This is a genomic window from Paractinoplanes polyasparticus, from assembly GCF_019710575.1.
GTDB lineage: Bacteria > Actinomycetota > Actinomycetes > Mycobacteriales > Micromonosporaceae > Actinoplanes > Actinoplanes polyasparticus.
In genome coordinates this window covers 114,342-171,807 of sequence record NZ_JAHWFK010000013.1, presented here as the reverse complement: position 1 = coordinate 171,807, position 57,466 = coordinate 114,342, and the positions used below count along the sequence as shown (strand labels likewise).

The following is a 57,466-nucleotide window of genomic DNA, read 5'->3' as shown; positions in this document are numbered from 1 at the left end:
CGGCCGACGCCGCTGCAGACGCCAGCGGCGAGACGGTCGTCCAGAGGCCGGCGGAGCTGCTTGTACGGCGCCTCGGAGCTGCCGTGGGGGAGCTGTGTCATGCCTCCATGGTGTCTGCGCAAGGGCCTCGGCAACCTCGGTGAGCACCCGGAGACCGACCCTGATTTAGCCATTACTCAGTGTGGTGGATCACGAGCGCTTTGTGCAGGGAAACGCTCTGATCAGCAATTACGCAGCGCTAACCACCTGTCAGGAATCCGACAGACGTTTTCTGGAGTTCACATATTCCGGGCAGAATGCCGCCCTGTGACCCCCGCACTCGAACCGCTCCGCCGGATCGCCGCCTACGCCGTTGCCACCGACGACGACGGCCGCGTGCTGCTCGTCCGCGCCTCCAGCAGTTCCGGCACGCCGGGCGTCTGGTCGTTGCCGGGCGGCGCCGTCGACCATGGCGAAGACCCCAACCACACCGTCGTGCGCGAGACGGCCGCCGAGACCGGCCTCTCTGTCGCAGTCACCGGGCTCCACGATGTGCTGGCCGACATGCGCGCCCTGCCGCACCGTGGTGTCACCATCCACACCGACCGCCTCATCTACTCGGTCTCGATCCGGGGCGGCACGCTGATCGACCGGGTCGGGCACCCCACCGACCTGGCCCGCTGGTACACGCTCGAAGAGGCCGGGCGCCTCCGGCTCCGGCAGTTCACGGCCACCGCGCTCGGGCTGGGCAGCGCATCAGCCGACCTGCGGCCCGAGCCGGCGCCGACCTTCCCGTCCTTCTACGCCTACCCGGGGCCGGACGGGCTGCACCGGGCTCAGCGCTTCGCGGCCTACGCGATCGCCACCGACCCGCACGACTCCACCCTGCTGCTCACCCGCATCGCTCCGGGCTACCCGGGCGAGGGACGCTGGCACCTGCCCGGCGGCGGCACCGACTACGGCGAGCAGCCCGGCACCGCGCTGATCCGCGAGCTGGTCGAGGAGACGGGCCAGGAGGGCCGGCTGGTCGAGCTGCTCGGTGTGGCGAGCCACCGCGACGCGGCGTCGCTCGGGCCGGAGGGCTATCCGATCGACTGGCACGGCGTACGCGCCTTCTACCGGGTGATCGTGGACGACCCCACCGAGGTCGCCGTCCGGGACGTGGGCGGCTCCACCTCCGAGGCCCGCTGGGTGCCCGTCAAGCAGGTCGCCGACCTGCCCGAGGACGAGCTGACCGAGGTCACGGCCGAGGCTCTGCGCAAGGCGGGACTAATCTAGGCCGGGTGAAGATCAGAAGGGTCGGGGCGTACGGGGTCTGTCGCGACGAGGCCGGGCGGGTGCTGCTCGCCCGGAATTCACCGCTGAGCTCGTTCCCCGGTCTGTGGACCCTGCCCGGCGGCGGTGTCGAGCAGGGCGAGCACCCGGACGACGCGGTGGTGCGCGAATTCGCTGAGGAGACCGGTCTGTCTGTACGGGTCGACGCGCTGCGCACGGTCACCGCTGACGTCTTCCGGCTGCCGACCGGCGAGCTCGAACACACCGATCGGGTCATCTACGACGTCTGTTCGCGGGGCGGAACGCTGGCCCCCGAGGTGTCCGGCACGACCGAAACCGTCGAGTGGCTCACGGCCGAAGACATCGGCCGGCTGCCGCTCATGCCGTTCACGGCGGTCGCGCTCGGCGTCGGGGGCGCGGCCGAGTCGGACACGCCGGACGGCGATGAGGAGCTGGCCCGGCCGCAGCGGGTGCAGCGCTTCGGGGCGTACGCGGCTGCGACCGACCCCGACGGGCGGATCCTGCTCACCCGCATCGCCGCCGGCTACCCCGGCGCCGGCCGGTGGCACCTGCCCGGCGGCGGCACCGACCACGGCGAAACGCCCGAGGCCGCGCTGGCCCGGGAGCTGATCGAGGAAACCTCGCAGCACGGCCGGGTGACCGGCCTGCTGGGCATGTCGCACCGCTACGATCCGTCGGCGCTCGGGCCGGAAGGGGTACCGATCGACTGGCACGTCATCCGCGTCCTGTTCAGGGTTTCGATCGATGTGCCGACAGAACCTTCGGTGACCGAGGAAGCGGGCGGATCCACCGCCGAGGCGGGCTGGTTCACCCTCGCCGAGGCCAAGGCTCTGAACCTCACCGAACTGGCTGCCACGGCGGTAGACCGGGTCGGAGCGGAACAGGCGAGGTAAAATCGCCTCAGGGAGAGGTGAGGCAAGTGACCTGTCCCCTCCGTTGTCCGGTCGAACGTCGTCTGGTCGAACGCAGCGGAGCGAACGGGCCAACGACCGACGATTCGGCTTCTCGCCAAGGTCGACTCGCTGTGCGATGGTGTTACCCGCACATTTCCCGGGCCCCATGTGCGAGGGGCAACCGGGCCGCTGCTCACCGCAATCACGGTGGGCCACCTGATCCCATGGAGGAAACACGTGCCGAGAACCCCTTGGCGCCGGCGTCGCTCGACGGATAGTCCCCGTCCCGCCGGTCGTCGTTGGGCAGGCCGGTTGCGCCGCAGCGGAACGCTCGCGCGGCAGGCCCTGATGGTGCGCGTGGGGCGCCGGGCCGAATCCGGCCGGGCCGCCACCGCCACCCGGGCCGAAGTCATCTACACCGGTGCCGAGCACGGCCGGACGCTCGGTCCGGTCGCCCCGCACCTGGCGGCTCCCGCCACCGTCGAGGAGGCCACCGAGGTCTCGCTCCTCCCCGGTGAGCACACCACGGCCCGCAAGGTCCGCTTCGCTGTCGTGCAGGGCTGCACGCTGGCCAGTCTCGCTCTGGGCCTGACCGCGATCCTGCTCGCGATGCAGGGCGAGGTTCAGCTCGCGGCCGCGTTCCTGGTCGCCTGCGTGGCCTTCGACGGTCTCGACGGCGCGCTGGCCCGCAAGCTGGGCGTCTCCAGCCCGTTCGGCGCCCAGATGGACTCGCTGGCCGACATGTGCTCGTTCGGCCTGGCCGCGCCCGTGGTGGTCTACGCGTCGTTGGCCCACACGGTGCCCACGCCCGCCGCCGCGGTAGCCTGCATGCTGGTCGCCGCCTGCGCCGCGATCCGGCTGGCCCGCTTCAACGTCTCGCCCAAGGACGGCAAGTTCTTCTGCGGCGTCCCGACGACCTTGGTCGCGGCCGTGCTCGCGCTCGCGGTGCTCATCGGCCTGCCGCTGCCCGGCCCGGTGCTTCTCGCCGGGGTGGCGCTGCTCGCCTTCGCCATGGTCTCGAGCTTCCCGTACGCGAAACTCGCTCGCCTGGTCCGGCTGCCCGCCTGGCTCTGGCTGGTCCCGGCGGTCGGCGCCCTGGTCGACGCCCGCCTGACCTTCGTCCTGGTCGTCACGGCCTACCTGCTCAGCGGCCCGGTCATGTGGGTCCGGGCCCGCCGGGTCGTCTAACGCTCTTCAACGAAAGAAGGCCGTCCCTTCGGGGGCGGCCTTCTCTCGTTGAGCTCCGTCAGCTTGTCGGACTCGGACTCGGGCCGGTCGCGCTCGCTCCGACCCGGTTACGGCTTTCCGGCCGGCGCCCGGCCCGTCTGAGGCGTGGCGCCGACCGGAGCAGTGGGTCAGTCGGTCCAGCGGGCGATGATCGACGAGCCGCCGATGACCTTGTCGTTGACGCTGACCAGGGCCTCGGCCTTGTCGGCGGACAGATAGACGTCGGTGCGGGAGCCGAAGCGGATCAGCCCCATGCGTTCGCCGCGGGCGACCAGCGTGCCGACCGGGACGCGCTGCACGATGCGGCGGGCGATCAGGCCCGTCCGCTGGGCCACCACCACCGTGCCGCGGTCGGTGTCGAGCACCGTGTACGCCGCCACGTTGTGCTCCGCCGCGGCGGTCATCGCGTTGGCGTAGCCGCCGGCCTCGACGAAGTAGTCGGCCACTCGCCCGGCCACCGGCACCCGGTTGACGTGCACGTCGAGCACCGACAGGAACACCGCGATCCGCAGGAACTCGCCCGGCCCGAAGCGCTCGTCGCTCATCCGCTCGACGGAGAGCACGCGCCCGTCGGAGGCCGCGACGACCGCGGCCGGGTCGTCCGGCAGCTCACGTTCGGGGTCGCGGAAGAACGCCGCCACCGGCCCCGCAGCCAGCGCCGGCAGCAGCCAGAGCTTCGACTTGGGCCGGGCGACGCGGGCCACGGCGGCCAGGCCGAGCGTGATGCCCGCGGCCACGACGCCGTTGGAGTCGATGTGCATGCCCCGGGTGACCGGGACACTGGAGGGCCGGTAGGCCGGGGCGAGCGTGGCCGCGACCTTCGGGTCGGCCGGAGTGAAGCGCAGCTTGTGCACCCGCAGCGGCGGCTGGTTGCGCACCACGAGGTCGGAACCGATCCCGAACAGCGCGCCCTGCCGGAACAGCTCGGCCGCGGCCCCGCCCGTACGGCCCGGGGTGGCCGGGACGGCCACCGTCACCACGCCGCCGTCGGTGAGGTGCTTGGCGAGGCGGTCGAGCAGGTCGCGCACCTCGCCGGCGGTGCCGCTCAGCGGCTCGCCGACGATCACCACGTCGGCCGGCTGGGCCTCGTCGAGCGACTCGACGACCTGCACCCGGTCGGCGATCCAGCCGCCGAGCCCGTCGATGTGGTCACGGAGCAGGTCGGCCGTGCTGCGCTCGCCGGCGACCAGCGTGAGCCGGTCGCCGGGCAGCAGGGCCTCGACCGCGGCGGCCACCACCGGCGAGGAGTGATCGGCCCCGACCACGATCGCGGACGTGGCCGCGTTGTGTCGGGCGAACTCGGCGGTCAGGGCTCGGGCGGCCGTGACGCCGACTCCGACGATCGGCGCACGGGACACAACGGGGAACGCAGTCATGCTGACGAGCATATTGCGCGGCCCGCCCTACTCCTTGCGCGGCTGGTCGGTCGTCAGGCCCGGGTGTTCCTGCGAGAAGCGGTCGGCGGGGTCGTCCAGCAGTTCCCGGACGATCGACGCGTGCACCTCGGCGGTGAGGTCGCCGGGCAGTTCGGGCTCGGCCGGCTGTTCGGGGGCGGGCGCCGGGCCGGGTGCCGAGCGGGCCGACCGCAGCGCGCCCAGCAGGCCGATCACGCCGAAGACGATCAGGCCGCCGGCCACCAGCCAGCCCACCGCGGGCAGGTGCAGGGTCATCACCCGTGACACCGCCCACCACGCCACGACCAGCAGAAACAGGATGCCGAAGCTGAGCGAGACGCCATCCGTACGATGCGGCCTCATCGGAGCACCTCCACGTTTCCCGTGTCCATCTGAAGGTCGAGCTGGAGCGTGCCCCCGCCGGCGCCGTCGGCTCCGAGGTCGGTCACAGTCTGTCCGTCGGCATCGCGGTCGGTGTACTCCTTGTCGAAGATCACGGCTCGCCCGTTCTCGAGCTGGAGCGTGGTGGTCGTGTCGACCGTCCCCGGCAGCAGCACCCGCAGCTGGCCGACCTTCATGGTGACCGTGACCGCCTGCGTCTGACCGGCGAAGGCGACCTGGCGCAGGTCGAGCGTCGCGTTGCCGGCTGTGAAGTCGTACCGGTCGGCGACCGCGGCCAGCGTGGCGGGCCGGTAGACGCTGTTGCCCACCTCGCTGCCCCACCGCTCGGCGCCGGTCGAGATCAGCAGGCCGATCGAGGCCAGCAGGCCCAGCGCGATCAGCCCACGGGCCCGGCCGAGCCAGGCGCCGACCAGCAGGCCGACCGCGATCGTGGCGACCGCGGCGGCGAAGTAGGCCGACACCGCGACGCTCGCGCCCGCCGTGTCGATCGCGGCGATCACGCCGAGCACCACGATCAGACCCGAGAAGGTCAGGCGGCCCAGCTTGGAACGCTCACGCGGCGGCTTGGGCGGCTTGGCGCGCACCATCGGCGCCGGCGGCGCGGGCGGGTAGGTGACCGGGGTGGGCCGGGCGTAGGGGCCGTGCGGCGCGAACGGCGGCCGGTAGCCGCCCGCCGGCGGCGCGTAGGCCGGCGCGTAGGGCGGCGGCGGAGGCGGCGAGTAGCCGTCGGCCGGCGGTGTGTAGGGCGGCGGCGGTGCTGTCCCCAGGGGCTGGGTCACCGGCTCGGCGGGCGCTGCGGTGGCGGCCGCCGGCGACGCGGTGGGCGGGACGGCGCCGAACTCGGCCGTCTTCTCGAAGGGGCCCGGCTCGAACGGGTTCGGCTCGAACGGCCGGGGCGGCGGAGCGGCCGTGGGAAAGGCCGAAGGCTGGTGTTGCTGGCTGCTGCCGCTGCGCTTGATGAGCAGGATCGCGCCCACGATGACCGCGCAGGCCAGCAGGCTGGCCCGCATGCCGTCCTGCACGATGAAGGCGAACGACAGCACGGCCGCGCCGCCGAGCAGCACCACCGAGACCGGCGCCATGCCGGAGCGGCCCTTGCCCAGCAGCGACTCGATCGGCGAGGCGGCGTCGCCCTCGGCCGGGGTGGCCAGCCAGCCGATCAGATAGAGCAGCACGCCGACACCGCTGATCACGCCGAGCACGGCGAACAACACCCGCCACAGCACCGGGTCGGTGTTCGTGGCGCGGGCCAGGGCGCCGCACACGCCGGCCACATAGCGGCCCTGGCGGGGACGCACCAGCTTGTCGCGCGAGAACGTCGGACCGGTGCCCGTGCCGAACCACGGCGGGGGCTCGGTGGCCGGGCCGTGCTCGGTGGCCGGGCCGGGCTCGGTGGCCGGGCCGGGCTCGGTGGCCGGGCCGGGCTCGGTGGCCGGGCCGGGCTCAGTGGCCAGGCCAGGCTCGGTGGCCGGGCCGGGCTCAGTGGCCAGGCCAGGCTCGGTAGCCGGGCCAGGCTCGGTAGCCGGGCCGCGCTCGGTGGCCGGCGCCGAAGTCGCCGACGGGGTGGTGGGCTCGGCGGCGGACGCCGGCACGTCCTGCGACGGACCGGAGGGACCCCGCGCGGCGGCAGCTTCGTCGTTCATGACATCGATCCTCGCCCCGCGGGCACCCGAATCGCTTCCGGCTCCGACCCTGAGGCCACCCTGAGATCCCGGGGCCGGATACCTGGGGGAGTTCCCCGTGGCCCAGGCCGCCCGAACGTGTGACGATCGGAGGGACACAAGCCGAGGAGGAGTCATCACCGCCGCCGTCACCCCGCCCCCGCGCCGCCTTTACCGGCCGCGCGACCACCGCGTCATCGCCGGTGTCGCGTCCGGGCTGGCGCAGCACCTGGGCGTTCCCGTGCTGGTCGTGCGCATCGCGCTGGTGGTGCTGCTCGGGTTCAACGGCCTCGGCCTGCTCCTCTACGCGGCGTTCTGGGCCGTGCTGCCGCAGCAGGCCGTCACGGCCGACCCGCCCCAGCGCCGCGACAAGGCCATGCTGCTCCCGTTCGCCGCCATCGGCCTCGGCGTGGTGCTGCTGCAGGCCCTCGTCTTCAAAGACAGTGTCGCCGGCACGGTCGGCTGGCTCATCGCCGTCGTCGCGGTCGGCGCGGGCATCATCTGGCACCAGTCCGACCCGAGCCGCCGCACCCTCGGTGGCGCGATGCCGCAGCAGCCGTGGCTGGCCGCGGTGGTGGCCGAGAGCGACCGCCGGTTCTTCCTGTTCCGCTTCATCGGCGGCGGGGTGCTGGTCGCCACCGGCATCATCGGTGTCGTCGCCGTCTACGCCCCGGCCGGCAGCCTCTCGGCCGTCGTCAACGGCGTCATCTTCGCCCTGGTCGGGCTGCTCGGCGTCGGCGTGGTGGCCGCGCCGCTGCTGTGGCGCATGTTCAACCAGCTCCGCACCGAGCGCGAGGGCCGCATCCGCGAGCAGGAACGCGCCGAGCTGGCCGCCATGATCCACGACCAGGTGCTGCACACGCTGGCCCTGATCCAGCGCAACTCGGCCGACATCAAAGAGGTGCAGCGGCTGGCCCGCGGCCAGGAACGCAGCCTGCGCAACTGGCTCTACAAGCCCACCGCCTCGCCCACCGAGCGCTTCGCGGCCGCCCTCGAGCAGGCCGCGGCCGAGGTGGAGGACACATACGCGATCACCGTCGAGACCGTCGTGGTCGGCGACACCGAGTGCGACGACCGGGTCGCGGCCCTGGTCGCGGCGGCCCGCGAGGCGCTGGTCAACGCGGCCCGCCACGCCGGGGTGCAGACCGTGTCGCTCTACGCTGAGGTCGAGGCGGAGGAGCTGAGCGTTTTCGTGCGCGACCGCGGCGCCGGGTTCGACCTGTCCGGCGTGCAAGAGTCGCGGCACGGCGTGCGAGGCTCGATCATCGGGCGCATGCAGCGTCACGGTGGCAAGGCGGAGATCCGCAGCGCCCCCGGCGACGGGACAGAGGTCCGGCTGAGCATGTCCGTGTCGCGCGAGAGCGTGGCAGCGGGGAAGGAGACTGCACGATGACCGAGCCTCAGGAGCCCACGACCGAACGACGGCTGACCGTCTTCCTGGTCGACGACCACGCGATGTTCCGGGCCGGCGTGCGGGCCGAGCTCGGCGCCCACGTCGAGGTGGTGGGCGAGGCCAGTTCGGTCGCCGAGGCGGTCACCCGGATCGCCGCCATCGAGCCCGACGTGGTGCTGCTCGACGTGCACATGCCCGACGGCGGCGGGCGGGCGGTGCTCGACGCGATGCGGCGCACCCATCCCCACGTACGCTTCCTGGCTCTTTCCGTCTCGGACGCCGCCGAGGACGTGATCGGCCTGATCCGGGCCGGCGCCCGCGGCTACGTCACCAAGACGATCTCGCCCGACGAGTTGGCCGCGGCGATCCGGCGGGTGGCCGACGGCGACGCCGTGTTCAGCCCGCGCCTGGCCGGCTTCGTGCTCGACGCGTTCGCCTCCCGGCCCGACGTGCCGGTTGCCGACCCCGAGCTCGACCAGCTCACCAACCGTGAGCGTGAGGTCCTGCGGCTGCTCGCGCGGGGTTATGCGTACAAAGAGATCGCCAAGGAGCTGTTCATCTCCATCAAGACCGTCGAGACGCATGTCTCGAACGTCCTGAGGAAGCTCCAAATGAGCAACCGTTACGAATTGTCACGATGGGCGGCTGATCGTCGCCTCGTCTGACGGTCGGTCGCGGAACGCGCACCGACCGGTATAGTCCCAGTTCAGGGGCCTGCTTCACAGGGTGATCGAAGGGTCTGACTAGTATCGGCTTGATAACGGGGCCTTGGCAGTCGTTGGCTCTGTGTCACAGTTGCTGCGTCTCACACGACCCCCGTGAGCGCCCCTGAAGGAGGCACCCCCCACATGCCTGGGAAAAGCCCGTGGAAGGTGGCGGCCTCTCTGGCCACCATCGCCTTAGTGGCGGCCGGCTGCAGCGGTAGCACCTCGGAAGACACCGAAGTCCTGCCCAACAGCATCAGCATCGGCATCGGCGAGCCCTCGAGTCTGGTCCCGTCGAACGCGGTGGAATCGAACGCCTCACAGGTGCTGGCGTCACTGTTCTACCCGCTCGTGCGGTTCGACCCGCAGAACAAGCCGTACCCGGTCGCCGCGCAGTCGATCACCCACGACAAGGCCAACCGGGTCTGGACCGTCAAGCTCAAGCCGGGCTTCACCTTCAGCAACGGCGAACCGGTCACCGCCGACAACTACATCGAGGCCTGGAACTACGGCGCCTACGGGCCGAACGCCCAGCGCGCGTCGTACTTCTACAGCCGGATCGACGGCTTCGCCGATCTCCAGGCGAAGGACCCCGACGACGACGGTCCTGAGAAGGCGGCCGAGCCCCAGGCCACCAAGCTGCGCGGGCTCAAGAAGGTCAACAACCTGACCTTCACGGTGACGCTCTCCGAGAACTTCGCCGGGTGGCAGTCGGTCATGGGCTACGACGCCTTCCTGCCGCTGCCCAAGGCCGCCTTCTCCGCTCCGGGCGTGCTCAACAAGGAGTACGGCGAGGCGCCGATCGGCAACGGGCCCTTCAAGATGAAGGGCAAGTGGTCGCACGACGAGAAGATCGTCGTGGAGCAGGTGGCCGACTTCAAGGGCACGGTTCCCAAAATCGGCGGCATCACCTGGAAGATCTACCAGGACCTCGGCGCGCAGTACGCCGACCTGATCGGCGGCAACCTCGACGTCGAGACGAAGATCCCGATCGAGAGCCTGGGCTCGGCCTCCGGCGACCTCGGCGACCGCCTCGGTAAGACCCCGAGCTCCGCGTTCTCGTTCATGGGCTTCCCGCTGTACGAGGACAAGTGGAAGAACCCCGAAGTGCGCCGGGCGCTCTCCATGGCGATCAACCGTGAGGAGATGACCGACCAGGTCTTCCTCGGTTCCGAGACGCCGGCCAAGTCGTTCGTGTCGCCGGTCGTGTCCGGCGCCCGCCCGAACAGCTGCGGCGAGTTGTGCGAGTACAACCCGACCAAGGCCCGCCAGCTCTACACGGCGGCGAACGGCCCGAAGGACATCAAGATCGGGTACAACGCGGACGGCGGCCACAAGGCCTGGATCGACGCGATGTGCAACCAGATCAAGGCGTCGCTCGGCGTCAACTGCGCCGGCGCTCCCCAGCCGAAGCTCGGCACCCTGCTCGACAAGGTGCGGGCCAAGGAGGATGCCGGCCTGATCCGCCTCGGCTGGACCATGGACTACCCGCTGATGGAGAACTACCTCGGCCCGCTCTACACCAGCGACGGCTCGTCGAACTACTACGGCTACAAGAACAGCACGTTCGACAGCCTGGTGCGTCAGGGCTCGGCCGCGCCCACCACGGCCCAGGCCGAGAAGCTGTGGCGCGAGGCGGAAGATCTGCTGGTCCGCGACATGCCGGTGTTGCCGCTGCGATTCGGGCAGAACGTCTTCGGCTACTCCGACCGCGTCACCGACGTGACCATGGATCTCTACCAGAAGGTCGACATCTACTCGATCGACTTCGCTGACTGATTGACCGTTCGAACGGTGGTGGCGCCACGGTGGGGAATGACACCGTGGCGCCACCGCTGTCTGCCCGTCCCCTCCGCGCCCAAAAGGCTTCTCCATGTTCCGCTACATCGTGCGGCGACTGCTTCAAATGGTCTTGACCTTCTTCGGGGCCACCTTCGTCGTCTACGCGTTGATGTTCGCCAACATCGACGACCCGCTCCAGGCCCTGGTCGGCGACCGTCCCCTGACCGACACCCAGCGCTCCGCGTTGAACGCTCAGTACCACCTGAACGACGGCTTCTTCACCCAGTACTGGCACTACGTGTCGGGCCTGCTCACCGGTGACCTGGGGCAGTCGCTCACCGGCCGTCCGATCGGCGACATGCTGGCCCAGGCATGGCCGGTCACCATGCGGCTGGCGCTGCTCGCCATCGTCATCGCGGCCGCCGTCGCGGTCGGGGCCGGCGTGCTCTCGGGCCTGCGGCGCGGTGGCGCGTTCGACACCGTGACCCTGGTGCTGACGCTGCTCGTGCTGGCCATGCCGATCGTGGTGCTGGCGCCGCTGGCCCAGCTGGTCTTCGGCATCCAGCTCGGCTGGTTCCCGCCGACCGCGACCCGCGACGCCAACCTCTACCAACTGCTGCTGCCCGCCCTGGTGCTGGGCACCCTGGTCGTCGCGACCGAACTGCGGGTGACCCGCGCGTCGGTGGCCGAGAACCTGCGTTCCGACTACGTGCGCACGGCCCGGGCCAAGGGCCTCGCGCCCAAGCGGGTGGTCGGCGTGCACGTGCTGCGGAACTCGCTGATCCCGGTGGTCACGCTGATCGGTGTCGACATCGGCGTGCTGATGTCCGGCGCCGTCGTGACCGAGGGCGTCTTCAACATTCCCGGCGTCGGCTTCAACCTGCTGCGCGGCATCCGCACCGAGGACGGCCCGCTGGTGGTCAGCTTCGTCAGTGTGCTCGTGATCGTGTTCCTGGTGATCAACCTGATCGTCGACCTGCTCTACGCCGCCCTCGACCCCCGGATCCGCTATGAGTGACCCCAACGCCGTCGTGGCCGCCGAGGCGCCGTCGAGAACGCCGCGCAGCCTGGCCGGCGACGCCTGGCTCGACCTGCGTACCCGCAAGGTCTTCTGGATCGCGGCGGTGCTGGTCGTCGTGGTGTTGCTGATGGCCGTGTGGCCGTCGCTGTTCACCTCGGCCGACCCGCGGGACTGCCTGCTCGCCCGCAAGAACGCCGGAGCGAGCGGCGGCGCCCCCTTCGGGTACGACTTCCAGGGCTGCGACGTCTACGCCAAGACCGTGTACGGCGCCCGCGACTCCATCCTCGTCGGGGTCACCGCCACGCTGATCGCCGGGCTGATCGGCCTGGTCGTCGGTCTCCTGGCCGGCTACTTCGGGCGCTGGGTGGACGCGCTGCTGTCCCGCTTCGTCGACCTCGTGCTGGCCATCCCGTTCATCCTCGGCGCGATTGTGCTGGCCCGGCGGCTGTCGTCCGACCCCGAGAGCGACGGCGTGTTCGCCGTGATCGTCACCCTCGGGGTGCTCGGCTGGACCACCGCGGCCCGGGTCATGCGCTCGGCCGTGATCTCGGCGAAGAACCAGGACTACGTGGCCGCGGCCCGGATGCTCGGCGCGAGCCCGGCCCGGCTGATGCTGCGGCACATCCTGCCCAACGCGATCAGCCCGTTCATCGTCGTGCTGACCGTGCTGCTCGGCATCAACATCGCCGGCGAGGCCACCCTGTCGTACCTCGGTGTGGGGCTCAAGGGCGATTCGATCAGCTGGGGCCTTGCCATTGCCGAGGCCGGGCCGTACGCGCGTACCGTGGCGGCCCCGCTGGTGTGGCCGTCGGTCTTCCTGGCGGCCACCGTGCTCGCCTTCATCATGCTCGGCGACGCGATCCGCGACGCCTTCGACCCGAAACTGCGGTGAGGCGCCGATGACCGACATCACGGCTCAGATGGACGCGCTGCCCGGCATGGACCCGCGGGCGCCGCTGCTGCACGTGGACGACCTGCACGTCGAGTTCCGCACCCGCGACGGCGTCGCCCGGGCGGTGAACGGCGTCAACCTGTGGCTCAACCCGGGCGAGACGCTCGCCGTGCTGGGCGAGTCGGGCTGCGGCAAGTCGGTGACCGCCCAGGCGATCATGGGCATTCTGGACACCCCACCCGGTCATGTCACCGCCGGGCGGGTGCTCTATCGCGGCGTCGATCTGCTGCGCCTGCCCGAGAACGAGCGTCGCAAGGTGCGGGCCAACCGCATCGCCATGATCTTCCAGGACGCCCTCAGCGCGCTGAACCCGGTCTACACCGTCGGGTTCCAGCTCGCCGAGTTGTTCCGGGTCCACCGCGGCGCCTCCCGCCGGGAGGCCAAGCGCCGCGCGGTCGACCTGCTCGACCAGGTACGCATCCCGGACGCGCGACGCCGAGTCGACGACTACCCGCACCAGTTCTCCGGCGGCATGCGGCAGCGCGTCATGATCGCGATGGCACTCGCCCTCGATCCCGAGGTGCTGATCGCCGACGAGCCCACCACGGCCCTCGACGTCACGGTCCAGGCCCAGATCATGAGCCTGCTGGCCGACCTGCAGCGGCAGCGCAACATGGGCCTGATACTGATCACCCACGACATGGGTGTGGTCGCCGACGTCGCCGACCGGATCGCGGTCATGTACGCGGGCAAGGTCGTCGAGGACGCGCCGGTGTACGACATCTACGCGCACCCGGCCCACGCCTACACCAAGGCGCTGCTCGAATCGATCCCGCGGCTCGACCACAAGGGACAGCCACTCAACGTGATCCGGGGCCTGCCCCCGGCCCTCACCGACATCCCGAGCGGCTGCGCCTTCCACCCTCGATGCGCGTACGCCCGGGAGATCTGCCGCCTCGAGCCACCGCCGTCCTACCAGATCGCGCCGCAGCGCGTCACCAGCTGCCACTTCGTCCGGGAGGTCCTCGGTGTCTGACGTCGTGCTCGAGACCCGGGGCCTGGTCAAGCACTTCCCGATCAACAAGGGCATCGTCTTCCGGACGAAGGCGGGCGCCGTCCGCGCGGTCGACGGCGTCGACCTGCAACTGCGGCGAGGCGAGACGCTGGGCATCGTGGGGGAGTCCGGCTGCGGCAAGTCGACCCTGGCCAAGCTGCTGGTCGGGCTCGAGAAGCCGACCCACGGCGAGATCCGCGTACGCGGTGAGGACATGGTGCGCCTCGGCGGCCCGGCCCTGCGCCGGGCGCGCCGCAACATCCAGATGGTCATGCAGGACCCCTACACCTCGCTGAACCCCCGCATGACGGTCGGCGACATCATCGGCGAGCCGTTCGCCATCCACCCCGACGCGGCGCCCCCCTACGGCAAGGCTCGCGCGGTGCAAGAGTTGCTCGAGGTGGTAGGCCTCAACCCCGACCACATCAACCGGTATCCGCACCAGTTCTCCGGCGGCCAACGCCAACGGATCGGCATTGCCCGAGCCCTGGCCCTCCGCCCCGAGATCATCGTCTGCGACGAGCCGGTGTCCGCATTGGACGTCTCCATCCAGGCCCAGATCATCAACCTGCTCGAGCACCTGCAGAAAGAATTGGGCCTGGCGTACATCTTCATCGCCCATGACCTGTCGGTGGTCCGCCACATCTCCGACCGGGTCGCCGTGATGTACCTGGGAAAGATCGTCGAAACCGGCAACCACGCCGCGATCTACGAACAGCCCACCCACCCGTACACGCAGGCCCTGCTCTCCGCGGTCCCCGTCCCCGACCCCCGCCTACGAGGCCGCCGGGACCACATCATGCTCGAAGGCGACGTCCCTTCCCCCGCCGATCCGCCATCGGGCTGCCGCTTCCGAACCCGCTGCTGGAAAGCTCAACCGGCCTGCGCCGACCACGAGCCCCTGCTCGAGATCCGCCAGCGTTCGCCCCACCCCAGCGCCTGCCACTTCGCCGAGATCCGAGACGTGATGCGCCGCTTCTGACCCTCCGGAGGAATGTCCAGATCGTGCCCGGCTGAGAAACTCCCAGGCATGCTGAGACCGTCATCCCGCCGTGGCCTCACGTACGCCGATGCCGTGCACCTGCTGGGCGCGGGCGAAAGCCCGTTCATCGCGGCCCTCGGCCGGATCGCCGGCGCGCCCGCCGCCGTCGCGGCTGCCGCCACCCTCAGTTCGGTCGACCTCCTCGCGGTCCGTACCGAAATGATCCAATGGGGACAGACGACGACACGGGTCCTCCGGGAGAAGCTCAGCGGCCTGAGCCGCTTCGATCGTACGGAGCGGCTGACAGCTGCCCACGCCGTGCTCGTAGTCAGCTCGTTCTTCGAGTCGATGGACTACTCCGGTCCGGAGATCGTGCTTGCCGAGCAAGTCGCGATAGGCGCCGGATCGGCTGTCGAAACTGCCCGGGAAGGCATCGTCAAAGTTCTCGTCGAGGCTGACATTCCCATGCCCTCCGCAGCGGTACCGATTGATCGGCTCGACGACGACTTACGCTCGTATTACAGATCCCTGGCGCATGCGTCACTTCAATTCCTTGCTGGACTCGCGGGCGCAGTGTCACCACTGCGAGCAGCGGAAGACACTGTGGCCGCCGCGTTGGAGCGCTACAAGATCGGTTACCGCTCATTGGCAACCGAAGTACCCGAGTTTGCGATCTGGGCCGCGATGACCGATGCGGCGGCAGGTCGAGCTGCTACCGAGCGGGTAGGCGCCGATCTTGCCACTGGTCTGGCCGGCATCCGGTCAATGCTGGCCGGCCTCACCGGCGTCGCCGACGCTTGCCGCGCTGACCTAGCCGATCAGTACCGGCGAGAACTGTCCCGCCCGATCGTCGAGTTCGGCGACCTCCCGGACGGCGTCCGTCTTCCAGCGACCTCCGACCTCTACGTGAACCCGCGAGCCCGGGCCCGACGCGGCGGACAGTCGTCACCTGTCGCGGCCGAATCGTGGTGGGAAGAACCCGACACCGTCGAGGTCACGGACATCCAGTCTTTTGTGGCGGGTTATCTCACCGGACCCGATGCGACCGCCGCCCCGTTGGTGGTGCTCGGGCAGCCCGGCTGCGGCAAGTCCATGCTGACCCGGGTGCTGGCGGCTTCTCTGCCGCCCGAGGAGTTCCTCGCGGTTCGGGTGGAGCTGCGCTCGGTCGCGGCGGACGCCCCGGTGCAGGATCAGATCGAGGCGGCGGTGTACGACACCATCGGTGAGCGCCCCGGATGGCCGGAGCTGGTCCGCTCGGCGGCCGGCGCGCAGCCGGTCGTCCTGCTCGACGGCTTCGACGAACTGCTCCAGGCTTCGGGGGCCAACCGTGCCGACTACCTCGAACAGGTCCGCGATTTCCAACGCCGCGAGGCTGATCGTGGCCGCCCGGTCGCGGTGCTGGTTACAACGCGGATCGTCGTAGCCGACCGAGCCCGCGTGCCGGAGGGCAGCGTGGTGCTGAGGTTGGGTCCCTTCGACGACGAGCAGATCGCCAATTGGCTGGAGGTCTGGCGAGCTACCAATGAAGCCGGCCTCGCGGTCCGGTCGTTGGAGCCGCTGGCGGCGGAGGTAGCGATCCGATTTCGCGAGTTGGCCGAACAGCCGCTGCTGTTGCTGATGCTCGCTCTCTACGACGCCTGGGACAACGGTCTGCGCAACGCCCGCGATCTGAAGCGGACTGATCTTTACGAGCGCCTGTTCGCCGACTTCGCCCGCCGCGAGCTAGCCAAGCGTGAGCCGGCGGCACCGATCGACGAGCCGGCCATCGCCCGCGAGATCCACCGGCTCGAGCTGGTGGCTATCTCCCTTTTCGGCCGGGGTGCGCAGGTGGCCACCGAGCGTGAGCTGGACGACGGCCTGCGGGTCCTGCTGCGCGACGACAGGGTCGGCCGACCGGACCGGGACCGCCCGCTGAGCGCGGCCCAACTGCTGGTCGGCCGGTTCTTCTTCCTGCACGAGTCGCGGGCCCGCGAGGGCGTCGATCAACCTGAGCGCAGCTTTGAGTTCTTGCACGCCACATTCGGCGAGTTCCTTGTGGCGCGCCTAGTGATCAACACGTTGACCGATCTGGCTGAGGAGCGCCGGCTCCAAGCTCGACGACCCAACCCGAAGCCGATCGACTCAGGTCCGCTTTCGGCGTGGCTGTCGTTTGCGGTGCTCACCGGACGCGCGCCAATCGTTGAATTCTGCCGAGCGATGCTCGTGCGCTTGATCCCGGAATTGCGGTTGGAGTGCGACGCGCTGCTGCGCGACCTGCTCCGAGCGGCGGCGTTTCCGCCGGCGACCTGGTCGCTAGCCGACTATGCCCCGGTCCGCCGGTCCGCATCCGAGCGAGAGGCTGCTTTCACCGCCAACCTCGTCACCCTGCTCGTACTCCTCAACCCCGACGGGCTCGACGCCGACTCGTTGGAGTTTCCGTGGCGTCCACAGGCTCTGCTGTGGGAAAGCCGCCTCTCCGCCGACGGTTGGGACAGCCTATGGACCGTCATGCGGATGAGAGTGGATCCGGTCACACGCAGCTCGACGCTTGTACTCGAAGACGGTTCCGACGTCAGCCTGTGGCACTCGATGCCGTGGCCGGCACGCCAGCCCGATGCCGCCCCTTGGGGCACGTACGAGCTCTTTCGCGATGTCGTGGTTCCGGCCGAGTACCGGGGAGGCGCCTGGTTTCGAGAGGCGGCATTTCGACGGGACCGTGGCTTGCCGCTCGTGCTCGCGCATGGTGCGGCGCCCTTCTGGCGAGAGATAGGCACACCGCTCGGCGCCATCAGTGACGTTGCCACCCGAGGTATCAATCTGGAGGTACTACTCGAGGTGCTGCTGGCGTCGCGCGCCGGAGAGGTGGAGCGTCTGACGATGGCCTACCGGGCTGCCCTCGACGCCTTCCAGCGAATAAGTGCAGGCACCGACGTCATCATGCGACTGCTCGAGGACGACGCGCGGCGCATCGAGACCGATGAGGTTCTGGTGTTGTTGGGTGACGCCGCCCATCCGAGGAATAGCATCCGTAGCTACTTGATCAGGCACGCGGATGGGCCCGCGCGGATATTGGCCATCTGTCACAGTCGTAACGCCGAGCCCAACCTGATCCGCTTCGTCTACGAAAACATCGGCGCTTACACCCGTGTGGACCCCGGCGGGCAGGCCTTCTGCGACCTGCTGCGCCAGGAGTTCGAGGTCCTCGGGGTTCCGTTTCCCGAGTCGTTGTTCGCCTAGAGGGGTCCGCGGCCGGCGCGGAGGATCATCAGGGCTACCTGGGCGCCGTCGGGGCCCATGGCCTCGCGGAAGCGTTCCACGATCTCGCGTTCGCGGGAGAGGACCAGGCGGGTGCCGCCGCTGGCCATGCGGGTCTTGCCGACCGTCTGGGAGAGGCGGGCCCGCTCCTGCCAGAGGTCGATGATCTGCTGGTCGATCTCGTCGATGCGCTCGCGCATCGCGCGGATCTCGTCGGCGGCCAGCGGCTCGCCGGCTCCGGTGTTCTGGTCCATCACGTCGGCGCTCATGTCGTGCTCCTCGGGTGCTGGCGCCCCGGTCGACCCGGCCCGGGCAGCATCAAGCCCCGGGCGGGAAGGCCCGGGGCTCGATGTAGGTCTGTCGTTCAGACGCTAGCTACGGCAGCCGGACATCCGGTGCCATAGAAAAATCGCGTCTGCTGGATCACGAGGCCGAGTATGCCCCCGTCCCGAACGGCTACGCAAGAAAACCGCCCGATCCGTGGGACACGATCACCGCTACGGCTCACGCGACCGTAAAAATGCGGTTGGCGGGGCCGGGGGCGACGGGGGCGCCGGCGCCCAGGTAAGCGACCAGGGCGTCGACGTCGAAGCCGGGGGCGGTTACCCGGCCCGTGCCGGCGGTGAGGGACGAGAAGCCGTCGCCGCCGTTGGCCAGGAAGTCGTTCGTGGTGATCTTGTAGGACGCGGCGGGGTCGATCGGAGTGCCGTTCAGGGCCAGGTTCGAGATCTTGGAGCCCAGAGCGGCCGAGGCGCTCCACGTGTAGGTGAGGCCGGCCGACACCTGCAGGATCTTGGTGGAGGTCTGGCCGTTGTAGCCGATGAACTGCTGCTCGAGCACCTCTTTGAGCTGCGCGCCGGTGAAGGTCTGGGTGACCACCAGGTTGTTGAACGGCTGGACGGTGAACGCCTCGCCGTACGTGATCTCGCCGTTGGCCTCGCCGCCGGCCGACGCCTCGGCGTCGAAGTCGGCCCGGATGCCGCCCGGGTTCATCAGCGCGATCTGAGCGCCCTCGCCCGTGGTGCGGGCCAGCTGGGCGTCCGCGATCACGTCGCCGAGCGGGCTCTCGCCGGCCGGCGTCGCGGTGCGGGTGATGTCGGCCGTGATGCGGCCGACGATGCGGTTGGCGATCGGCGCGACCGCCGTTCGGTACTTGTCGGCGACCTTCTTGGCGGCGGCGTCGGCCGTGGCCGGGTTCTTCAGGAAGACGCCGTTGGCGTCGCGCTGCCAGCCGCCGTTGCCGTCCGGGACACCGTTCTCGACGATCACGTTCTTGGCCGTGATCTCGGCGAAGCGGCCGGTGCGGCGGTCGATCGACCAGTCGGTGTCGGTGACGATCTGGCCGTTGGTGCCGGCGCTGGTGACGACCGAGGTGCCCTTCTTGTTGGGCAGCGTGCACGAGTAGAACCGGTGGGTGTGGCCGGAGACGACCAGCCCGAATTCGGGGTTGAGCCCGGCCACGATCGGCACGATGGGGCCGGTGAAGCCGTTGCAGTCGCTCACGCCGGGTGTCGGCGTCGCCGTGGCCTGCGAGCCGCCCTCGTGCACGAGCAGCACCTGCGCCTTGACGCCGAGCAGCTTGAGCACGCTGCCCCACTTGTTGGCCGTCTCCACCTCGTCGGCGAAGCGCACGTTCTGGATGCCGGCCGGGTTGACGATGGCGGCTGTGCCCTCGAGCGTCATGCCGACGAAGCCGACCGGTACGCCGTTAATGATCTTGATGTCGATCGGCGGCAGAATGGGCAGGCCGGTCTTCTTGTTGATCGTGTTCGCGGCGAGGTAGGTGAACTTCGCCCCGCCGAAGCCGTCGCCGTCCTGGCAGCCGTCGGTCGGGTGGCAGCCGCCGCGCTGCATGCGGATCAGCTCGTTGACGCCCTCGTCGAACTCGTGGTTGCCGACGGAGCTCACCTGCAGGCCGATCTGGTTCATCAGCTCGATCGTGGGCTCGTCGTGGAACGCGGCGCTGACCAGCGGGGTGGCCCCGATGAGGTCACCGGCGCCGACGGTCACCGTCGGCCGGCCCTCGGCCTTGGCCTCGGCCCGCAGCTTCTTGAGGTACGTCGCCAGGTATTCCACGCCGCCGGCGGGAGTGGACGTGCCGGACGCGTTGACGACCGCGCCACTGCCGGACGGCGGGTCGATCGCGCCGTGGAAGTCGTTGTAGCTCAGGAACTGGCCCTTGACGGTCGCGCCCTGGGGCAGGCCGTAACTCACGCTGACGGGCTGGAACTCGGGCGGCGCGGCGGCCGCGGGCGTGGCGGGGCCGGGGGCCAGCGGCAGCGCCGCGACCACAGCCAGTGCCAGGGCCGGTGCGGCGAGGTGACGCAGCACGGTCCGGCGACGGGAACGGTCCATCATGTTCGATCTCCCGATCGTGTGTCCGGTCAACTCCGACAGCCTGGTGCATCGACGCTGGTGGGCGCTACTGGCTGTGGATAACTAGTGGGCGTCTGTGCGGCGGACGATTCTTGTCGGAGGGTCGGCATAGACTTGCCCCCGCGATGCGACCTTCTTCCGAAACCCCCGACGGCACCCTGTTCGCCGTGCCCGCCACGCGCCCTCCCGCCGAGGCGCGGCCACCGCGGAAACACGACCCCGAGACGCTGCTGACCGGCCTCAACGGCCCCCAGCGCGACGCGGTCACCCACGCCGGCTCGCCGCTGCTCATCGTGGCCGGCGCCGGCTCGGGCAAGACCCGGGTGCTCACGCATCGCATCGCCTACCTGCTGGCCGAGCGCGACGTCCACCCCGGCCAGATCATCGCGATCACGTTCACCAACAAGGCCGCGGGCGAGATGAAGGAGCGGGTCGCCCACCTCGTCGGCCCGCGGGCGCGGCTGATGTGGGTGTCGACGTTCCACTCGGCCTGCGTCCGCATCCTGCGCGCCGAGCACGAGCACGCCGGCCTCAAGAGCACCTTCTCTATCTACGACGCCGACGACTCGCGCCGCCTGATGACGCTGGTGATCCGCGAGCTCGACCTCGACCCCAAGCGCTATTCCGCGCGCGGCCTGGCCGCCCAGGTGTCCAACCTGAAGAACGAACTGGTCGAGCCGGAAGAGTTCAAGGACAAGGCCAAGGGCCCCAACGAGCGGGCTGTCGCCGAGGCGTACGAGCTGTATCAGCGCCGCCTCCGCGAGGCGCACGCGCTCGACTTCGACGACATCATCATGACCACGGTCCACCTGTTCCAGTCGCATCCCCACGTCGCCGAGACCTATCGTCGCCGCTTCCGGCACGTCATGGTCGACGAATACCAGGACACCAACCACGCGCAGTACACGCTGGTGAAGGAGCTGGTGGGGGAGAAGGGTGGGGAGGTCGAGCCCGCGGAGCTCTGTGTGGTCGGCGACGCCGACCAGTCGATCTACGCGTTCCGCGGCGCCACCATCCGCAACATCCTCGAGTTCGAGCGCGACTACCCCGACGCCCGCACGATCCTGCTCGAGCAGAACTACCGCTCCACCCAGACGATCCTGTCGGCGGCCAACGCCGTGATCGACCGCAACACCTCGCGCAAGCCCAAGCGGCTCTGGAGCGACCAGGGCGCCGGCGAGCAGATCGTCGGCTATGTGGCCGACACCGAGCACGCCGAGGCCGACTGGGTGGCCCGCGAGATCGACCGGCTGAGCGACCGCGAGGACGTGCGCCCCGGCGACGTGGCCGTCTTCTACCGCACCAACGCGCAGTCCCGCGTCTTCGAAGAGGTGTTCATCCGCGTCGGCCTGCCCTACAAGGTGGTCGGCGGCGTCCGGTTCTACGAGCGCAAAGAGGTCCGTGACGCGCTGGCCTACCTGCGTTCCGTGGTCAACGACGACGACACGGTCAGCATCCGCCGCGTGCTCAACACCCCCAAGCGCGGCATCGGCGACCGGGCCGAGGCCTGCGTCGAGGCGTTGTCGAGCCGCGACCGCGTCTCGTTCGGCCAGGCCCTGCGCCGTGCGAAGGACGCGCCCGGCATCTCCACCCGCGCCGCCAACAGCATCACCGACTTCGTCCAGCTGCTCGACGACCTGCGCGAGATGTCGGCCACGGCTCCGCCCGAAGAGGTGCTGGAGGTCGCCCTCCAGCGCTCCGGCCTGCTCTCCGAGCTGGAGGAAAGCCTCGACCCGCAAGACCAGGGCCGGGTCGAGAACCTGCAGGAACTGGTGAGCGTCGCCCGCGAGTACACCGAACGCGTCGAGGCCCAGGCCGACGAGAACGACGACACCCCGGTCGCCACGCTGGCCGGCTTCCTCGAACAGGTGGCGCTGGTCGCCGACGCCGACCAGTTGCCCGACGACGACCCCGACCACCAGGGCGTGGTCACGCTGATGACGTTGCACACGGCCAAGGGCCTCGAGTTCCCGGTGGTCTTCCTGACCGGTCTCGAGGACGGCGTCTTCCCGCACACCCGCGCCCTCGGCGACAACAACGAGCTGGAAGAGGAACGCCGCCTGGCCTACGTGGGCATCACCCGCGCCCGCCAGCGGCTCTACCTCTCCCGCGCCGTCACCCGGGCCGCATGGGGCCAGCCGCAGTACAACCCGCCCTCCCGCTTCACCGACGAGTTGCCGCCCGAGCTGATCCGCTGGGAGCGCACGGCCGGCTCCTACACCTCGTGGTCCGGCACGGGCGGCGGGGTGGGGGGTCGCGGTGGCGGCGACCGGTCCCGCGGCGGCGGTTTCTCCGGGGGTACGCCCAAGGCCCAGCAGCTGGCGAGCCGCCTCGGCATCGACGGCAGCAAGCTGTCGACCGCGAGCGAGCTGCGTCAGGCGCCCAAGGTCTCGCCCGGCGACCGCGTCAACCACCAGCGCTACGGCCTGGGCCGCGTGATCACCGTCGAGGGCCAGGGCCCCGGCGCCCGGGCCCAGGTCGACTTCGGCGACCAGGTGATGTGGCTGATCCTGCGCCACGCCCCCATCGAGAAGATCTGAGACGCCGCCTCGGGTCGTGCGGGTCAGTCGCAGCCGGGGACGGGCACTCCTCGCTCGCGTAGCCAGGCGGTCGGCTCGATCGGGTTCTTGTAGAGGCCCTGGTGCACCTCGAAGTGCAGGTGCGGTCCGGTGGAGTGGCCGGTGGAACCCTCGTCGCCGATCTGCTCGCCGGCCTCGACCCGCTGGCCCTCGTGTACGGCGACGGCGGACATGTGCCCGTAGTGGGTGAGGTAGCCGTTGCCGTGGTCGATGAGGACGGCCAGGCCGTAGCCCTGCGCGTCACCGGCCCGCACGACGACACCGCCGCCGGCGGCCAGGATGGGTGAGCCGTGTGGCCCCGCGATGTCGACGCCCGCGTGCAGGCGTCCCCAGCGCTGGCCGTAGCAGGAGGTCACCCGGCCCGACGGGTTCGGGTTGACCCAGCCTGTGGTGGCGGCCTGCGTCTTCGCCTTGGCCTTGGCCGGGGCGATCGGGCGGGGCTTGACCTTGCGTGGCGCCCCGGCGGCCGTGCCCGCCGCCGGGGGCTTCCACGGAGCGACCGGCGCCTCGGCGACGGCATCCGGCTCGGAAGCGGAGGTCGGAGCGGGGGCGGGCGCGACGATGGTGACGGGGTCGGCCGATTCGGCGGCGGCCGCGGCGGTGCCGCCGGCCACACCGGTGATGAGCGCGCTGCCCAGTGCCGCGGTCAGCAGCACAGCGCGGCCCTTGTCGCTGCGCAGCGGGCTCGCGACGGAGTGGAACAGCGGGCTCGCGAGGGCGAGGGAGCGCGGAGCGCGGTGCCGCCCGGCCAGTTCCCGGCGATGCCGCCCGGCGGAACGGGTCTCGGCTTGAAACGCCACGCGGCACAACCTCCCAGGCAGAACGATGACTGACATCTGCCTGTCGGCCCGCCACAGGAGTTCTTGAGAGAGGTGGACCCCGGTTCACCCGAGTTGCAACCAAGCGTCGGGCCGTCTCGTCCGCGCGGTGGGCGTTGTCTGCGTAAGCCCCGCCCAACGGTCGTCGTCCGAGGGTGGCTGCGGGGACCCAGCGCCGGACGGAGTCATCCGCCGCATGGACCCGAGTCAGCGAGCGCCGGTCGGCCGGACCACTCGATCGGGGTGGTTCAGGCGCGGACCGAGGGGTAGAAAACCCTCAGCGAGCGCTGCAGGGGGAGATCAGGAAACGCCGGCCACACCGGCGGCGAAGACCGACTCGACCTGGAGCTTGATGTCGACGCCGCGCTGGCGCAGGAACGGGATCGGGTCGGTGGGGGCGCCGTCGACGTGGATCTCGAGGTGCAGGTGGGTGCCGTACGAAGCGCCCGTGTTGCCGACCTGGCCGATGACCTGCCCGGCCTTGACGACCTGGCCCTTCTCGACGAGCACGCGGCGCGAGTGGGCGTAGATGACCTCGTTGCCCTCGTCGTCCTCGATCGTGACCGCGTAGCCGTACGCGCCGAAGTAGCCCGCCTGGGTGACCTTGCCGGCGTGGATCGCCTTGTAGGGCAGGCCCTCGGGCGCCGCCAGGTCGATGCCGGCGTGCAGCTTCTCCCACCGCATGCCGTAGCCGGAGGTGAAGGTGTATTCCTCGAGGGGAAGCAGCCAGACGTCGGCCGCGGCCTCCTCGGCGCTCAGCTTGGTGGTGGCCGCCGAGTCGCGGCTCTCGCCACGGGAAGCGGCGTCGGTGCCGGCGTCACGCTCGGCCAGTGCCTCGGCCGCTACTTGACTGCCTCCGAGACCCTTGAGGGCCTGCGGGTCGACGGTCTTGGCGTCGGGCATGTTCGAGGCGCCCAGGGCGACAACACCGGCCCCGGCGAAAGCGGCGGTGACGGCGACGGCGTAGCGGGAGCGCGGAGGGGTGGGTACGCGGCGACGACCGCGATAACGATCGGGCTCAGACGACAAGCGCTGGCGCACGAACAACCCTCCGTCGGTGGCAAAAGTGCAGGTTCCCGAGGCCGAACTTCCGGTGATTCGAGAGGCATCCGCGCTGTCAGATCAGCGTTAACTGGTTGACAGCCGGGAGCCACGGTAGCCAAACGTCTGCCGGGTCACAAGTCGCAGCGCCAAATCGCTGACAGTTCCTGGTCCGTATTGCACAGCGAATGTCCGAATTGGCGGCCTTTCACGAAGAAGTGTTCGCGCACGCGGAGTAATGGCATCAAAAACAGATAGTGAGGTGACGCAGAATACATTTTCGGTCACCGCAGGTGATCTCCGGTTCGGGGCGGCGACTGTCTCGCGGCGGCCCGGCAGGTTACCGTTCGTTCAGGTGACAACGCGGTCAGTGGCTCGGAGGGTCAGGATGCAAGCACGGATCAGAGTGGTCGTCGCGAAGCCGGGGCTGGACGGGCATGACCGCGGGGCCAAGGTGGTGGCCCGGGCGCTGCGCGACGCCGGCATGGAAGTTGTCTACACAGGCCTGCACCAGACGCCGGAACAGATTGTCGAGACCGCCGTCCAGGAGGACGCGAACGCGATCGGTTTGTCCGTTCTGTCCGGGGCGCACATGACATTGTTCCGGCGCGTCATCGAGCTGCTCGCGGAACGTGACGCGAGTGACATCGTCGTATTCGGCGGGGGCATCATCCCGGCCGACGACATCGCGGAATTGGAAAAGCTCGGGGTGGCCCGCATTTTCACTCCGGGCGCCACTACCGCGTCCATCATTGAATGGGTACGCGCCAATGTCTCTTCGCCGGTGGGCTGACCTGCCGCGACGCGCGAAGCCGGTGGGCTGATCGGTCACGAGGCGCGAAGCCGGTGGGCTGATCGGCCGTTACGCGCCAATCGCAGGCAACGCGAATCAAACGCAAGGGGAGAGGCCGGACGCACCCCTCACACGTCCGGCCCCTCCATGCACGATGCCCCGCCGCCACCCCTCGACCGACAGGGCATCGGCCGCCTTCGCGCCGGTTCGCCTCAGCGTTCCGACACCACACTCAACGAAGCCTCCGAGGGAGGGTTACGCGAAGAACCCCGGGAGTTTCCGGGTCACTCCGGCCTCGCGCGGCGCGGCCGTCACTCGTACCCCGGGTGTGCGGTCTTGCACACCGTGCACCCGCGGCTCCGGAGCAGTGGTCCCGGTCGCTAGTCTGCGAATGATGGCCCGTAGGGCCGGACATTCTTCACGCCGGCGACGCCGCCAAGGCCGCCGCGCAAACAGGTCGGGACGCGGGCGGTGCGGCTTGCCGGCGCATGGCGTCGCGAGCGAAAGGAGACACGTGGACCTGTTCGAATATCAGGGGCGCGACCTCTTCGAACGGCACGGGCTGCCCGTGCTGGGCGGTGGCGTCGCCGAGACCCCGCAGGAAGCCCGGGCGATCGCCGAGCGGCTCGGCGGCAAGGTCGTCGTCAAGGCGCAGGTCAAGGTCGGTGGCCGGGGCAAGGCGGGCGGCGTCAAGCTGGCCGACGGCGCGGACGAGGCGCAGGCCCGCGCGACCGACATCCTGGGCATGGACATCAAGGGCCACACGGTCCACAAGGTGATGCTGGCCGAGACGGCCGACATCAAGGAGGAGTACTACTTCTCCTACCTGCTCGACCGGGCCAACCGCACGTTCCTGTGCATCGCCAGCGTCGCCGGCGGCATGGAGATCGAGACGGTCGCCGAGGAAGACCCGGACCGCGTGGCCAAGGTCGCCATCGACGCCGTCAAGGGCGTCGACGAGGCCAAGGCGCGCGAGATCGTCACCCAGGCGCAGTTCCCGGCCGAGGTGGCCGACCAGGTCGTCGACATCGCGGTCAAGCTGTGGCAGGCGTTCGTCGCCGAGGACGCCACCCTGGTCGAGGTCAACCCGCTGGCCAAGGTGGGCGACGGCCGGGTGCTCCTGCTCGACGCCAAGATCACGCTGGACGAGAACGCGGCGTTCCGGCACCCCGACCACGAGGCGCTGATCGACCAGTCCGCGGTCGACCCGCTGGAGCAGGCGGCCAAGGCCAAGAACCTCAACTACGTCAAGCTGGACGGCGAGGTCGGCATCATCGGCAACGGCGCCGGCCTGGTCATGTCCACTCTCGACGTGGTGGCCTACGCGGGTGAGCAGCACGGCAACGTCAAGCCGGCCAACTTCCTCGACATCGGCGGTGGCGCCAGCGCCCAGGTGATGGCGAACGGCCTCGAGATCGTGCTGGGCGACCCCGCCGTGAAGTCCGTGTTCGTCAACGTCTTCGGCGGCATCACCGCCTGCGACGAGGTCGCCAACGGCATCATCCAGGCCCTCGCCCTGCTCGGTGAGCGCGGCGAGACAGTGACCAAGCCGCTCGTGGTGCGCCTCGACGGCAACAACGCCGAGGCCGGCCGGGCCATCCTCGACGGCGCGAACAACCCGCTGGTCGAGCGAGTAGACACGATGGATGGAGCGGCCGCGCGGGCCGCCGAGCTCGCGGCTGCGGGGAAGTGACGACATGGCTATCTGGCTCACCAAGGACTCCAAGGTCATCGTCCAGGGCATGACCGGGTCCGAAGGCTCCAAGCACACCCGGCGCATGCTGGCCGCGGGCACCAACGTGGTCGGCGGTGTGAACCCGCGCAAGGCCGGCACGACCGTCGACTTCGACGGCACCGAGCTCCCGGTCTTCGCGAGTGTCGGCGAGGCCATCAAGGAGACCGGCGCCGACGTGTCGGTCATCTTCGTGCCGCCGGCGTTCACCAAGGCCGCCGTGATCGAGGCCATCGACGCCGAGATCCCGCTGGCCGTGGTCATCACCGAGGGCGTGCCGGTGCAGGACTCGGCCCACTTCTGGGCCTACAACTCCGACCGCGGTCAGAAGACCCGGATCATCGGCCCGAACTGCCCGGGCATCGCGTCGCCGGGGGCCAGCAACGCCGGCATCATCCCGGCCGACATCACCCCGGGCGGCCGCATCGGCCTCGTCAGCAAGAGCGGCACGCTGACCTACCAGCTGATGTACGAGCTGCGCGACTTCGGTTTCTCGACCGCGGTCGGCATCGGCGGCGACCCGATCATCGGCACCACGCACATCGACGCGCTGAAGGCGTTCCAGGACGACCCCGACACCGACGCGATCGTCATGATCGGTGAGATCGGCGGCGACGCCGAGGAGCGGGCGGCCGAGTTCATCAAGGCGAACGTCACCAAGCCGGTGGTCGGCTACATCGCCGGCTTCACCGCCCCGCCCGGCAAGACCATGGGCCACGCCGGCGCGATCATCTCGGGTTCCGCGGGCACCGCGGACGCCAAGAAGGAAGCGCTCGAGGCCGCGGGAGTCAAGGTCGGCAAGACGCCGAGCGAGACCGCCCGTCTCATGCGTGAGGTCATGAGCTGATCACGCACCAGCGATCGGCGCGCCGTCGTCCGGGTCCCCGCGACCCGAACGGCGGCGCGCCGCCGTTTTTGCATCGCTCACTCGGCTCCGGCGTGGAAAAGTAGTCGCCGATGCCCAGCACACCCGAGCGTCCCGACGACTCGGACGACCCCTTCGCGGTCGCCGAGGCGACGCAGGTCGCCCACGACACCGAGTCGATCGCCGTCGGGCGCCCGGCCGAGGCCGTGGCCCAGGAAACCGGGCCGGTGTCCCGGGAAACCGTGGACGTGGCCCGGGAACAGCGCACGGTGCTGGTCGACGACAAGGTGCTCGGCAACCGCGAAACCGTCCGGCTGCCCACCCAGCGCCGCCCGCCGCAGCGCCCGCAGAGCCGGGCTCCGCTGCCGGTGGCGGCGGCCTTCGCCACGTTGTGGGCCGCGCTGCTGTCGTACGTCCCGGTCGCCGCCGTCGTCGGTCTCGCCCGCACCCTCGAGGGCAGCGGCGGTCTGGCCGGCGCCGCCCACGCCGGGCTGGCCGGCTGGATGCTCGGCCACGGCGTGTCCATCGGCACGTCGATCGGCGCCCTCGGGCTGGCCCCGCTGCTGCTCAGCATGCTGATCGTGTGGCGGCTCAACCGGGCCGGACTGCACGTCACCCGGGCTGTCGGCGCCCGCCGCACGGGCTCGACGTCCCGCGCGCTGTCGGTGGCCTTCGCCATCGCCCTGACCTACTCGCTGCTGGGCTCGATCCTGGCGCTCGTCGTCGACGGCAAGGGCACCGAGGTCACCGCGGGCCGGGCCGCGCTCAACTTCTTCCTCATCGGCCTGGCCGGTTCTCTGGCCGGGTCGCTGCGCGGCACCGACGCGCTCAGCGTCTGGGCCGGCCGGTTGCCCGGGCCGCTGCGGCACGGCGTACGCACCGGGGTCATCGCAGCCCTGTTCGTGCTCGCGGCCGGGGCGGCGGTCACCGGCCTCTCGATCGCGCTGGGCGGCGGTCAGGCGGCGGACATGATCTCCGCCTATCGCACCGGGGTGGCCGGTCAGGCCGGTATCACGCTGGTCAGCCTGGCCTACGGGGTGAACGGCTCGGTCTGGGCGGCGGCCTATCTGCTCGGTCCCGGGTTCGCGCTGGGCACCGGGTCGATCGTGCGGCTGACCGAGGTGACCGTCGGCCCGCTGCCGACCCTGCCGCTGCTGGCCGGGCTGCCCAACGGGCCGATGGGCGCGGCCGGCACCCTGCTGCTGGCCCTGCCCGTGCTGGCCGGCCTGGCCGCCGGCTGGCTGCTGACCCTGCGTCTCACCCGCGAGGGTAAAGAAACCGGCGAGAAAGAGACCAAGCCGCGGGAGGTCGCCTGGCCGTTCGTGCTCGGCAGCGGCCTGATCGCGGGCCCGGTGGCCGGAATTCTGCTGGGCCTGGCCGCGGAGTTCTCCGGCGGGCCGCTCGGTGACGACCGGATGGCGACGATCGGTCCCGACCCGTGGCAGGTCGGCCTGTTGGCCACGGTCGTGCTCGGAGTTTCGGCGGCCCTGGGCGCGGCGGCCGCGCGGATGTTCCGTACGCCGAAGGCTTGAGCGCGCAGAGGCCCGGCGGAAGACATGAAGAAGGGGGACGCCCGCCTGGGCGTCCCCCTTCTGACAGCTCAGTTACCCGAGTTGTTGGTGATGTCTTCCCAGTTGATGTTCTGACCGGCGGTGAGCGCCCAGATCAGCAGCGCGATGCCCAGCACGGCGCCGACGGCGCCGGTGATCAGACCGGCCATCGCCTGGCTGCGGTTGGTGGCCCGGCCCGCGTTCGCCTTCTGCAGACCCAGGTAGCTGACGATCGCGGCCGCGATACCGAGCGGGATGCCGAGGTAGAAGCAGCAGACCAGCGGGATCGACACGATGCCGAGGATCATGCCGACGAGACCCTGGGTGTTCTGCGGGGCGGCCGGCACGCCACCCGGCTCGCCGCCGGGCGGACCGTAGTAAGGGGGTGGGGTAGTCACGGGCTGTCCTCCAGTTTGCCTATGGCGTTGACCAAAGTGAGTGATTCGAATGTCTGAGGACCGGCAGCGTATCCGATGATCAGCTGTTTCGCGTGCCTGTCGGCTGACCCGTTGTCGGCCGCCCTGCCCTGCGGAGATAGGGTGCTCAAGTGACCGACCCCGCGCCCGCCCGCCTGGTCGTCCTCGTCTCCGGTTCGGGCAGCAACCTGCAGGCCCTGCTCGACGCGTCCGCCGATCCCGCCTACGGCGCGCAGGTCGTGGCCGTGGGCGCCGACCGTGCCGGCATCGCCGGTCTCGACCGGGCCGCCGCCGCCGGCGTGCCCACTTTTGTCGACTCGGTCAAGGCGTACGAGACCCGGGACGACTGGGACGCCGCCCTCGCCGCCCACGTCGCCGAGTTCAAGCCCGACCTGGTCGTCTCGGCCGGCTTCCTCAAGCTCGTCGGGCCGCAGTTCCTGGCCGCGTTCGGCGACCGCTACATCAACACCCACAACGCGCTGCTGCCGGCTTTCCCCGGCATCCACGGCCCGCGTGACGCGCTCGCCTACGGCGTCAAGATCGCCGGGGCGACCCTCTTCTTCGTCGACGCCGGCGTCGACACCGGACCGATCATCGCCCAGGTCGCTGTGCCCGTGCTCGACGACGACACGGAAGAGGCGCTGACCGAGCGGATCAAGGTGGCCGAGCGGGCCCAGCTGGTCGACTTCGTCGGCCGCCTGGTGCGCGAGGGCTGGACCATCGAGAACAGGAAGGTACGCATTCCATGAGCGCCGCCGACGAAGGCCGCCGCCCGATCAAGCGGGCGCTGCTGAGCGTGTACGACAAGACCGGCCTCGTCGAGCTGGCCCAGGCGCTCGCCGCGGCCGGCGTCGAGATCGTCTCCACCGGCTCGACGGCCTCGACGGTCGAGGCCGCGGGCGTCCCGGTCACCCGGGTCGAGCAGCTCACCGGCTTCCCCGAGTCCCTCGACGGCCGGGTCAAGACGCTGCACCCGCGCGTGCACGCCGGCCTGCTGGCCGACCTGCGCCTCGAGAGTCACGCCGCCCAGCTGGCCGAGCTCGAAGTCGCGCCGTTCGACCTGCTGGTCAGCAACCTCTACCCGTTCACGCAGACGGTGGCGTCGGGCGCGAGCGTCGACGAGTGCGTCGAGCAGATCGACATCGGCGGCCCGGCCATGGTGCGCTCGGCCGCCAAGAACCACCCGTCCGTCGCCGTGGTCACGGCCGTCGAGGCGTACGGGCTGATTCTCGACGCCGTGCGGAACGGCGGCTTCACGCTCACCCAGCGCAAGGCGCTCGCGGCCCGGGCCTTCGCCGACATCGCCGAGTACGACGTGGCCGTGGCCAACTGGACGGCGACGACGCTGGCCGCGGAGGCGGACTGGCCGACGTTCGCCGGCATCGCGCTGACGAAGAAAAACACGTTGCGCTACGGCGAGAACCCGCACCAGCAGGCCGCGCTCTACCTCGACCCGAACGCGCCGGTCGGGCTGGCCCAGGCTGAGCTCGTGCACGGCGGCGAGCTGTCGTTCAACAACTACGTCGACGCCGACGCCGCCTGGCGCAGCGCCAACGACTTCGACCAGCCCTGCGTGGCGATCATCAAGCACGCCAACCCGTGCGGCATCGCGGTCGGGGCCGACGTCGCCGAGGCCCACCGCAAGGCCAACGACTGCGACCCGGTCTCGGCGTTCGGCGGCGTCATCGCGGTCAACCGTGAGGTCACCGAGGCGATGGCCCGGCAGCTCGACGGCATCTTCACCGAGGTCATCGTCGCCCCGTCGTACGAGGCGGGCGCGCTCGAGATCTTCCGGCAGAAGAAGAAGCTGCGTGTGCTGGCCGCCCCGGCCTGGAACCCGGCGCCGGCCGAGATCAAGCAGATCGGCGGCGGCGTGCTGGTGCAGATGGCCGACCGCATCGACGCCCCCGGCGACGACCCGGCCCACTGGACGCTTGCCACCGGTGAGCCCGCCACCGCCGACGAGCTGGCCGACCTGGCCTTCGCCTGGCGCGCGATCCGCAGCGTCAAGAGCAACGCGATCCTGCTGGCCTCGGGCGGCGCGACCGTCGGCGTCGGCATGGGTCAGGTCAACCGGGTCGACTCGGCCCACCTCGCGGTCAACCGGGCGGGCGCCGACCGGGCCAAGGGCAGCGTGGCCGCCTCCGACGCCTTCTTCCCGTTCCCGGACGGGCTCGAGGTGCTGATCGCGGCCGGGGTGAAGGCGGTCGTGCAGCCGGGCGGCTCGATCCGCGACGAAAAGGTGATCGAGGCGGCGGCCAAGGCCGGCATGACCGTCTATCTGACCGGCACCCGGCACTTCTACCACGGCTGATGACCGATCTCGTCCAGGACGAGACCTTCAGCGGCCGGGACTGGGCGCTGGAGGAGGTCACCGGCGTCCGCTACGAGGACTGCGCGTTCCACGACGTCGACTGGTCGGAGGCGCGGCTGACCGGCTGCGTCTTCACCAACTGCACATTCGGCAATGTCCGGTTCAACGCGGCGACGCTGGAACGGGTCGCCATCATGCAGTCGACCGTGCAGCGCTGCTCGTTCTTCGACGCGACGCTGACCGACTGCAAGCTGACCGGCACGCAGTTCATCGACTGCGGGCTGCGGCCGATCACCGTCGAGGGCGGCGACTGGGGTTTCGTGTCGCTGCGCGGGCAGAATCTGACCGGGGCCCGGCTGGCCGGCCTGCGGCTGCGCGAGGCCGACCTGCTGGGGGCCGACCTCAGCCGGGCCGACCTGCGCGACGCCGACCTGTCGAACGCCAGGCTGACCGACGTGACACTCAAGGGCGCCGACCTGCGCGGCGCCGACCTCGACGGGGTGGAACTGCGCGGCGTCGACCTCGGCGGCGCCACCATCGACATCGGCCAGGCCGTGCGGTTCGCGACCGCGTACGGTGCGACAGTGGCTTAACTCGCGTTGAGGCGACCGGCCGGTAATACGCCGGTAACCGACTGATAGCGTCCGGAAAAACCGTCCCGGAGACTGGGAGTGGATAGAGCTATGGGCAAGAAGGTAACCGTCGTAGGTGCCGGTTTCTACGGCTCGACGACCGCACAGCGCCTGGCTGAGTACGACATCTTCGACACCGTCGTGCTGACCGACATCATCGACGGCAAGCCGGCTGGTCTCGCGCTCGACATGAACCAGTCCCGGCCGATCGAGGGCTTCGAGACCAAGGTCGTCGGCGTCACCACCGGCACCAACGGCGAGGGCTACGAGGCCATCGAGGGCTCCGACGTGGTCGTCGTGACCGCCGGCCTGCCGCGCAAGCCCGGCATGAGCCGCATGGACCTGCTCGAGGTCAACGCGAAGATCGTGCGCCAGGTCGCCGAGAACATCGCCAAGTACGCGCCGAACGCCGTCGTGATCGTGGTGTCGAACCCGGTCGACGAGATGACCGCGCTGGCCCAGCTGGCCACCCAGTTCCCCAAGAACCGGGTGTTCGGGCAGGCCGGTGTGCTCGACACGGCGCGCTTCACCAACTCGATCGCCGAGACCCTCGCGGTGCCGGTGAAGAGCGTCAAGGCGCTCACGCTGGGCTCGCACGGCGACACCATGGTCCCGGTCCCGTCGCGCTGCACCGTCGACGGCAAGCCGCTGTCCGACCTGCTGCCGGCCGAGAAGATCGAGGAGCTCGTCGTCCGTACCCGCAACGGCGGCGCCGAGGTGGTCGCGCTGCTCAAGACCGGTTCGGCCTACTACGCCCCGTCGGCCGCGGCCGCCCGCATGGCCAAGGCCGTGGTCGAGGACTCCGGCGCGGTCCTGCCGGTCTGCGCCTGGGTCGACGGCGAGTACGGCATCTCCGGCGTCTACCTGGGCGTCGAGGCCCAGATCGGCGCCGAGGGCATCAAGAAGGTCGTGGAGGACAAGCTGACCGACACCGAGCTGGCCGGCCTCAAGGAGGCGGCGGAGGCCGTCCGGGCCAAGCAGGCGGACGTCGCCAACCTCTGAGTGTGCTCGTGAGAAAGGCCGGGGCCGTTGTGGTCCCGGTCTTTCTTTGTACGCGCCATCGCAGCCCTTCGGCGCGGCGGCGCTCACGAGCAATGCAGACAGACAGACCTGTCCGTTCAGTGCGGCACGAACGGCATCCCCAGGTGACTCACCGCCATGGTCGCCCCGCGCGACGTCACCTGCTCGACCATGCGCAGCCGGCTTGCTCGCGCCCCGGCCGGGTCCATGTCGCTCGAGTAGGCCAGGTCGGGGTGCAGCACCTGGATCGCGTGGACCAGCAGGTCGCCCGTGACCAGCAGGCTCTCGTCGCCCGCCTCGACCCAGACCGACTGGTGGCCCGGGGTGTGGCCGGGGGTCGGCACCACCCGCACGCCCGGTGCCAGCACCCGGTCGCCGTCGAGCACCTCGAGCCGGCCCGCCGCGCGCAGCGGCTCGATCAGCAGGTCGTACTGCCCGGCCCACTCACGACTGGCCGCGTAGGCGTCGACATCGGACTGCTGCACCACCACCCGCGCCTCGGTGAACGGCGAGTCGCGCGGGACGGCCCAGCCCATGTGGTCGTTGTGCAGGTGGGTGAGCACGATCGCCGACACGTCGGTGGGCGCGACGCCCGCCTCGGCCAGCGCCTCGGGCAGGCGGCCGGGAACGGGCGCCCAGTCGGCGGCGAGTGAGCCGGCCGGCCCGATGCCCGCGTCGATCAGGATTGCCGGGCCGTCCCCGATCCGTACGCAATAGCTGCGGAACCTCAGCAGCCACTCGCCCTCTCCGGTGAGCGCGTCCGGGTCGAACGCGTCGGCCTCGGCCCACTGGCGCGGTGTGGCCGTCGGGAACGCCGCCGAGCGGGGCTCGAAGAAGGGACCGGCCGCGTCTTCGACGGCGATGACCGTGAGCGGCCCGACCCGGTACGTCAATGACATGCGCCCATTGTGGCCGGAGCGTCAGCCCGGTGTGGTCACCACCAGGACCGCGACGTCGTCCTCGCCGGCGGTGGCGGTGGGGCTGCCGGCGAGAATGGCGTCGGCCAGCTCTCCCGGCTCGAGGCCGGCGTGGGCGAGCAGAGTCTGGTGCAGCCGGCGTACCCCGTCGTCGATCGGGGCCGTCCGGGTCTCGACCAGTCCGTCGGTGTGCAGCACCAGCGTGGCCCCGGCGGGCAGAACACGCGTGTGATTGCGGCGGGAGACGCGGCGCCCGGCGCCCAGCAGCGGATCACGTCCTTCGAGCAGGGACACCTCGCCCCCGATGAGCAGCGACGGCGGCGGGTGGCCGGCATTGGACCAGGTGAGGACGTGTTCACCGGCGGCTGTGGGGTCCAGATAGGCCAGCAGCACGGTGGCTATGCCGTCCAGCCCCAGGGTGCGGCCCGTGTGCTCCAGCCGCCGCAGCAGCGCCGAGGGCGGCTCGTGCCGGTCGATGAGCAGGGTTCGCAGCATGCTGCGGTATTCGCTCATCTTCGCCGCGGCGTCGATGCTGTGCCCCGCGACGTCGCCGATCACCAGGGCCAGCCGGCCCTCGTCGAGGCTGACCGCGTCGTACCAGTCGCCGCCGACGTGGTCCTCGTGGTGCGCCGGCTGGTAGCGCGCGGCCATCCGCAGACTCTCGTGCCGGGGCAGCGCGGTGAGCAGCGCCTTCTGCATCGTGGCGGCGGCGGTGCGGCGATCCTCCAGCAGCTGGACGCGGGTGAGGGTCTGCGCCACGTAACCGGCGAGGGTGGCCAGCGTCGCCTGTTCGTCCTCGTCGACCAGGTGCGGTTGCTTCCAGACGAAGGTGAGCGCGCCGATCGGCCCGTCAGGGCCGGGCAGGGGCAGGCTGGCCGCGGCGTTCCAGCCCATCTCGTCGAAGGTGGCGGCTGCGTCGGGGGTGCGCTCGCCGACCGCCGTACGGTCGGGAAGCAACACCGGAAGGCCCGTGCCGGCGGCCAGGGCGGACGGTGTCGAGCGCAGCTGCGCGTAGCGCTGCCACCGGTGGGCCACGGCGTTCGGCAGCAAGCGGCTGGAGGCCAGGGACAGCTGCCCCGCGTCGTCCAGCAGCGAGAACCCGACGTACGCCGGGTCGAGCGCGCCGGTGACCAGGTCGCGAACCGTGTCGACCACCTCGTCGACCGTGCTGGTGCCGGCCAGCGCCGTGCTGGCGCTCAGCAGCAGGCGGCTGTGCTCGGAGGCCAACTCGGCCCGGTAGCTGGAGATGCGCAACCGCAGGCTGTCCGAGCAGCTCGCGGCCAGCCCGGCCAGCAGGCTCAACTCGGCGGCGGTCCAGTCCCGGGGGGCGTGGTCGATCGCGCAGAGCGACCCGAGAACCTCGCCGCCGGCGTCGGTCAGCGGCATCCCGGCGTAGCCGACGACGCCGAGGTCGTCGATGGCCAGGTTGTCGCGCACCCGGGGGTCGAGGCGGGCGTCGGTGACGATCAGCGGCTCGGCCGTGGTCACGACGTGCTGGCAGAAGGAGTGTGACAGCGGCGTCTGGCGGCGCCCGAGCCAAGGCTCGCCGAGGCCGCAGGCGCCGGGGAAGTACTGCCGGTCGGCGCCGACCAGCGTCACGAGCGCCACGGGCACGTGCAGCACGACGCGGACCATCTCGGCGAATCGGTCGAGCGCCGGGTCGGCGACGGCATCGAGCCTTGTGCGCAGCAGGGCGTCGAGCCGTGCGGGCCGGGACAGGGCGCTGCCGGGCGAACCACCCATCGATCCGGTCACTTGCCCCCTCGTCGTTCTCCCCGGCCGCTCCACATGATGCCATCGCCGCGACCGACCGGACAGGGGCCGATGAGCCCCTGTCCGGGGAGACTATCGGCGCGGCGGGAGAACTCCCTGGTCGTCCTGCGTGTCGAAGGTCGGCCCGGCCGGACGGGCGGCGGGCGGCGGGGCAGGCGCGACGAACACGTCGGCGATGCCGGGGCGGCCCGCCTCGACCGTGAAACGCGCCTCGGTGCGCACCGCGGCGGTCGGCGCCCAGACCGTGTCGACCAGGCGCAGACTGCTGACCATCTCCGTACGGGAAAGGTCGCAGACCACGTAGCCACGCTGGTTGTCGATGTAGCGCCAGTGCGGGCTCTCGGCCATGATCGGGTCGTACGTGGCGTGGAACGACGCGGGGTTCGCGTTGCCGCCCGAGGTGATCGAGGTGCCGGTGATCTCGGCGCCGACGATCGGGGACGACACGTCGTCGAAGTCGGGGCGCAGGTCGCTGACCCACGTGCAGTGCCGGTCGCCGGTGAGCACCACCGGGTTGTCGACCCGGCCGCTGCCGAAGAACTCGAGCAACCGCCGGCGCTGGGCCCGATAGCCGTCCCAGTTGTCGAAGTCGAACGTCTGCCCCGGCCCGGCCTGGCGGTCGTTCTGGGCCCACATCACCTGGTTGGCGAGCACGTTCCAGCGGGTCCCGGAGTGCTGCAGGCCGTCGACCAGCCATTTCTCCTGCTGGGGACCGGTCATGGTCAGCGCCGGGTGCTGAGCGTCGGCCAACGTGGCCGGCTGGTCGCTGCGGTACTGGCGGGTGTCGAGCACGTGCACGCCGGCCAGCGACCCGTACCGGAACCGCCGGTAGAGCTGGAGGTCCAGCCGGCGGGGCAGCGACGACCGTCGCAGCGGCATGTGCTCGTAGTAGGCCTGAAACGCCGCGATCCGCCGCGCCCGGAAGGCCTCGGGCGTCTGCAGGGCGGGGTCCTGAGGGGTCTCGTCGGCCCAGTTGTTGTCGACCTCGTGGTCGTCGAACGTCACGATCCACGGGAACGCGGCGTGCGCGGCCTGAAGATCCGGGTCGGTCTTGTACTGCCCGTGCCGGTTGCGGTACTGCTCCAGCGTGTACGGCTCGCCGGTGCCCTCGTGCTGCCGGGCCGCTGACGCGTTGCGCGGACCCTCGTAGATGTAGTCGCCGAGGAACGCCACGAAGGCGAGGTCCTCGGCGGCCAGGTGCTGGTAGGCGGTGTAGAAGCCGGCCTGATAGTCCTGGCAGCTGGCGAACGCGAAGCGCAGCGCGCGCGGCCGGGCCGCCCGGGAGGGTGCGGTGCGGGTGCGGCCGACGGGAGAGATCTGACCGCCGGTACGGAAGCGGTAGAAGTAGGCCGTGTCCGGGCGCAGTCCGCGCACGTCGACATGCACCGAGTGGGCTAGTTCGGGTCGGGCCGGTGCGACTCCCGTACGACGGCGTCGCGTGAACCGCTCGTCCTCGGCGATCTCCCATTCCACCGGCACGTTGCGCGCGGGCATGCCGCCACCGGTCAACGGTTCGGGGGCGAGCCGGGTCCACAGCACCACCGCGTCGGGCAGCGGGTCGCCCGACGCCACGCCCAACCGGAAGACGTCGGCCGGGAGGGGAAGCGTGGTCTGGGCGTACCCCTCTTCGGGGTGCAGCAGCATGGGCGCGGTCGCCACCGTGGCGCCCCCGGTGAGGAGCAGGCGTCGGCTGATCTTCGTAGATAGTGACATTTCTCGATGCCACCGCGTTTCCGTCACGCGGCGCCGACAAGCGGCCAAACTGGTGTTGGCGATACGGCCAACTCCGGCCCGGGGTCGCCCGGCGAACACGAACGGTCCTGCAGTACGCTCGTACTGCTAAGCATGGTTTTCGGGAGAGGAGCGCCGGCCGCATGGCGAAAATCAAGGTCACAAACCCGGTGGTGGAGCTCGACGGCGACGAGATGACCCGGATCATCTGGAAGCAGATCCGGGAGCAGCTGATCCTGCCCTACCTGGACGTCCCGCTCGAGTACTACGACCTGTCGATCCAGTACCGCGACGAGACCGACGACCAGGTGACGATCGACGCGGCCAACGCCATCAAGCAGCACGGCGTCGGCGTGAAGTGCGCGACGATCACGCCGGACGAGGCCCGCGTCGAAGAGTTCGGCCTGAAGAAGATGTGGCGGTCGCCCAACGGCACCATCCGTAACATCCTCGGCGGCGTCGTCTTCCGCGAGCCGATCATCATGCAGAACGTGCCGCGGCTGGTGCCGGGCTGGACCAAGCCGATCATCATCGGCCGCCACGCCCACGGCGACCAGTACAAGGCCACCGACTTCGTCGCGCCCAGCGCCGGCAAGTTCACGATGACCTTCACGCCCGCGGACGGCTCCGAGCCGATCGAGTTCCACGTGGCCGACTTCCCGGCCGGCGGCGTCGGCATGGGCATGTACAACTACGACGACTCGATCCGCGACTTCGCGCGCGCTTCGTTCCGGTACGGCCTGGCCCGCAACTACCCGGTCTACCTGTCGACGAAGAACACGATCCTCAAGGCGTACGACGGCCGTTTCAAGGACCTGTTCGCCGAGGTCTTCGAGAGCGAGTTCGCCGATCAGTTCAAGGCGGCCGGCCTCACCTACGAGCACCGGCTGATCGACGACATGGTCGCCGCCGCCATGAAGTGGGAGGGCGGCTACGTCTGGGCCTGCAAGAACTACGACGGTGACGTGCAGTCCGACACCGTGGCCCAGGGCTTCGGCTCGCTCGGCCTGATGACCTCGGTGCTGATGACCCCGGACGGCAAGACCGTCGAGGCCGAGGCCGCGCACGGCACGGTCACCCGGCACTACCGCCAGTGGCAGAAGGGCGAGAAGACGTCGACCAACCCGATCGCGTCGATCTTCGCCTGGACCGGTGGCCTCAAGCACCGCGGCATCCTCGACAGCACCCCCGCGGTGACCGAGTTCGCCGAGACGCTCGAGAAGGTCTGCGTCGAGACGGTCGAGGGCGGTCAGATGACCAAGGACCTCGCGCTGCTCATCTCGCGCGACGCCCCGTGGCTGTCGACCGACGAGTTCATGAACGCGCTCGACGAGAACCTGGCGCGCAAGCTCGCCTGATCTTCACGGGAAGGCCGCCGGTCAGCGACCGGCGGCCTTTTTCGTCCCGCAGACATGCGTCAGTTCGCATGTTTGATTCCGTAACCAGTGGTTACCCGCGTCGTTCTTCATGGCAGAACGGATGACGGTCGCGCGCCGAGGGGTCGCCCGCCGGTCCGGCCGCCTTGTCCCGGGCGCCGACCGGTTCTCTCGACGGCTGCCCGTCCCCTTCCCCTGCGGGGGGCTCTGTCCCGAGCCTCCCGCTGTGCTTATGGCCTCGCTGTGCTTATGGCCTCGCTCTGCTCGGCGGGCACTTCGCCCCTGGGAGGTCGACGTCGAGGACACCGAAAAGCACCTCGGCTTCGCCTAGCACTTTTCGGCGTCCTCGACGTCGACGGGGCGAAGTGCGACTTGGTTGGGGAAGGGGTGGGGGATGGGGGGTGGGTCAGGCTGCTTCGCGGAGTAGTTGGGCGGCTTTTTCGGGGACTATGTCGTTCACGAAGAAGCCCATTGCGGACTCGGAGCCGGCCAGGTACTTCAGCTTGTCGGCGGCGCGGCGGATGCTGAACAGCTGTAGGTGCAGGTAGCCCAGCTCGCGGCCCGCGCCGACCACCGCCTGGTGCCAGGCCGAGATGTACGGCATCGGCCGGCCGAACAGGCCGTCGAAGCGGCGCAGCAGGTCGAGGTAGAGCGGCCCGAACGCGTCGCGTTCCTGGTCGGAGAGCGCGGGCAGGTCGGGCACCTTGCGGTGCGGGGCCAGATGCACCTCGAACGGCCAGCGCGCGGCGGCGGGCACGTACGCCGTCCAGTGCTCGTTGGAGCCGACCACCCGGTTGCCGTCGGCCCGCTCGGCTGCCAGCACGTCGGTGTAGAGATCATTTCCCGTACGGGCGAGGTAGCGTCCGGCCGCGGCCAGCATCAGCCTGGTGCGCGGCGGCACGGTCGGGAAGGCGTAGATCTGCCCGTGCGGGTGCTGCAGGGTCACGCCGATCTCGACGCCGCGGTTCTCGAACGGGAAGACCTGCTCAACGCCGGGCAGACGCGACATCTCGGCGGTGCGGTCGGCCAGCGCGTCGATGACGGTGCGCACCCGCGAGGGCGGCAGCTCGACGAACGAGCTGTTGTGGTCGCTGGTGAAGCACACGACCTCGCACCGGCCGATCCCCGGCCGTACCGGAACCAGGCCCGTGACCTCGGTGATCTCGCCCTCTTGAACGCGGTCGCTGAAGGACGGGAACTGATTCTCGAAGACGACCACGTCGTAGTCGGGGGCCGGGATCTCGCCGGCGAACGTCGACTTGGTCGCACACAGCGGGCAGGCGTCAGCCGGCGGCATGAACGTGCGGGTCTGGCGGTGCGCGGCGACGGCCACCCATTCGTCGATCAGCGGGTCGTACCGGAGCTGCGAGGTGGGCGGCGGAGGCGGCAGGCGCCGGGCGTCGGGGTAGGTCGCCCAGTCGGCCGGCTCCTCGTTGAAATAGATCAGCTCGCGCCCGTCGGACAGGCGGATCGCCTCGCGGCTCTTGAAGGTCATTGCGCAGTCACCACAACAAGGTCTCGAACCGTCTCGGACAGAAGTGCGCGGGCCGGCTCGTCCAGCCCGTCATCGGTGATCAGTACGTCCGCACGGTCGAGCGGGACGATCGAGGAGATGCCGACCGTGCCCCATTTGGTGTGGTCGGCCAGCACGACGAGGCGCTCGGCCGCCTCGACGAGGGCCCGGTTGACGTCGGCCTCCATGAGATTGGGGGTCGTGTAGCCGGCGCGTTCGCTCATGCCGTGCACGCCGAGGAAGAGCATGTCGAGGTGCAGCGTGCCGATCGCGGCCACCGCGACCGGGCCGACGAGGGCGTCGGAGGGCGTGCGGGTGCCACCGGTCAACACCACGGTCTGGTCGGGCCGGCCGGCGCGGTAGAAGATGTCGGCGACCGGGATCGAGTTGGTCACCACGGTCAGCGAGGGCACGTCGACCAGGCGCTGGGCGAGGCCGGCGGTGGTCGTGCCGGCCGACAGCGCGATGGCGTCGCCCGGGGAGACGAGCGCGGCCGCGCGCATCGCCATGGCCGCCTTCTCGTCACGCTGGCGCACACTCTTGGCCGCGAAGCCGGGCTCGTGGGCCGAGCCCGGGCTCACGGTGGTGGCGCCGCCGTGTACCTTCGCCAGCAGGCCCCGGTCGGCCAGGGACTCGAGGTCGCGGCGGATGGTCATGTCGGAGACGCCGTATTCCGAGGCGAGCTCGCTCACCCGGACGCCGCCGGCGGCCCGGACTCGGTCAAGGATCGCGGCCTGTCGCTGCTGCGCGAGCATCAGCGGACCGCCGCCGGGAACCGCACTAATTCGAACACGCCCGAACACTACCTTGTGAGTAGGCGTGACCGAAAGAGCGGAGTGGCGTATCCGTTAGATCCCGCGTCCGCGCTTGTGGAGAGCTGAGAGAACGTTCTCAACCTTCACTGCTCCGGTCATCGCCGCAAGGGCGATCGCGGTGCGAGGTTCCTTCCAATTCGCCCGCACGGCCTCCTTGCTGAACTGCCACGCCTGACTGCGGTTGCCGGTGGCGGCCGACCAGCAGGCCAGCTGACCGTAGACGCGGGCCGCCCCGGGGCGGCAGCCGCTGATCTCGGGGTGCCGTTGCATCATCCAGCGCAGGGAGCTGATCTTGGTGGCGTACTCGTACGCGTAGTGCGAGGTGCGGCCCCAGAGGACGCGCACGAGCGGCTCGTCCAGGTGCACGATCGGGGCCCGGCGGGCGGCCCGCAGCAGCAGGTCCCAGTCCTCGTTCTGGCTGCCCGGGGCGTCCTCGGCGACCAGGCCGATCGCGTCGTTGTCGAGCGCCGCCCGGCGGATCAGGAACGACGACGAGTGCAGCATGGCCATCCGGGACCGGGCGAGGTCGTCGACGGTGACCCGGGACCGGCCGGCCAACCGTGGTGTGCACTTGCCGTCGTACTCGACCTCGATCGCACACGTCGCGAACTCGGCGTCGGGCTCGGCCATCAGCGCCGCGACCTGGCGGCGGAGCTTGTCCGGCTGCCACTGGTCGTCGTCGTCGCAGAACGCCACGAACTCGGTGTCGAGAGCCAGGATGCCGGTGTTGCGCGCGCCGGCCAGACCCGACGTGCGCCAGTTGGTGAGCACCAGCACCTGCACGTCCCCGGTCGAGGCGAGCAGGTAGTCGGGCTCGGTCTGGTCATAGACCACCAGCACCTTGACCTCGCCCGGGTAGCGCTGGTCGCGGACCGCGCCGATCGCCTTGCGGACCAGTTCGGGACGGTTGCGGGTGGGGATGACGACGCCGACGGACGGCCAGTTCATCGAGACTCCTCTACTGAGAGCGGGTATCCGTAGGCCCGCAGCATGGGAGCGCAGACCGTGCCGACCAGGCGCCGCTGATTGCGGGGCAGTGAGCGTTTCCAGGCGTCGTCGCGGCGCAGCGGCAGCCGGCCGACGGTGAACCGCATCGGGTTGCCGGCCGCGCTGTGCCCGACCTTCAGGTCGGCGTAACCGTCGCCCAGGAACGCCAGATCCTCGGGCTGAACCCGCAGCCCGGCGAAGTCGCCGACGGACAACAGCGCCGCCCGCGGGTGGGCCAGGAACTCCTCGTAGCGCAGCCGGTGCACAGCCACGCCGCGCTTCGCGAGTAGTCCGAAAGCGGCGTTGTGAGCGTTCCACAACAGTGCCGAGCGCCCGGGCGAGTAGCGGGTCATCTCGTCGGCGCCGTCGGTCTCGGGCCGGGTCACCGTCTTGGTCCAGGAGTACGCCACTCCGCGGGCATCGCGCACCACGTGCACCACGCGCAGATCGATGTCGGGCGCCCACCGCAGCACGTGGGCCAGCGCCGAGTGCTTGGACGAGTCGACCACCACCCGCGCGCCGGCGACCTCCGCCGCGGCGGCGTACACCCGTGCGTAGAAATGCGCGTATTCGTGCACCTCGTCGGGCGCCTCGACGGCGGTGGCCAGCCGGGGGATGTGCCGGGTGCGCTCGACGGCGTCGCGCAGCGCGTGCACCCGGTCGACGTCGACGTTGTGCCAGCCGCCGAACGCGTACTGCCCGACCCGGCGCCAGAACGTGCAGGCCGAGAAGCGGGCGCCGCAGCCGCAGCGCTCGTCGTCGCGGATGTCGCGCTGCCACAGGTGCACGATTTCGCCGAGTGCGCACACGCCGGGCAGCTCGCCTAGCAGGCGCTCGACGAGCGTTGTTCCGCTTCGTCCTAATCCACCCAGAAATAGCACTCGTGCCACTTTGGCCCACCTTCGCTCGTTTCGCTCGTATAACGAGCCAACAACAGTGAAGGAGGCGTCGAAGTGCCAGTCGATGCATTCGACCGGGTCCAGCTCGACGGAACCGGGATCGACCGGATCACCGAGGCCGAGGTGGTGGCTGTCGTCCGGGACGCGCTCGCGCACGGCCGGGGCGGGCGCATCCTCACGCCGAACGTCGACATCCTGCGCCGCGCCCAGCGCGACGACGAGTGCCGTCGCCACCTGGCCGACGCCGACCTGATCGTCGCCGACGGCATGCCGCTGGTCTGGGCGAGCAGGCTGAGCGGGTCACCGCTGCCCGAACGCGTGGCGGGCAGCAGCCTCATCCATTCGCTGTCGGCCGGTCTGGGCCTCGACGGCCGCTCGATCTACGTGCTCGGCGGCGTCCCCGCCACCGACGACTCCACTCCGGACGGTGCCACCCGAGCCGCCGACAAGCTCCTCGCCGCATATCCGGGCCTGCGCCTGGCCGGCACGGCCTGCCCGCCGTTCGGATTCGACCGGGACCCGCTGGCGTACGGCGACTTCTGCGCGAAGGTCGTCGACGCCCGCCCCGACCTGGTCTTCGTCGGGCTGGGCTATCCCAAGCAGGAGCGCATGATCACGCGGTTGCGGGCCGGCCTGCCCCAGGCCTGGTTCCTGGGCTGCGGCGCGGCGGTCAACTTCGTGGCCGGCGACATCGAGCGCGCCCCTCGCTGGATGCAGCGCACCGGCCTCGAATGGGCCCACCGCCTCGGCACCGAGCCCCGCCGCCTGGCCGGCCGTTACCTGCGCCACGACGCCCCGTACGCCCTGCGCCTGCTCGCCCAGGCCCCGGCCCAGCGGGCCCGCTCCCGCTCCTACTTGCCGGAATAGTGCCCGTGACAAGCGGCGATCTCCAGATCGTCGCGCCTGGAAAGCAAGACGTACGTACGGTTTAATAGGTGGCATGTTCGAGCGTCTGCATCACGTGCAAGTGCTGTGCCCGCCGGGCGGGGAAGAGCAGGCCCGTGCCTTCTACGGTGGCGTGCTGGGGATGGCGGAGCTGGCCAAGCCGGCCGTGCTGGCGGCTCGCGGCGGCTGCTGGTTCCGGGGCGGGGGCTGGGAGGTGCACGTCAGCCCGGTCGAAAGCTTCGTGCCGCAGACGAGAGCGCACCCGGGCGTGCTCGTAAACGGTCTCGACGAGTTGGCCGGGATGCTGGAGACCGCCGGCCGCCCGGTGCAGTGGGATCCCCACTTCCCGGGCCACCGGCGGTTCTACTCGCAGGACGACCATGGCAACCGGCTCGAGTTCCTCGAGCCGCTCACGGATTGAAGTACGGGTCCCTGACCATCGCCTCGAGCTCCTGGAAAGCCGGGGGGTCGCCGGTCAGCTGGAACTGCTTCTTCGGGCCGTTGCCCTCGGGGTTCGACTCGAAGTAGGTGATCGCCTTGATCTGCGGGTTCACCTTGAACGTCCGCCGCGCGTCCTTGAGCCACGCCGCCCGGCCGGCCGAGCCCCACGCCCGGGCCACGCCGAACTCGCCGATGACGATCGGCTTGGGGCGCTGCGCGGCCCACGTCAGGAACGGGCCCATCAGGGTGCCGATGGGTTCGAAGCGTTCGCCCGCGTAGACGTCGACGCACGTCCAGTCGACCTGGTCGTCGCCCGGATAGAACGCGGGCGCGTCGCCGCGGATGAAGCCCTCGGCGGTCGGGCACCACACCCACGAGACGTTCTTCGCCCGTTCCTGGCGGAAGATCTCGCGTACGTACTTCCAGGCCGCGATGTAGTCGGGACCCGACCACATCGTCGCGCGCAGGTTGGGCCGGTCCATCTCCCAGCGCATCCGCAGGAGCACCGGCTTCCTGATCTTCCGGATGGCCTTGGCCTGCTTGCGGATGAGGTCGTCGTGCTCGCCGTCCAGGATGGACCGGTTGTCGCCGGTCGCCCAGCTCACCATGAGCGTCGCCCCCCGGGCCAGGAACTCCTTGTCCGACGGGGTGCCGACCATCTGCTCGAAGCGGCGGTACGTGTTGACGATGGTCAGCGACCGGCCCAGGTCGGCCTGCAGGCTGTCGACCGCCGCCAGCCGTCCCACGTGGGTGAGCTCGTCCGGCTTGATCCACGCCCCGAACAGCGCGCCCCGCGTGGGCGCCTTGACCGGGCCGGACTGGAACGGGCCCTTGTTCACGGCCACCGCCCCCGGGGCCCGGGTCAGGTCGGGCGCGGGCGGCGGCGGGGCCGGCTTCTCGTCCTTGCCGAACGAGCAACCGGCCAGCAGCAGCACCGCCGCGATCAGCGCGGCCGCGAAACGCTTACGCGTGGACACGACGCGCGGTGTAGAGAACGTTGACGGCGTACGCGTCGCTGCCCGGCATCCGGCGCATGGCCGCGTCGGCCGCGCGGGCGACCGGGTTGCCGTGCAGCGACGGCGTGATCATCGAGAAGCCGCGGCGCTCGACGATCACGAAGCCGTGCCGGTCGAGCAGGGTGGCCACCTCTTCGTGGGAGAGTTCGGCGAACCAGCGCTCGCCCTTGTGACGGCGGGCCCGCAGATGGCGTACGGAACCGGCGTTGCCGTGGTTCTCGACGACCAGGATGCCCGAGTCGGCGGTGGGCAGCGCGCGGGCGGCGAAGGCCAGGGCCCGGTCGCGGACGGTCTCGTCCACGTTGAGCAGCAGGCGGAACATCGTCACGATGGCCGGGAAGCCGGCCGGCTCCGGGTGCGGCACGGGCCCCTCCGCCGCCACCTGGTGCCAGGTGGCCCGCGAGCCGACCTCGGCCGCCTTGGCCATCATCTCGGCCGACGTGTCGTAGCCGTGCGCCTCGCGCACCAGGCCGTGCAGCGTGCGGATGGCCCGGCCGGTGCCGCAGGCGAAGTCGTGCTGCACCGGCGCGAGCGGACCGAACTCGCGCCGCACCAACGTGCGCAGGTAGTCCTGCTGCCGTTCGTTGATCTGCGACGCGTAGCTGTCCGGCGCGTACGTGATGTTCTCGTACTTCTCGACGGCATCGCTGTCCTGGAACACCTTGGTGTAGTCGGTGGTCAACTCGTCCTCCTCTTCGGTTTGAACGCGCCCAGTGCGAGCGGAACGCGCAACAGCCAGGCGCCGGCCAGAAACACGGGCACGGCGGCGAGCACGGCGAAAGTCCGGCCGGTCACGGTGGTGAGAGCCCACGGGAGTACGCCGAAACAGGCGACCGACAGCAGCGCGGCCGCCCGCGTGCCCGGTCCGAACGGGTGCAGCCCGGCCGACCGCCCCACCTGGATCAGCGGCAGCACGTTGTTGACGACCATCGCGCAGGCCAGCCCGATCGCCGCGCCCAGAGCCCCGTGGGCCGGGATGAGCAGCAGGTCGAGAACGACGGTGACGGCCAGCGCGACCAGCACGTTCACGAGGTTCCAGGAGGTGCGCCCGGCCATCGCCAGCACCATGTCGACCATGCCGCAGCCGGTCGCGACCAGCATCGCGGCGGCCAGCACGGTCACCACGGGGGCGCCCTCGGCGGCGTACCGGTCGCCGAACAGCCGCAGCCAGAGCGGCGCGAAGAAGATCACCAGCAGGGTGATCGGCCAGGTCACGAGCACGAGCCACCCGGTCGCGGTCTGGTAGAGGTGGTTCGCGGTCCGCCGGTCGCCGACGGCGAGCGCCTCGGCCAGCCGGGGCTGGACCGACTGCGAGATGCCCTGGTTGGCGAACTGGATCAGGATGACGAACCGGCCCGCGACGGCGTAGACGGCAGCCGGGGCGAGGCCGCCGAGCGCGGCCACGAGCAGCACGTCGATGCGCTGCAGAGCCAGCTGGGCCACGCTGGCTACGGCGCGCGGGCCGGTGAACCGCCAGAACTCGCGCCGCAACTCGCGGCGTTCGGCCCGGTGGGTGGTCACCCCGGGCGGTTTGCCCGTGCGATAGACCTTCCGCAGGGCGTACGCCGAAAGCACCGTCACCGGCAGGTAGGGCGCCGCCCAGGCCAGCGCGAACGCGGGCAGCGTGCCGACCGTCCACAGTGTGGCCACGCCGGCCGCACCCACCAGAAGCAACTGCAGCACGCTGCGCAAAATCCGGTCGAGCATCACCGTCGGGCGCATCGCCCGGTAGCCGCGGGTCGCCGTGAGGAGCGCGTCGGTCATCGCCTGCAACGGCAGGAACGCGGCCAGCACGCGCAGTCCCGCCGTGTGCGCGTCGACCACGTGGGCCGCCTCGCGCGCCGTCACCTCGGCGATCGCCGGGGCAGCCAGCCACATCGCGACCGCCAGCACCGCCGACAGCACGACGACCGGGCCCAGCCCGGCGCGGAGGCAGGCGCCGAGCAGGTGGTCCCGGCCGGTGGCGCGCAGCCGGGCCGGCCAGTAGACGAGCCCGGTCTGGGTGCCCAGCTTGGCCAGCCCGCCGACGAGCACGAAGACGGCGGTGGCGGCGAAGAACGCGCCCGCCTGTTCGGCGCCGAGCGATCGGGCCACCACCCAGGTGACCGCCACTCCCGCGCCGCCGGCCAGCACCGAGCCGGCCATGTTGGCCAGCCCGCCCCGGGCGGCGCCACGGGTGCCGGCAACGGGTTTGTCCAGTGCCTGTTCCGAAACAGGCACTAAGACCGCCATACCGGCATGCGCCCCAGCCAGCGCGAGAGTGCCTCGTCGTGAGGCAGGTAGTAGTCGGTCAGCTCGCGCCGCAGGTCGGGATTCATGTCGCTCTGCCGGGGCCGGGCGTTGTGCCGCTCGAACGCCGGCCGCTCCAGATAGCTGGGCAGGCCGAGGAATTCGCACACCTCGTCGTAGACCGGCTCGGGGTCGCTGAAGAACCGCTCGCTCTCCACCACGTGGATGCGCTCGCGACCGACGTGCTGAGCCATCACCCCCAGGTAGCGGGCGTACTCGCCGCGCGCCCGGTAGGCGTGGTGCTGGTGGCTGAAGCTGTAGAACTCCGGGTCCTCGGCCAGCTTCTCCTCCTGCTTGTGCAGGCGGGCCGGCTCGAGCGCCAGCGCCGAGGAGAAGTCGCGCTCGGTCTCGAAGCCGCGGGCGACCTCGTGGTGGTGTTGCGAGTAGGCCCGCTCGACCGGGTCGCGCACCAGCACGAGCAGCTTGGCCTGCGGCAGGTCGCGGGCGATCCGGGCCGCGGCCTGCGGGTGGTACATGTAGTAGGGGCTCGACTCGAACGTCTGCGGCGTCACCCCGTACCGTTCGCCGACCTTCTCGGCGCTGCGCAGGAGCGGGAAGTGGCCCTTGTACCAGGCCATTCCGCGGTGGTAATTGGTGTCGAAGTAGTGCACGCCCTTGTGCAGCACGGCCTTGAGCACCACCGGGTGCCCGGCCAGGGCGCGGTAGAGCGAGGTGGTGCCGCAGCGCTGACCACCGCAGATCAGGAAGGCCGGCGTCATCCGGCCCGGCGCGGTCAGCCGGCCGTAGGAGCGGGAACCCAGGTGCACGACGCGTTTCATCGGCGCCGGCAGGTTGCGTACGTCCATGGTTGGTCTCCTCAGAGCTCCTCGACCCGCCGGATCAGCACCGGCAGCAGCCAGGTGCCGAGCACGCCCAGGCGGGCGCCGGCTTCGGCCTGGCGATCGGTCAGGTATCGGGTGGCCAGGTCGACCAGGTAGAGCAGGGCGGTCACCTCGCGGCCGTCCACCGGCACCCCGAACGGCGCCAGCAGTTCGGCCGCACCGCGCACCGTCGCCTCGACTGCTTCCTTGGCGTCGGCCGTCTCCTGGATGCGCTTCTGCAACTCGTGATGCACGGCGTCGAAGCCCAGCGGCACCCCGCTGGCGAACCGCTCCCAGTCCCAGACCAGCAGCGTGTCGGCGATGTTGGCCATGTTCCAGGGGGCCCAGTCGCCGTGCCACGAGCCGTACCGGAAGACGATGTCGCCGGCCCGCCGCACGAGCAGCTCGGCCGCGGCCGCGAGCCCGGCGCCCTCGGCCCGGTCGTTGACCGCCGCCAGACGTCCGCGCAGCTCGTGCCAGTACGTGCTGCCGGCGAGGGAGCCCGTGCGGTAGCCGCAGCAGCCGGCGATGTCGAGCATCGCGGCCACCAGCCGGCGCCGGCTCAGCGGGGCCCGCGGCAGCCAGACCGGCAGCGCCGACTGCACCAGCACCTCGAGCTCGCGCCACTGACCGGAATGCAGCACCCGGGGCACGGTCAGTTTGGTCAGCCCGCTGCCGGCCAGCGAGGCCAGCGCCGCCGTCTCGGCCCGCACGAGCTGCCGGGTGAGCGGCCCGGTGCCGAGCTTGCCGAAGCCGAACGTGTCGCCGTCCGGCCCGATCAGCTGCAGCACCGGCTTGCGGTTGGCCCGCGCGGGTCCGATGTGGACGCTGATCGACAGCTCCCGGCCGAGCGCCTCGCTCAGGTGCCCGTCGATGCTCTCCGAGAACGGCCCGGTGACCCGTACCCGGTCGCGCAGCAGCACATTCGAGGCGCCGGTGCGAACCGCGGCCACCACCGCCTCGCGCTTGAGCCGGGCCGCCCGCGACTGCGGCTCGGCGTACCGGCGGACGGCGGCGGCGGCCACCCGGCGCGAGCCCGACGGCACGAGCAGCCGGGGGCGGCGTGCGTCCGGCACCACCAGATACTCGGCGATGGGCGTGCCGGGTGAGCCGTCGGTGCGGCACGGTGGCGGGTAGAGGAGGTCGAGCACCTCGGTCAGGTACCGCGTGCGCAGCTCGGCGTCCTTCGCGGTCAGTTCGGCGGGCGCGGTCCGCACCGGACTCATGTCGTTTCCCCCTCGGATGAGTTGCGCCAGAGCAGCGCAAACGCCAGAACCATGAAGGCCAGCGGGGTGACCAGCGAGTTGTACCAGAGCATGGCCGAGAACGACGTGACGATCGCGCCCGACGCGGCTACCCCGACGGCACTCCGGTCGCGGCGGAACCGCCACAGGCCGTACGCGAAAAAGCCCAGATATCCGGCCGTGCCCACCGCGCCGTGGGCGAAGAGCAACTGCCACAGCTGGCCGTTGCCGCCGACGGTGAAGTTGCCGCAGCGCTCGCAGCCCGCGCTCTCGCCCACCGTGATGGAGTTCCGGCCGCCCAGCGTGTTGCGCGTGCCGCCGTAGCCGATCACCGGGGATCCCTGGAAGCCGTCCAGGGCGCGCTCGATGAGGAACGAGCGCACGCCGTTGGACTTGCCGTTGTCGAGACGCGCGCCGACGACCGTGCCGAGCGGCGTGGCCACCAGCGACACGGCCAGCAGCGCCCCGGCCACCACGACGGCGCCCAGGATCCACAGCTTGCCGGCGAGCACGTAGCGGACCGCGACGTAGACGACGAGCACGCCGATGCCGATCCACAGACCGCGGTTGAGCGAGAACACCGCGGGCGCGACCGAGACGACGAGGCAGACGACGGCCCAGAATTTCGCCTTGCCGCCGCCGTACTGCCAGGCGGCCACGACGAGCCAGCCGGCCAGCAGGCAGAAGTTGTTGCCCCACGTGTTCGTGTAACCCCACGGCGCGGCCGGCCTTGGTTGGCTGTCGCCGACGATGTCCATGATCTGAGCCGCGTACGGATGGACCAGGGACTGGACGAAGCCCTTGTTGCGCACACTGCCGGGCAGCAGCCACTCGACCGGCGAGGTGAACTCGAAGTTCCCGGCCACCATGCCCAGCAGCCCGCCCAGGACGGTCACCACGAACAGCCAGCCGAGCAGCTTGACCAGGCGGCGCTTGGGCAGCTCGGCTTCGGTCAGGTTGCCGGCGTAGACCAATAGGACGGTCAGCGACACGTACATCAGTGCCTTGTAACCGGCCGGCAGGAGGCGGCCCGTGGCGTGCCCGGCCACCGTGCCGGCCGGGTCGGCGCCGAGCGCGCCGATGCTGACCACCACGGCCACCAGGAAGACGACCCACCACGCGAACCCGGGCGGCAGGCGCAGCAGGCGACCGGCGGCGCGCCGGCGGATCAGCAGGAACAGCATCGGCCCGGCCATCAGCGCGAAGATCAGCACGCCGAGGCCGAGCGCCCACCAGATCGGGTAGAACGCCAGGATGCTCGCCACCGGCCAGGCCGGCAGGGCCGGATTCTTGCGCACGCCGTGTGCCGGGCCCCCGACAGCAACCGTCGGGGCCTGGGACACCGGGGTCACCTCTTGTCGCCGTCCTGCGTCTGGGTGACCTCGGAGCTGTCCAGGCCGGACATGTCGATCACCGCGGTGATCTCCTCGGCGCTGTCGGCGACCCGCTGGCGCACCTGCCCGAGCTCGGTGGCCTGCTCGCCGCGGGCACGCTGGGCCTGCTGGCCGGATTGGGCGGCCTTCTCGCTGCTCGACACGGTGTTGGTCGGGAAGCGCTGGGGCTGCATCAGGTCACGGTCGAGCACCGCGGTCTCGTCCGGGCGGGGCCCCGGCGACGGGGTCTTCGACGGCGGGCTCAGGGTGACGGCCGGGCCGACCGGCTCGGCGGCCCGCAGGTTCGACAGGCGGGGCAGCACGACGGCGCCCAGCAGCGGGGTGCCGACGCGGCGAAGCTGCTCGGCCGCGTCGAGCAGGGCGGGACGGCGGGCGCGGCGCAGCTCGACGGCGAGGATCGCGGCGTCGGCCAGGCTGGCCAGGCTCTGCGCGTCGGCGCTGCTGGCCGTGGACGGCGCCTCGATCACCACGTACCCGCCCTGCCGGCGCAACGCCTCGAGTGTGTCCTTCAACCGCTGCGACTGCATCAGGCCGGCCGCGGTGGCCGCGCCGCCCGTGGTGATGACCCGCAGCGAGGGAATGCGTGGGGTGCGCTGGAGCGCGCGCGCCAGGCCGACCCGGCCCGCCAGCAGGTCGGAGAGGCCCGGCACGGCCGACACGCCGAACATGCGGGCGAGCGGCGCGGCGTCGATCACGCTGTCCGGCAGGTGCGCGCCGATCAGCACGACGTCACTGCCGGTACGGGCCAGGGCAGCGGCCAGGTTGGCGGCGACCAGCGTGCTGGCCGAACCGCGGCTGGCCCCGGTGACCACGATGATCCGGTCGCCCTGGGGCATGGTGGCCAGCACCTCGTTGCGCAGCCGGTTGAAGACCCGGCCGCCGGCGCCGTAGGGCTGCAGCACATCGTCGAAGTGCGGGGTGGTGCGCTCGTCGAGGGCGGCCAGCACGTGCATGCGGCCGCGGTCGCGCACGTCGGCGGCTGAGCGCAGCCGGCGGTCGTACCGCTCGCGCAGGAATCCCAGGCCGAGCCCGAGCAGCAGGCCGAGCATGCCCCCGGTGGCCAGGTTGATCATCGGGTTGGGACTGACCGGCTCGTCGGGCAGCCGCGCGTCGTCGATGATGCTGCCCGCGCCGATCGTGGTGGTGGTCAGCTCGTTGAGCTTGCCGGTCATGCCGTTGAGCTGGTTCTGCGAGTTCTGCCGCAGGCTCATCAGGTTGCTCTCGTCGGAGCTGCCCCGGGTGGCGCGGGCGAGCCGGGCGTTGATCCCGCCGAGCGTGGTGGTGAGCTGCCGGATCTTGGCGGAGAGTGTCTTGATCTGCTGGTTCAGGCCGTTCTGAGCGGTCTCCTCGCGGTTGCGCAGGTACGCCTCGGCGAACGCGTGCGAGCCGGCCTGGGCCTCCTCGGGCTTCCCGGCCTTGAACGTGACCATGAGGACCGTGGTGTTGGCCGGCACCTCGACCGACACGTCCCGGGCCAGCTCGACCGGGGAGCGGGGGCTGCGCAGCAGGGCGGCCGCCTTGGCTGCGACCGTGCCCGAGCCGACCAGCTGGGCTTCGGTGTCCAGGTTGACCATGCCCTTGGTGCGGCCGCCCTGGGCGTTGGTGTCCTGGTCGACGGCCTGCACGAGCACGGCGGTGGAGGACTGGTAGACCTTCGGCATGGCCGAGGTCAGGCCGGCGCCCGCCCCCAGCCCGGCGCCCGTCGCGAGGAGCGCGATCCACCAGTGGCGGCGGAACACGCCGAGATAGTGCGAGACATCGGCCGGGCGAGACGCTTCCATCGGTTGGCGGCCCTTTCGGGGGTGGAGTGAGAAGGGTGCATGCAATCGGGCGTTTCGCCCCCGAGGGGGTAAACGGCTCACTCCCGCCGACGTGATGGCTTACTGGATTTTCGGCTCCACCCACCCGTGCTCGATGAGATAGGAAACAACGATCTCGATGGCCTCGGGGACCGTGATGGTCGTCGTGTCGATGGCCAGTTCGGCGTCCGCGGGCTCCTCGTACGGGTCGTCGATGCCGGTCATGCCGCGCAGCTGACCGGCCCGGGCCCGGGCGTAGAGGCCCTTGCGGTCACGCTGCTCACACACCTCGAGCGGGGTGTTGACGTGCACCAGCACGAAGCCCGCACCGGCCTCGACGGCCATGGCCCGGACAGCGGCCCGCGCGTTCTCGTAGGGCGCGATGGGGCAGGCGACGGCCATGCCCCGGTGCCGGCCCACCTCGGCCGCCACCCAGCCGATCCGCCGGACGTTGGCGTCCCGGTCGGCCTTGCTGAAGCCCAGCCCGGCCGAGAGCTCGCGGCGCACCACGTCGCCGTCGAGCAGGGTGATCGTGCGTTCGCCGGACTCGCGCAGGGAGTCGGCCAGCCCGCGGGCGATCGTCGACTTGCCCGAGCCGGAATAGCCGGTGAAGAAGACGACCAGGCCGCGGTGGCGCCGGGGCGGCCGGGCGCGGACCAGCTCCTTGGCCACGGCCGGGGGAGTGTGCCACTCGGGCAGCGGGAAGCCCCGGTCGAGCAGGTCGTCGACCTCGGCCGGGGTCATGGCCAGGCGGCGGTTGCGCGGCGGGATGTCGTCGCGCCCGCGCCACTGGCCGTCACGGTTGTCGTACGCGAGATCGCGCGGCACCAGCACCCGGACGTTCCCGCCCGAGAGCATGTCGCCTGTGGACAGCACGTGGGTCACGCCGTAGGAGCCGGCGACCCGGGCCCGCAGCAGGGCGTCGCGCATCTCGTCGCCGCGGGTCAGCAACGGGACGGCGACGATCGTGGCCGGGGGCATCCGGTCGCGGGCCGCGAAGATCGCCCGGACCAGCGCCTCGGGCGGCAGGCCGTCGGGGCCGGGACCGCTGACCGGAATCATGATCAGCAGATGGGCGCCCAGGGTGCGGGCCGCGTGCGCGATCTGAGCCAGCTGCGGGCGGTGCAGTGGCCGGTCGGCGATCACCCCGAGCACCCGGCCCGGTGGCAGCAGGGCCCGAACCTCTTCGGGCGTACGCCGCAAGCGCTGGAACGGGCCGTGCCCGCCGTCGCCCATCGGGCGCACCGTGCCGCCCACGCCGTAGCGGCGCTCGGCCGTCGGCCAGGCGTCGGTCACCTCGAGCGCGGCCACCGGCGCGCCCTCGGGGTCGGTCAGGACGATCGTGCGGTGCAGCGGGTCCTCCAGGACCAGCCGTGTCGCGATGTCGTCGGGAATCTCCAAAGTGACCGCAACCGGCCACGGAGTGTTGTCGGCGAGCCGTCCACGCCGGCGCAGCGCATGGAGATCGGCGCGACCCAGAAAACCGGTCAGCGGCGCGTACGCGCCGGAGAGCAGGAGTTCCAGATCCGCGAGCTCGTGCGGGTGCGGGGTGTACGACGGGGCGTCGCGCAACACATCCTCGGGCAGCACCGAACCATTCACTTCCGTATCCCCCTGCGGCCGATTAGGGGACAGTTTCTCAGTCCCGCTGATCGCGGTCGAGACGGGTGCCCCTCCATCATTTCCCGTCAGGTATTAGACAAAACGGACCTTTGTCACAATACTGGCTGATCGTGAGTCCACGTCCCCGCCGTTTCCGGCTTCTCCAGATAGCCGCCGTTCCCACGGCCTTCGTACTTTCCGTCGCCACCACGCTCGCTTGGGCCTGGACCGGCGGCGTGGATCAGATCGGACTTCCGGTCGGGACGTTCGGTGACCCGACGGTGTCCGTCCCTGTGCTGTCGCCGTCGGCGCAGCAGCCCGGAGTCCCGGACATCCTGGCCCCGGCGCGACGGTCGTCCTCCTCGGCGCCCGGCTCGCCGGCGGCCCCGGCCGCGCCGGTGGTGGTGGCGCCCAGCGCTGCCGTCCCCGGTTCACCGGCCGCTCCGACCAGCCCGTCGCTGGCCCGCCGGGCCGCGACCGTCACCCAGCCCGACCTTCAGCAGCGGCGCGGGGGCCGCTGCTACACCGGCCACAAACTGGTGCCCACCTGCGGTGTCCTGTGGGGAGTCGCGCCCGGCGCGCACACCGAGAGCCGCGGCGCCTCGGCCCTGGCCCGCTTCGAGCGCAAGACCGGCCGGCACCAGGCGATCTACCACGCCTATCACGGCGGGACGCGCCAGCTCTTCCCGACCGAGCAGGAGATCAGGATCGCCCATCAGCCGGGCCAGCGGCGCATCCTGTTCCTCAACTGGAAGCCGGAGTCGGCCTCCTGGGCCAGGATCGCCCAGGGTGACCGGCGGACCGACGCCTTCATCGACCGGCTCGCCGCGCACATCAAGAAGAACTTCCCCGAGCAGTTCTTCTTCGCCGTGCACCACGAGGGTGAGAACGACGTCCGCGAGAAGGCCGGCTCCGGCTACACCGCACGCGACTACGCCGCGATGTACCGGCACGTCATCAAGCGGCTGCGGGCCAGGGGGGCCGACAACGTCGTGAGCGTGCTGGTGCACATGACCTACGTGCCGCACGCCCAGAAGAGCTGGTTCAGCCAGATGTACCCGGGCGACGACGTGGTCGACTGGATCGGCCTCGACACGTACGCCTACAGCGATCCCGGCTACGGCCACGGCCAGTTCTCCGAGGTCTTCAACCGCCGGCTCGAGGGCAAGCGGGCCTGGCCCGGGTTCTACAACTGGGCGTCGCACCGGCATCCCGGCAAGCCGCTCATGCTCGCCGAGTGGGGCGTCTGGTCGTCCAAGCGGAACCCGAGGTACAAGGCCGAGTTCTATCGCCGGATGGGCAGCGAGATCCGGGAGTTCCCGCGGATCAAGGCGATGGTGCAGTTCGAGACGCCGAGCAACCAGAAGGGGCAGGACTCGTCGGTCGACAGCACGCCGGCGGCGCTCGATGCCTACCGCAAGCTCGGCCGGCTGCCTATCTTCCAGGTCGAGGTCACGCCGCGCCGGTAGGGCTACTTCAGGGCGATCCGGGCACCGGGCGACGAGGACGACTCGTGCAGCACCAGCGACGCGAGGGTGGTGCCCGACGGCACGTCGAAGACCAGCGTCCCCTTGACCTGGCTGCCCGGATTGATCTGATCGAGAAAGTTCTGCGCGTTGGTGTTGACGAAGACCTCGGCCTGCATGTCGGTGTCGAACTCGGCGCCCGCCCCGTCGTACGCCTTCTGGGACGTGCTGTCGAAGTACTCGGGCGTCGTCCCGCCGTTCTTCACCAGCACGTCGACCAGGCAGTAGGAACCCTGCGGCTCGAGGTCGACGAACTCGTCGCCGACCTTGGGCACGCCGCAGCGGACGGCCGAGACGGTGAAGGCGAACGTGCCGTCCCGGACCGCCTTGTTGAGCTCACCGCCGGTGGTGGCCACGGTCTGCTGCGCGTCGCCACCGTCCCGCAGCA

At 70.7% G+C, this 57,466-nt stretch carries 49 protein-coding genes (2 of these 49 only partly in view); 24 read left to right on the top strand and 25 right to left on the bottom strand.

The annotated features are described in order from the left end of the window. Positions 1 to 101: the start of a PspC domain-containing protein gene (locus KXC43_RS15675; RefSeq protein ID WP_221376791.1), read on the bottom strand. Its footprint begins 139 nt before the window's first position; the window shows 101 of its 240 coding nt (coding positions 1-101); its start codon is at positions 99 to 101; its stop codon lies off the left edge, out of view. 205 nt (positions 102 to 306) lie between these two features. Between KXC43_RS15675 and KXC43_RS15670 the strand changes: the two genes are divergently transcribed. From KXC43_RS15670 to KXC43_RS15660, 3 genes are all read left to right on the top strand, one after another. Further along, positions 307 to 1,257, top strand: coding sequence for an NUDIX hydrolase (locus KXC43_RS15670; RefSeq protein ID WP_221376790.1), 951 nt, complete (start codon positions 307 to 309; stop codon positions 1,255 to 1,257). A gap of 5 nt (positions 1,258 to 1,262) precedes the next feature. Then, positions 1,263 to 2,168 (top strand): NUDIX hydrolase, encoded by a 906-nt coding sequence (locus KXC43_RS52345; RefSeq protein ID WP_221376789.1) that lies wholly within the window; start codon positions 1,263 to 1,265, stop codon positions 2,166 to 2,168. 312 nt (positions 2,169 to 2,480) lie between these two features. Next, positions 2,481 to 3,356 (top strand): CDP-alcohol phosphatidyltransferase family protein, encoded by an 876-nt coding sequence (locus tag KXC43_RS15660; protein ID WP_221376788.1) that lies wholly within the window; start codon positions 2,481 to 2,483, stop codon positions 3,354 to 3,356. 167 nt (positions 3,357 to 3,523) lie between these two features. Here the strand turns inward: KXC43_RS15660 and KXC43_RS15655 are convergent, their stop codons facing one another. Genes KXC43_RS15655 through KXC43_RS15645 form a run of 3 tightly spaced genes read right to left on the bottom strand, consistent with a single transcriptional unit; the run spans position 3,524 to position 6,834 of the window. Further along, a complete protein-coding gene (locus tag KXC43_RS15655) occupies positions 3,524 to 4,771 on the bottom strand; it encodes a phosphatidylserine decarboxylase (RefSeq protein ID WP_221376787.1) in 1,248 nt (415 codons plus the stop codon). Between the two features lie 27 nt (positions 4,772 to 4,798). Beyond that, positions 4,799 to 5,152 carry a hypothetical protein gene (locus KXC43_RS15650; RefSeq protein ID WP_221376786.1) on the bottom strand — a complete coding sequence of 118 codons (354 nt, stop codon included), beginning with the start codon at positions 5,150 to 5,152 and terminating at the stop codon, positions 4,799 to 4,801. Then, positions 5,149 to 6,834, bottom strand: coding sequence for a PspC domain-containing protein (locus KXC43_RS15645; protein ID WP_221376785.1), 1,686 nt, complete (start codon positions 6,832 to 6,834; stop codon positions 5,149 to 5,151). The genes KXC43_RS15650 and KXC43_RS15645 overlap by 4 nt, the downstream gene beginning before the upstream one ends. Before the next feature lie 154 nt (positions 6,835 to 6,988). Here KXC43_RS15645 and KXC43_RS15640 point away from each other — a divergent pair, with 154 nt between their 5' ends. The 8 genes from KXC43_RS15640 (at position 6,989) to KXC43_RS15605 (ending at position 17,896) form a co-directional block, all read left to right on the top strand. After that, positions 6,989 to 8,245, top strand: coding sequence for an ATP-binding protein (locus KXC43_RS15640; RefSeq protein WP_221377098.1), 1,257 nt, complete (start codon positions 6,989 to 6,991; stop codon positions 8,243 to 8,245). Next, positions 8,242 to 8,910, top strand: a complete 669-nt coding sequence (locus KXC43_RS15635; RefSeq protein WP_221376784.1) for a response regulator — start codon at positions 8,242 to 8,244, stop codon at positions 8,908 to 8,910. Before KXC43_RS15640 ends, KXC43_RS15635 begins: the two co-directional genes overlap by 4 nt. Before the next feature lie 183 nt (positions 8,911 to 9,093). After that, complete coding sequence (locus tag KXC43_RS15630; RefSeq protein WP_221376783.1) at positions 9,094 to 10,728, top strand: peptide ABC transporter substrate-binding protein; 1,635 nt, start codon at positions 9,094 to 9,096, stop codon at positions 10,726 to 10,728. Positions 10,729 to 10,822: 94 nt separating this feature from the next. Further along, positions 10,823 to 11,749 carry an ABC transporter permease gene (locus tag KXC43_RS15625; protein WP_221376782.1) on the top strand — a complete coding sequence of 309 codons (927 nt, stop codon included), beginning with the start codon at positions 10,823 to 10,825 and terminating at the stop codon, positions 11,747 to 11,749. Next, complete coding sequence (locus KXC43_RS15620; protein ID WP_221376781.1) at positions 11,742 to 12,644, top strand: ABC transporter permease; 903 nt, start codon at positions 11,742 to 11,744, stop codon at positions 12,642 to 12,644. Before KXC43_RS15625 ends, KXC43_RS15620 begins: the two co-directional genes overlap by 8 nt. A 7-nt stretch (positions 12,645 to 12,651) precedes the next feature. After that, positions 12,652 to 13,680 carry an ABC transporter ATP-binding protein gene (locus KXC43_RS15615; RefSeq protein WP_221376780.1) on the top strand — a complete coding sequence of 343 codons (1,029 nt, stop codon included), beginning with the start codon at positions 12,652 to 12,654 and terminating at the stop codon, positions 13,678 to 13,680. Then, positions 13,673 to 14,680 carry an ABC transporter ATP-binding protein gene (locus KXC43_RS15610; protein WP_221376779.1) on the top strand — a complete coding sequence of 336 codons (1,008 nt, stop codon included), beginning with the start codon at positions 13,673 to 13,675 and terminating at the stop codon, positions 14,678 to 14,680. Before KXC43_RS15615 ends, KXC43_RS15610 begins: the two co-directional genes overlap by 8 nt. 12 nt (positions 14,681 to 14,692) lie before the next feature. After that, positions 14,693 to 17,896 carry an NACHT domain-containing protein gene (locus KXC43_RS15605; protein ID WP_438870894.1) on the top strand — a complete coding sequence of 1,068 codons (3,204 nt, stop codon included), beginning with the start codon at positions 14,693 to 14,695 and terminating at the stop codon, positions 17,894 to 17,896. Here KXC43_RS15605 and KXC43_RS15600 read toward each other — a convergent pair. Continuing rightward, a complete protein-coding gene (locus KXC43_RS15600) occupies positions 17,893 to 18,183 on the bottom strand; it encodes a chorismate mutase (RefSeq protein ID WP_221376777.1) in 291 nt (96 codons plus the stop codon). The two genes, KXC43_RS15605 and KXC43_RS15600, sit on opposite strands and share 4 nt — an antisense overlap. A 235-nt stretch (positions 18,184 to 18,418) precedes the next feature. Continuing rightward, positions 18,419 to 20,272 (bottom strand): bifunctional metallophosphatase/5'-nucleotidase, encoded by a 1,854-nt coding sequence (locus tag KXC43_RS15595; RefSeq protein WP_255644129.1) that lies wholly within the window; start codon positions 20,270 to 20,272, stop codon positions 18,419 to 18,421. Between the two features lie 143 nt (positions 20,273 to 20,415). On the opposite strand from KXC43_RS15595, the gene pcrA reads away from it, so the two are divergent. Continuing rightward, positions 20,416 to 22,830, top strand: coding sequence for a DNA helicase PcrA (gene pcrA / locus KXC43_RS15590; protein ID WP_221376776.1), 2,415 nt, complete (start codon positions 20,416 to 20,418; stop codon positions 22,828 to 22,830). A 23-nt stretch (positions 22,831 to 22,853) separates the two neighbouring features. Here pcrA and KXC43_RS15585 read toward each other — a convergent pair whose 3' ends face one another. Both KXC43_RS15585 and KXC43_RS15580 read right to left on the bottom strand, forming a co-directional pair. Then, positions 22,854 to 23,669 (bottom strand): M23 family metallopeptidase, encoded by an 816-nt coding sequence (locus KXC43_RS15585; protein ID WP_308129096.1) that lies wholly within the window; start codon positions 23,667 to 23,669, stop codon positions 22,854 to 22,856. 318 nt (positions 23,670 to 23,987) lie between these two features. Next, positions 23,988 to 24,728 carry a M23 family metallopeptidase gene (locus KXC43_RS15580; protein ID WP_221376774.1) on the bottom strand — a complete coding sequence of 247 codons (741 nt, stop codon included), beginning with the start codon at positions 24,726 to 24,728 and terminating at the stop codon, positions 23,988 to 23,990. Positions 24,729 to 25,116: 388 nt separating this feature from the next. Here KXC43_RS15580 and icmB point away from each other — a divergent pair, with 388 nt between their 5' ends. The 4 genes from icmB (at position 25,117) to KXC43_RS15560 (ending at position 29,650) form a co-directional block, all read left to right on the top strand. Continuing rightward, complete coding sequence (gene icmB / locus KXC43_RS15575; RefSeq protein ID WP_221376773.1) at positions 25,117 to 25,521, top strand: coenzyme B12-dependent isobutyryl CoA mutase small subunit; 405 nt, start codon at positions 25,117 to 25,119, stop codon at positions 25,519 to 25,521. Between the two features lie 514 nt (positions 25,522 to 26,035). Then, the gene (gene sucC / locus KXC43_RS15570) at positions 26,036 to 27,214 is read left to right on the top strand and encodes an ADP-forming succinate--CoA ligase subunit beta (protein WP_221376772.1); all 1,179 of its coding nucleotides are present in this window, start codon (positions 26,036 to 26,038) and stop codon (positions 27,212 to 27,214) included. Between the two features lie 4 nt (positions 27,215 to 27,218). Next, entirely contained in the window at positions 27,219 to 28,100 is an 882-nt protein-coding gene (sucD, locus tag KXC43_RS15565) for a succinate--CoA ligase subunit alpha (protein WP_221376771.1), read from the top strand. Positions 28,101 to 28,210: 110 nt separating this feature from the next. Further along, positions 28,211 to 29,650, top strand: coding sequence for a cell division protein PerM (locus KXC43_RS15560; protein WP_221376770.1), 1,440 nt, complete (start codon positions 28,211 to 28,213; stop codon positions 29,648 to 29,650). A gap of 68 nt (positions 29,651 to 29,718) precedes the next feature. Here the strand turns inward: KXC43_RS15560 and KXC43_RS15555 are convergent, their stop codons facing one another. After that, positions 29,719 to 30,066: a DUF4190 domain-containing protein gene (locus tag KXC43_RS15555; protein WP_221376769.1), complete on the bottom strand. Its 348-nt coding sequence runs from the start codon at positions 30,064 to 30,066 to the stop codon at positions 29,719 to 29,721. A 149-nt stretch (positions 30,067 to 30,215) separates the two neighbouring features. Between KXC43_RS15555 and purN the strand changes: the two genes are divergently transcribed. The 4 genes from purN (at position 30,216) to mdh (ending at position 34,032) form a co-directional block, all read left to right on the top strand. After that, positions 30,216 to 30,833: a phosphoribosylglycinamide formyltransferase gene (purN, locus tag KXC43_RS15550; RefSeq protein WP_221376768.1), complete on the top strand. Its 618-nt coding sequence runs from the start codon at positions 30,216 to 30,218 to the stop codon at positions 30,831 to 30,833. Then, positions 30,830 to 32,398 carry a bifunctional phosphoribosylaminoimidazolecarboxamide formyltransferase/IMP cyclohydrolase gene (gene purH / locus KXC43_RS15545; RefSeq protein ID WP_221376767.1) on the top strand — a complete coding sequence of 523 codons (1,569 nt, stop codon included), beginning with the start codon at positions 30,830 to 30,832 and terminating at the stop codon, positions 32,396 to 32,398. The genes purN and purH overlap by 4 nt, the downstream gene beginning before the upstream one ends. Continuing rightward, complete coding sequence (locus tag KXC43_RS15540) at positions 32,398 to 32,991, top strand: pentapeptide repeat-containing protein (protein WP_221376766.1); 594 nt, start codon at positions 32,398 to 32,400, stop codon at positions 32,989 to 32,991. The genes purH and KXC43_RS15540 overlap by 1 nt, the downstream gene beginning before the upstream one ends. Before the next feature lie 90 nt (positions 32,992 to 33,081). Then, entirely contained in the window at positions 33,082 to 34,032 is a 951-nt protein-coding gene (gene mdh, locus KXC43_RS15535; RefSeq protein WP_221376765.1) for a malate dehydrogenase, read from the top strand. A gap of 116 nt (positions 34,033 to 34,148) precedes the next feature. On the opposite strand, the gene KXC43_RS15530 is transcribed toward mdh, so the two are convergent. The 3 genes from KXC43_RS15530 to KXC43_RS15520 all read right to left on the bottom strand — a co-directional run bounded on the left by KXC43_RS15530 (position 34,149) and on the right by KXC43_RS15520 (position 38,453). Continuing rightward, the gene (locus tag KXC43_RS15530; protein ID WP_221376764.1) at positions 34,149 to 34,949 is read right to left on the bottom strand and encodes an MBL fold metallo-hydrolase; all 801 of its coding nucleotides are present in this window, start codon (positions 34,947 to 34,949) and stop codon (positions 34,149 to 34,151) included. Positions 34,950 to 34,970: 21 nt separating this feature from the next. Then, on the bottom strand, positions 34,971 to 36,722 hold the full coding sequence (locus tag KXC43_RS15525; RefSeq protein ID WP_308129094.1) for a GAF domain-containing SpoIIE family protein phosphatase: 1,752 nt from the start codon (positions 36,720 to 36,722) through the stop codon (positions 34,971 to 34,973). A 90-nt stretch (positions 36,723 to 36,812) separates the two neighbouring features. After that, complete coding sequence (locus KXC43_RS15520; protein ID WP_221376763.1) at positions 36,813 to 38,453, bottom strand: alkaline phosphatase D family protein; 1,641 nt, start codon at positions 38,451 to 38,453, stop codon at positions 36,813 to 36,815. Between the two features lie 161 nt (positions 38,454 to 38,614). Between KXC43_RS15520 and KXC43_RS15515 the strand changes: the two genes are divergently transcribed. Continuing rightward, positions 38,615 to 39,829, top strand: a complete 1,215-nt coding sequence (locus tag KXC43_RS15515) for an NADP-dependent isocitrate dehydrogenase (protein ID WP_221376762.1) — start codon at positions 38,615 to 38,617, stop codon at positions 39,827 to 39,829. A 424-nt stretch (positions 39,830 to 40,253) separates the two neighbouring features. Here the strand turns inward: KXC43_RS15515 and galT are convergent, their stop codons facing one another. The 4 genes from galT to KXC43_RS15495 all read right to left on the bottom strand — a co-directional run bounded on the left by galT (position 40,254) and on the right by KXC43_RS15495 (position 44,052). Then, complete coding sequence (gene galT, locus KXC43_RS15510; RefSeq protein ID WP_221376761.1) at positions 40,254 to 41,342, bottom strand: galactose-1-phosphate uridylyltransferase; 1,089 nt, start codon at positions 41,340 to 41,342, stop codon at positions 40,254 to 40,256. Continuing rightward, a complete protein-coding gene (locus KXC43_RS15505) occupies positions 41,339 to 42,115 on the bottom strand; it encodes a DeoR/GlpR family DNA-binding transcription regulator (RefSeq protein WP_221376760.1) in 777 nt (258 codons plus the stop codon). The genes galT and KXC43_RS15505 overlap by 4 nt, the downstream gene beginning before the upstream one ends. 93 nt (positions 42,116 to 42,208) lie before the next feature. Continuing rightward, the gene (locus tag KXC43_RS15500) at positions 42,209 to 43,123 is read right to left on the bottom strand and encodes a glycosyltransferase family 2 protein (RefSeq protein WP_221376759.1); all 915 of its coding nucleotides are present in this window, start codon (positions 43,121 to 43,123) and stop codon (positions 42,209 to 42,211) included. Next, positions 43,120 to 44,052: a sulfotransferase gene (locus tag KXC43_RS15495; protein ID WP_221376758.1), complete on the bottom strand. Its 933-nt coding sequence runs from the start codon at positions 44,050 to 44,052 to the stop codon at positions 43,120 to 43,122. The genes KXC43_RS15500 and KXC43_RS15495 overlap by 4 nt, the downstream gene beginning before the upstream one ends. A 63-nt stretch (positions 44,053 to 44,115) precedes the next feature. On the opposite strand from KXC43_RS15495, the gene KXC43_RS15490 reads away from it, so the two are divergent. Next, entirely contained in the window at positions 44,116 to 44,928 is an 813-nt protein-coding gene (locus tag KXC43_RS15490; protein WP_221376757.1) for a WecB/TagA/CpsF family glycosyltransferase, read from the top strand. A 73-nt stretch (positions 44,929 to 45,001) separates the two neighbouring features. Next, positions 45,002 to 45,367, top strand: coding sequence for a VOC family protein (locus KXC43_RS15485; protein ID WP_221376756.1), 366 nt, complete (start codon positions 45,002 to 45,004; stop codon positions 45,365 to 45,367). Here the strand turns inward: KXC43_RS15485 and KXC43_RS15480 are convergent. The 8 genes from KXC43_RS15480 to cysC form a co-directional block, all read right to left on the bottom strand. Then, on the bottom strand, positions 45,357 to 46,364 hold the full coding sequence (locus KXC43_RS15480; RefSeq protein WP_308129093.1) for a glycosyl hydrolase: 1,008 nt from the start codon (positions 46,362 to 46,364) through the stop codon (positions 45,357 to 45,359). The genes KXC43_RS15485 and KXC43_RS15480 overlap by 11 nt on opposite strands. Further along, entirely contained in the window at positions 46,351 to 47,085 is a 735-nt protein-coding gene (locus KXC43_RS15475) for a class I SAM-dependent methyltransferase (protein WP_221376755.1), read from the bottom strand. The genes KXC43_RS15480 and KXC43_RS15475 overlap by 14 nt, the downstream gene beginning before the upstream one ends. After that, a complete protein-coding gene (locus KXC43_RS15470) occupies positions 47,082 to 48,623 on the bottom strand; it encodes a lipopolysaccharide biosynthesis protein (protein ID WP_308129092.1) in 1,542 nt (513 codons plus the stop codon). The genes KXC43_RS15475 and KXC43_RS15470 overlap by 4 nt, the downstream gene beginning before the upstream one ends. Further along, on the bottom strand, positions 48,623 to 49,498 hold the full coding sequence (locus KXC43_RS15465; RefSeq protein ID WP_221376753.1) for a sulfotransferase family protein: 876 nt from the start codon (positions 49,496 to 49,498) through the stop codon (positions 48,623 to 48,625). The genes KXC43_RS15470 and KXC43_RS15465 overlap by 1 nt, the downstream gene beginning before the upstream one ends. A gap of 11 nt (positions 49,499 to 49,509) precedes the next feature. Continuing rightward, positions 49,510 to 50,739, bottom strand: coding sequence for a hypothetical protein (locus KXC43_RS15460; protein WP_221376752.1), 1,230 nt, complete (start codon positions 50,737 to 50,739; stop codon positions 49,510 to 49,512). After that, complete coding sequence (locus KXC43_RS15455; RefSeq protein WP_308129091.1) at positions 50,736 to 52,100, bottom strand: hypothetical protein; 1,365 nt, start codon at positions 52,098 to 52,100, stop codon at positions 50,736 to 50,738. The genes KXC43_RS15460 and KXC43_RS15455 overlap by 4 nt, the downstream gene beginning before the upstream one ends. A gap of 5 nt (positions 52,101 to 52,105) precedes the next feature. Then, positions 52,106 to 53,932 (bottom strand): GNVR domain-containing protein, encoded by a 1,827-nt coding sequence (locus KXC43_RS15450; RefSeq protein WP_221376750.1) that lies wholly within the window; start codon positions 53,930 to 53,932, stop codon positions 52,106 to 52,108. 99 nt (positions 53,933 to 54,031) lie between these two features. Then, on the bottom strand, positions 54,032 to 55,552 hold the full coding sequence (gene cysC / locus KXC43_RS15445; protein WP_221376749.1) for an adenylyl-sulfate kinase: 1,521 nt from the start codon (positions 55,550 to 55,552) through the stop codon (positions 54,032 to 54,034). Positions 55,553 to 55,683: 131 nt separating this feature from the next. Here cysC and KXC43_RS15440 point away from each other — a divergent pair, with 131 nt between their 5' ends. Further along, positions 55,684 to 57,021, top strand: coding sequence for a glycoside hydrolase family 26 protein (locus KXC43_RS15440; RefSeq protein ID WP_221376748.1), 1,338 nt, complete (start codon positions 55,684 to 55,686; stop codon positions 57,019 to 57,021). A 2-nt stretch (positions 57,022 to 57,023) separates the two neighbouring features. Here the strand turns inward: KXC43_RS15440 and KXC43_RS15435 are convergent, their stop codons facing one another. Next, on the bottom strand, positions 57,024 to 57,466 hold the 3' portion of the coding sequence (locus KXC43_RS15435) for a DUF4352 domain-containing protein (RefSeq protein WP_221376747.1). 127 nt of this gene lie beyond the right edge of the window; the window shows 443 of its 570 coding nt (coding positions 128-570); the start codon falls outside the window, past its right edge; its stop codon occupies positions 57,024 to 57,026.

Excerpts from the sequence above, each read along its gene's own strand:
- KXC43_RS15655 (WP_221376787.1), bottom strand. The coding sequence starts at position 4,771 with ATGACTGCGTTCCCCGTTGTGTCCCGTGCGCCGATCGTCGGAGTCGGC.
- KXC43_RS15650 (WP_221376786.1), bottom strand. The coding sequence starts at position 5,152 with ATGAGGCCGCATCGTACGGATGGCGTCTCGCTCAGCTTCGGCATCCTG.
- KXC43_RS15645 (WP_221376785.1), bottom strand. The coding sequence starts at position 6,834 with ATGAACGACGAAGCTGCCGCCGCGCGGGGTCCCTCCGGTCCGTCGCAG.
- KXC43_RS15635 (WP_221376784.1), top strand. The coding sequence starts at position 8,242 with ATGACCGAGCCTCAGGAGCCCACGACCGAACGACGGCTGACCGTCTTC.
- KXC43_RS15630 (WP_221376783.1), top strand. The coding sequence starts at position 9,094 with ATGCCTGGGAAAAGCCCGTGGAAGGTGGCGGCCTCTCTGGCCACCATC.
- KXC43_RS15625 (WP_221376782.1), top strand. The coding sequence starts at position 10,823 with ATGTTCCGCTACATCGTGCGGCGACTGCTTCAAATGGTCTTGACCTTC.
- KXC43_RS15620 (WP_221376781.1), top strand. The coding sequence starts at position 11,742 with ATGAGTGACCCCAACGCCGTCGTGGCCGCCGAGGCGCCGTCGAGAACG.
- KXC43_RS15615 (WP_221376780.1), top strand. The coding sequence starts at position 12,652 with ATGACCGACATCACGGCTCAGATGGACGCGCTGCCCGGCATGGACCCG.
- KXC43_RS15605 (WP_438870894.1), top strand. The coding sequence starts at position 14,693 with ATGTCCAGATCGTGCCCGGCTGAGAAACTCCCAGGCATGCTGAGACCG.
- KXC43_RS15600 (WP_221376777.1), bottom strand. The coding sequence starts at position 18,183 with ATGAGCGCCGACGTGATGGACCAGAACACCGGAGCCGGCGAGCCGCTG.
- KXC43_RS15595 (WP_255644129.1), bottom strand. The coding sequence starts at position 20,272 with ATGATGGACCGTTCCCGTCGCCGGACCGTGCTGCGTCACCTCGCCGCA.
- pcrA (WP_221376776.1), top strand. The coding sequence starts at position 20,416 with ATGCGACCTTCTTCCGAAACCCCCGACGGCACCCTGTTCGCCGTGCCC.
- icmB (WP_221376773.1), top strand. The coding sequence starts at position 25,117 with ATGCAAGCACGGATCAGAGTGGTCGTCGCGAAGCCGGGGCTGGACGGG.
- sucD (WP_221376771.1), top strand. The coding sequence starts at position 27,219 with ATGGCTATCTGGCTCACCAAGGACTCCAAGGTCATCGTCCAGGGCATG.
- KXC43_RS15560 (WP_221376770.1), top strand. The coding sequence starts at position 28,211 with ATGCCCAGCACACCCGAGCGTCCCGACGACTCGGACGACCCCTTCGCG.
- purH (WP_221376767.1), top strand. The coding sequence starts at position 30,830 with ATGAGCGCCGCCGACGAAGGCCGCCGCCCGATCAAGCGGGCGCTGCTG.
- KXC43_RS15540 (WP_221376766.1), top strand. The coding sequence starts at position 32,398 with ATGACCGATCTCGTCCAGGACGAGACCTTCAGCGGCCGGGACTGGGCG.
- mdh (WP_221376765.1), top strand. The coding sequence starts at position 33,082 with ATGGGCAAGAAGGTAACCGTCGTAGGTGCCGGTTTCTACGGCTCGACG.
- KXC43_RS15530 (WP_221376764.1), bottom strand. The coding sequence starts at position 34,949 with ATGTCATTGACGTACCGGGTCGGGCCGCTCACGGTCATCGCCGTCGAA.
- KXC43_RS15520 (WP_221376763.1), bottom strand. The coding sequence starts at position 38,453 with ATGTCACTATCTACGAAGATCAGCCGACGCCTGCTCCTCACCGGGGGC.
- KXC43_RS15515 (WP_221376762.1), top strand. The coding sequence starts at position 38,615 with ATGGCGAAAATCAAGGTCACAAACCCGGTGGTGGAGCTCGACGGCGAC.
- galT (WP_221376761.1), bottom strand. The coding sequence starts at position 41,342 with ATGACCTTCAAGAGCCGCGAGGCGATCCGCCTGTCCGACGGGCGCGAG.
- KXC43_RS15505 (WP_221376760.1), bottom strand. The coding sequence starts at position 42,115 with ATGCTCGCGCAGCAGCGACAGGCCGCGATCCTTGACCGAGTCCGGGCC.
- KXC43_RS15500 (WP_221376759.1), bottom strand. The coding sequence starts at position 43,123 with ATGAACTGGCCGTCCGTCGGCGTCGTCATCCCCACCCGCAACCGTCCC.
- KXC43_RS15485 (WP_221376756.1), top strand. The coding sequence starts at position 45,002 with ATGTTCGAGCGTCTGCATCACGTGCAAGTGCTGTGCCCGCCGGGCGGG.
- KXC43_RS15465 (WP_221376753.1), bottom strand. The coding sequence starts at position 49,498 with ATGGACGTACGCAACCTGCCGGCGCCGATGAAACGCGTCGTGCACCTG.
- KXC43_RS15460 (WP_221376752.1), bottom strand. The coding sequence starts at position 50,739 with ATGAGTCCGGTGCGGACCGCGCCCGCCGAACTGACCGCGAAGGACGCC.
- KXC43_RS15450 (WP_221376750.1), bottom strand. The coding sequence starts at position 53,932 with ATGGAAGCGTCTCGCCCGGCCGATGTCTCGCACTATCTCGGCGTGTTC.